We start from the raw sequence: 57,397 nt of genomic DNA, 5'->3' as shown, positions 1-57,397 counted from the left end.
TGCCGGTGAGCATCTTCGCGGCCACCGACCGCGGCGCGGTCTTCGACGCCGCCGCCAGCACCACCCTGCTGGTCCTCGTCACCCTCATCGCCCTGGTACTGCTGGGCCGCGTGAAAGGACGTGCGGCGCTGCGCTGAACGGCGCGGCCGCACCCACACCGCTGACCGGGTCGTGAGGGGACGGTCAGCGGTGTCTTGCGTCGAGGCCCGGGCGTGGCGACGCCCGGGCCGGTAAACTCGCCTGGAACTCATGTATCGGGCGGGGGCTGTTCGATGGTGGTTGTCACCGGTCTGTCCGGCGAGTCCTACGACGTCGACGGCGAACCCTTCTATGTCGCGGGCGCGCGCTCGGTGCTGTACCTCTGCCGGGATCCACGCGGGCAGCAGCGGCTCGACAAGCTCTACCGGACACCGGTCACCGCACCGGACGCGATCGAATGGGCCCGGCAGGCCATGCTTTTCGGGCGGCAGACCGTGCTCGCCGCCGCCACGGGCGGAGCGGCCGAGGCGGTGAACTGGCCGATCGACCTCGTCCAGCACGACGCGGCGCTGATCGGCGCGATCCTGCCGCTGATCCCGATGGACTATCTGCAACCCGACGGCAGGCCGCGCACCCTGGATCACCTGTGGGCCGCGCCGGGGCAGACCACGCCGTATCTCCGTGCGGGACTGGCGGTTCGGCTGTGCGAGGTCGTGCGGGTGCTCGAGGAACGGCAACTGATCCACGGGGATCTCTCGGGCAAGAACGTGCTGTGGCAGCCCGCCGCGCCGCTGGTCTACCTCATCGACACCGCCGGGCTGATGCCCGCTGACCGGGCGCACGATCGGTACAAGGATCGGTACGACCTGGCGGCGCTGCTGTACCGGATCCTGTTGCCCGACAGCGCGGGTCCGCCCGGCGCGCCATGGCAGCCGGGTGGCGTGCCGGCCGATCTCGATCCGCGGGTGCGGGCGCTGTTCGACCGGGCCTTCGGCAATGGCGGGTTCGGACCCGAGGCGCGGCCGTCCGCGCAGGAGTGGGCCGACACGCTGCGGGCGGTGTACCTGGCGCAGGCGGGTTTCGGCTCGCCGACGGCGCCATTGCCGCCGACCCACACCTCACCGACCGGTTGGTCCGCGCCGCAGCCGCTGGTGACGTATCAAGGTGCACCCCAGCCGAATTCGACCAATACCGCGCTCGCGGTGATCCTCGGCATCCTGCTGGTGGTCCTCGTCATCGCCATCGGCGTGGGCGTGGTCGTGCTCTCCGGCGACGACAAGACCACCGACGACGCCAAGGGCTCGAGCATCACCACCACCGCACCGACGACGACCACCACCACCGCACCGTCCACCTCCGGCACCTCCGAGGTCGACAAGGCCACCCTCAACCAGCAGGGCACCGACAAGACCCCGTTCACCGCCGACGCCCTGCTCCCGTCGAGCTTCACCGACAGCAAGGGTGTGGTGTTCACCCGCCGCTCCTCCGGCGTGAAGGACTGCATCGCGAGCAATATGTCGCAGAACGTGAAGACCGCGCTGCAGGCCAACAAGTGCGTCCAGATGGTGACCGGCACCTACATCGACAAGTCCGACAAGCTCATGACCTCGCTGGAGGTGTTCGCCTTCCCCTCCAGCACCGAGGCCGAGGCCATCTACACCAGCCTTAAGGGCCAGAAGCAGACCTGGGACGTGTGGTGCCCCACGCAGGGCATCGGCGCCAGCGTCTGCCAGTCCGACCTCGATACCCTGTGGGCGGCAACCTATTCCAGCTGGGGCCGCTGGCAGTACCGGTACCTGTACGAGGCGTACTCGCTGTCGATCGACCTGAAGGTCGACACCTCGCTGCAGCCCAGTCTGGACGCGCCCTCGCGCACCATCCTGCAACTGGTAGGACCCGACAACTACTGGAAACCGCGCTGAACCAACCGCTTTCGATCGATCGGGGTGCGGGTCAGAGACCCGCGGCGGCGGTCAGGAGGGCGCGGGAATGGGTGTCGTCGGTGGCGCGGATGAGGCCCGCGGCGAGCAGATAGGCCGCGGCCATGTCCTCGGCGGAGCTCCGCAGCGCGGTGAGCGTGCCGGTGAGGTCGCGGCCCTTGCGTTCGAAGCCGCGCCGCAATTGCCGGGCGGAGGTGAAGTCGCCGAAGCCACCGAGGGTGTGGACACGGTGGCTGCGGTCGATTTGCGGATCCAGCATGGCCGCGAACCGCAGGAAGGTTGCGGCGCAGTGGCGCGCGGTGGCGACGTCCAGCCGGAAGTCGCCGGTGCGGGCCCGTCGATACAGGTCGGTGGCGGTACCCTCGCCCGGATTCATGTCGAACTCCCCCTCAGAGTGCGGAACGCCGTATTTCACTCGCACGGTCGTGAATTCGAGTCTCTGTGAATGAAAGACTGCACGAATAAAACACCGGACGGTTGGTTCTAAAAGCTTCGCGCGAAATTCAGGGCGGGCGTGCCGCGCCAGTCGACCACGCGGCACGCCGGGCGGGGCGCCCCGTTGCGCCCGCCGTCTACGGGCGGGACGAATCAACGATTCAGCGGCAATACATCAATTATGTCAAGGCATTCGGAATCACTGTTCCGGTAAGCGGCGGCGGCCACCGGCCACGTCGAATACGAGATCAGTGTAGCCGTCAACCAGTTCGGCCAGGTGGTACCAGTGTTTATGGGTGTTATCACTGGAGGCGCCCTCGTGATCGATCACCTGGTTGGCTTCGACCCAGCTCCGGGCCATGCGGTCCACCACGGCACCCAGGCTCTCGGTGTGCATGGTGGCGCCGTTGCGGTGCTGCGGCAGTTCCTGCTCCACCCAATCGTTGATATCGTCAACGAGTTCGCCGCGGCGGCAATCGATCTCGCTGACCATCATGGGATCCCGTACCTGGGCACGACGTTCGTGCAGTTCGGCGAGTGCGTGCGCGGACCGCAGCAGTACTCGATCTTGAAATCGCCTCCCTTGGAACGCACACAGCAATTGCGGAGCGGTCGGCAGAACGCCGGCTATCGACATGGTCATCGAGACTCCCTATACGCACCCGACAGCATCACTAATCGCACCAACATGATTGGTCTCCGGATTCAGCTATACCGGTCATCGGATCGGTTGTTCACGAATAGGCTAGCTGGATCATGCTCTTACAAATGCAAGAACGCAATACTGCGTTCTAGCAAGTGCGCCAAGGGAAAGGGTCGTCATGGCAGGCAAGCGCACCGTGCTCACTGTCCGTTTGCGGAGGCTCGCCGCGATGCTCCACGAGATGCGGGAGAGCGCCGGGCTCAGCAAAGAAGTGGTCAGCGCCAAGACCGGCATCAACGTCACCACGCTGTACCGGATCGAGACCGCCCAGGCCAGGCCGCAGCGCCGCACCCTGACGGCCATGCTGGACCTCTACGGCATCGGCGAACCCGGGCGTTCAGATGCCTTGCAGTTGCTGGTCGACGCGTTACGCCCCGGCATGGCAAGGTCTTTCGAGGACGCGGTGTCGGAGGTCTACGGCGCGTACATCAACTTCGAGGCCGAGGCGCTCTCGGCGCGGTTCTTCCAGTCCACCTACGTCCCCGGCCTGCTGCAGACCGAGGCGTACGCCAGCGCGGTCTACCAGACCACCATGCCCAAGGTGTCGGATCAGGTTATCGAGCAACGGATTCGGGCTCGGCAGGAGCGCTCCAAGGTGCTCACCAAGGACAACCCGCTGGAGTTGTGGGTGGTGCTCGACGAGGCCGTCATCCGCCGCATGGTCGGCGGGCCCGAGGTGATGAACCAACAGTTCAGTCAGCTGCTCGACCACACCAACAAGCGGAACGTGATCCTGCAGATCCTGCCCTTCGACGCCGGCGCGCACCCGGGCATGCTGGGCTCCTTCACCCTGCTCGACTTCCCCGACCCCGCCGACCCGGAGCTGGTGTACGTGGAGGGGATCGCCAGCGACGAGCTGATCGAGGGCCACCCGGAGGTGCGCCGCTACGGGGTGATGTTCGACCAGCTCCGGGCGATGGCGCTGAGCCCGCGCGACTCGATCGCCATGATCTCGGAGACGATGGACGCCCTGAACGGCTGATCTTCCACCCACCCCAGGGTGGGACAACACGCACCCTCGGAGCGGATTCCGGCAGCACTGTGGTCGCTACCGGCGGCGGCTCACGGCGGCGAAAGTGGATACATACCGAACGCCACCGCAAGCGGCCCCTCCGAGAGGATGATGTTCATGTGCAAGACGGTCGAATCGCCCGCGGCTCCCACGGCCATCGCGGTGACCACCGCCGACTGCGACCTGAGCTACGCCGAACTGGATCGCTGGAGCAACCGGGTGGCGCGCATGCTGCTGGGTCTCGGGGTCCACCCCGGGGCCAAGATCGTGATCGCGGAGACGCCGCGAGTCGAGGCCGTGGTCTCCCGCCTGGCCATCGAGAAGACCGGCGCCATCCCCGTCCCGGTGTCCACCGAGTCCACCGTGGCCCGCGCCGACTTCGGCATCACCACCAAGGCCGGGCTGGATCTGGTCACCGACCGGAGCCGCTGGTTGGTGCTCGATGACCGCAGCACGCTGGTGCAGTACCTCACCGGCTCGGACGCCCCGCTCAGCGAGGCCGAACTGAACCTAGCGCGGAAGGCCTCCTGACCGCGCAAGCCGCCGCAGCCCGCAGAAGGTTTCCGCAGTATGGCTTTCAGCAGTCCCCTGCCCTCCACCCCTGACACCTCGGCGGCCTTCGCCCTCTCCGCCGCACAACGCGGCATCTGGTTCGCCCAGCAGCTGGCCGGCGATACCCCCGTCTCGATCGCCCAGTACGTGGAGCTGACCGGGCCGATCGACGCCGAACTGCTGGCCGACGCCGCACGCCGGGCCGGACGCGAGTTCGGCACCGGCTACCTGCGGCTGATCGAGATCGACGAACTGCCGTGGCAGCTGGTCGACACCACCCTCGACGACGCCGTCCGGACCGTGGACTGCAGCGGCGCGCCCGACCCGCGCGCCGCCGCCCAGGAGTGGATGCGCGCCGAGTACACCGCGCCCCTGGACCTGACCCGCGACCGCCTGTGCACCATGGTGATGCTGCGGCTGGGCGAGGACAGCTGGTACTGGTACTCGCGGTTCCACCACATCCTGCTCGACGGCGTCGGCGCGCTCACCATGCTGCAGCGCACCTCGGAGATCTACAACGCCACCGTCACCGGGCAGGAGGTCCCGGCCGGCAAGGCCGAACCGTTGCAACGCATCGTGGAAGCCGATGCGGCCTACCGGAATTCGGACAAGCTGCAGGCCGACCGCGACTACTGGCGCGAGCACCTGGCGGGGATGCCGGAGCCCGCGCTGCTCGGGCGGCGCACCGGCGCGGTCGACGCCCACCCCCGATTGCTGAGCGGCGCGCTGCCCGAAGACACGGCGGCCCTGCTGGATTCGCTGACCGCCGCGCAGTCCACCAGTCCGGCGCCGGTGGTGGTGGCCGCCTTCGCCGCCTACGTGGGAGCCATGACCGGGGCGGGTGAGATCGTGCTGAGCCTGCCGGTGTCCGGCCGCACCACCGCCACGCTGCGCAGATCCGGCGGCATGGTCGCCAATGTGGTGCCGTTGCGGCTGCCGCTGTCCCCCACCGCCACCGTCGGCGACCTGCTGCGCGCCACCCAGGGTGAGCTGACCGCGGCGCTGCGCCGCCAGCGGTACCGGCAGGAGGACATCTTCCGCGACCTGGGCTGGGCCATGGACGAGGTCGCCGGATTCGGGCCGACCGTCAACCTCATGCTGGCCGACACCCGCATCCGCTTCAGCACCGCTGATTCCGGCGAATCCGGCGGGGTGACCGGACAGCTGCACGTGCTGACCTCGGGCATGATCGACGACCTGTTCGTCAACGTGTACCCGGGCACCGGCGGCGAACCCACCCACATCGACTTCCAGGCCAATCCCAACCGCTACGACGAACCCGAACTCGCGGCGCTGCACGCCCGGTTCCTGGACTTCCTGCACCGTTTCCTGGCGGGCGGCGTCGAACAGTCGCTGACCGCGGTGACCGCGCTGTCGGAGGCCGAACGCGCCGCGCTGGCCCCCGCGCGCGGCCGCGACGGCAGCCGGCCCCACACCCTGCCGGAGATCCTGGCGGCGGGCGCGGCGAAGGCCCCCTCGGCCATCGCGCTGCGTGTGGACGGCACCGCCTTCACCTATCGCGAGCTCACCGAGTACGCCCACCGGCTGGCCCGGGTGCTGATCGCCGCGGGCGCGGGACCCGAACGCGCCGTGGCGATCTCGATTCCCCGCTCCGCCGAGTCGGTGCTGGCCATGTGGGCGGTCGCCGCGACCGGCGCGGCGTTCGTGCCCATCGATCCCGGCTATCCGATCGACCGGATCGAGCACATGCTCACCGACAGCGGCGTGGTCGCCGGTGTCACCGTGGCGGGCTCGCGGGCCGCGCTGCCGGACCGGGTGCGGTGGCTGGTCCTCGACGATCCGGAGACCGAGAAGACCATCACCGCAACCGATTCCGCGCCGATCACCGATGCCGACCGGTCCGCGCCGGTGCGCCTGGACCAGGTCGCGTACCTCATCTACACCTCCGGCTCGACCGGTCTGCCCAAGGGTGTCGCGGTCACCCATCGCGGTCTGACGAATCTGGCGACCGGGTCCGGGGCGGCGTTCGGGGTCGGCGCCGACGCCGTGGTGGCGCACGCGGTCTCCCCCAGCTTCGACATCTCGGTGGAGGAGCTGCTGGTCGCGTTCGCGGTCGGCGCGACGGTGGGCGTGGTGCCCCCGGCCGCCTACGCCGGCGACGACCTGGCGCGGGTGCTGCGCAGGCTCGAGGTCACGCACCTGAATGTGACTCCGGCGGTGGCGAATTCGCTGGAACCGCAGACCCTGCCACGGCTGCGGACCGTGGTGGTGGGCGGCGACTCCTGTCCGCCGGAGCTGCCGGTGCGGTGGGCCGGGAGGTGCGTCATCAACGGATACGGGCCGACCGAGGCGACCGTCACCGCCACCCTCAGCGCGCCGCTGACGCCGGGCGAGGCGATCACCATCGGCGGGCCGTCGCGCGGAGTGGGGGCGCTGGTCCTCGACCCGTGGCTGCGGCCGGTGCCGCCCGGGGTGGTCGGCGAACTGTATTTGAGCGGTGCGGGTCTGGCGCGCGGCTACCACCAGCGCATCGGGCTCAGCGCCGGGCGGTTCGTGGCCAGCCCCGTCGATCCGGGCGCGCGGATCTATCGCACCGGCGACCTGGTGCGCTGGCGGCGGCGGTCCGGCCGCTGGGAGCTGGAGTACCTGGGCCGCGGCGACACCCAGGTGAAAGTGCGCGGTTTCCGCATCGAACTCGGCGAGGTGGACGCGGCCGTGGCCCGGCACCCGGGCGTCGAGATGGCGGTCACGATCGGCGCGACCACGCCCGGCGGGGCGACCGCGCTGGTGTCCTACGTGCTCGCGGCCGACTCGGTGGTCGCGCCCGAGGACGTGAAAACCACCGTCGCCCAGCAGCTTCCGGCGCACATGGTGCCGTCGGTGGTGATGGTGCTGCACACCCTGCCGCTGACCCCCGCGGGCAAGGTGGACCGGCGGGCACTGCCCGCGCCCGACTTCGGATCCGGGCCGCGGGCCGGACGCGCACCCTCGACCGACGCCGAACGGGCGCTGGCCACGGTGTTCGAATCCGTACTGGGTGTGGAATCGGTGTCGGCCGACGACAATTTCTTCGCCCTCGGCGGCGACAGCATCGTGGCCATCCAGTTGGTGGCGCGCGCCAAGGCCGCCGGGCTGGGGCTGCGGGCCCGGGATGTGTTCGAGCACAAGACCGTCGCCGCGCTGGCCGCCGTCGCCACCGCCGTGACCGCGCCGGTCATCGAGGAGCTGCCCGGTGGGGCGGTGGGCCCGGTGACGCTCACCCCGATCGTGCACGACATGCTCGAGCACGGCGACACCTGGCCGAGATTCGCACAGGCGGTGCTGATTCCGCTGCCGCACGACATCGATCGATCCGCCCTCACCACAGCCGTCCAGGCCCTGATCGACCGCCACGACCTGCTGCGCAGCACCCTCACCCACGAGCCCGGCACCGGCGAGCACCCCTGGGTGTGGCGGGTCGGCGAGCCCGGCGTGGTGGAGGCCGGAGCCCTCATCGACGCCGTCACCGCCGAACCCGACAGCGACGGCGAGGACGAATTGCAGCGCGCCGCCGACCTGCTCGACCCCTCGGCCGGGGTGGTGGCCCGGTTCGTGTTCATCGACCGCGGCGAGGCCCTGCCCCTGCTGTGGGTGGTGCTGCACCACCTCGTCACCGACGGCGTCTCGTGGCGCATCCTGCTGCCGGACCTGGCCACCGCCTGGGCGGGCGGCGCCCTCGCACCCGTCGGCACCTCCTTCCGGCGCTGGGCGCACGGGCAGTCGGAACAGGCCCCGGCCCGCGCCACCGAACTCCCCTTCTGGCGTGAGGTCCTCACCGCGCCGGACCCGCGGCTGGGCACCCGCGCCCTGGATCCCGAGCTCGACACCGTGGCCACCATGGGTCAGCTGCGCACCGTCATCGACCCCGATACCGCCACGGCCGCACAGGAACTCATCCCGGCGCGGTTCCACTGCGGACTCGAGGACGCGTTGCTGACCGCACTCGCGCTGGCGTCGAGTCAGCTGCGGCAGACACGGCGGACCCTGCTCACCGTCGAGGGTCACGGCCGCGAGGAAGCGGTGCTGCCGGGCGCGGACATCTCCCGCACCATCGGCTGGTTCACCAGTGTGTTCCCCGTCGCGCTGGATCTCGGCGAACTCGATCTCGACGACGCCTTCCACGGCGGGCCCGCGGCGGGCACGGCGCTCAAGGCGGTCAAGGAACAACTGCGGGCCATCCCCGACAAGGGCGTCGGCTTCGGCATGCTGCGCTGGCTCGACGCCGCGACCGCGGCCGACCTCGAGGGCACGCCCACGCCGCAGATCAGCTTCAACTATCTCGGTCGCACCGGCGCGGGCGTGGAGCATCCCGGCGGCGCGGAAACGCCGTGGGTGCCGGTCCGATTCGCCGCCACCCAGGACGACGCCGCGCCGCTGGCCGCCGTCATCGACATCAATGCCTTCCACACCGCCGCCGGCCTCGAGGTGACCTGGGCCTACGCGTCGCGGGTGCTGTCCGCCGAACAGGTGGAGGAGTTGGCGCGGCTGTGGGGACTGGCGGTGACCGCGCTGGTCACCCACGCCCGGCACGCCGGGGCGGGCGGGCACACGCCCTCGGACTTCCCGCTGGTGGCCGTCGAGCAGGCGCAGATCGACGCCTGGGAACGCGAATATCCGGACCTCACCGAGGTCTGGCCGCTGTCGCCGTTGCAGTACGGCCTGCTCTTCCACGCCCGCTACGACACCGACACCGCCGACGGCTACACCGTGCAGACCCAGCTGAATCTGGCCGGGCGCGTCGACTCCGGGCGGCTGCGCACCGCGGCGGCGGCTCTGCTGGACCGGCACGAGGTGCTGCGCGTCGCCTACGTCGAGACGCCGGACGGGCCCCGGCAGCTGGTGCTCGGCCAGGCCGAGATCCCTTGGCAGGAAATCGATCTCACCGGCATCGCCGAGCCCGCCGAGCGGCAGCGGGAACTGGCCCGCCTGATCGCCGTGGACGCGGGCACCCGCTTCGACCTCGCCCGGCCGCCGCTGCTGCGCTTCCGCCTGATCCGCACCGACGCCGAGGCGTACACGCTGCTGATGACCAATCACCATCTGGCGCTGGACGGCTGGTCCACGCCGCTGGTGGTGCGCGAACTCCTCGCGGGCTATCTGGCCGCGGTCACCGGGCACGAGATCCCGCAGACCCCCGCCCACTCCTATCGCGAATTCCTGACCTGGATCGGCGAACAGGACGACGCCGCCTCGCTGGCCGCCTGGACCGAGGCGCTGGCCGGGGTCGACTCCCCCACCCGGGCCATCCCCACGCTGGCGGGCATCACCTCCGCCGAATCCGGCATGGTCTCCGCCGATTTCGGCACCGCGAAACTCGAACAGCTCACCGAGACCGTGCGCGCCGCCGGGGCCACGGTGAACACCGCGGTGCAGGCCGGGTGGGCGCTGCTGCTGGCCATGCTCACCGGGCGCACCGACGTGGTCTTCGGCGGCACCGTCTCGGGACGCCCGCCGCAGCTCAACGGCGTCGAAGAGATGGTGGGGCTGTTCATCAACACCCTGCCGGTGCGGGTGCGGCTGGATCCCGGTGAGCGCGTGGGCGATCTGCTGGCGCGGGTGCAGACCGAGCAGGCGCGGCTGCTGGACCATCAGCACGTCGGGCTGGCCGCCATCCACCGGGCGGTCGGGCTGCCGGAGTTGTTCGACACCCTCACCGTGTTCGAGTCCTACCCCATCGACCGCGAAACCCTTTCGCGGGCACTGGATATCGCGGGCATGCGAATCCTCGACGTGTCCGGCACCGACGCCACCCCCTACCCCCTGAACCTCATGGTGATCCCGCAGCGCGCCGCCGACGGTAGCGAAAGCCTGCGCATCACCGTCAAATTCATGGCCGACGAACTGCCCGAGACGGCCGCGCGGCGACTGCTCGACCGGTTCCTGCTGCTGCTCGACCAGATCGCCGAACACCCCGAACGCCGCACCGCGCGGCTGCAGCACTGCGACCCGCTGGAGCGGGCGCAGCTGGTGCCGGTCCGCGGCGGCACGCCCACGCCGCTGCGCACCCTGCCCGACATCCTCGCCGCGGGTGCGCGCGCCAACCCCGAGGGCGTCGCGATCAGCTCCGGCACCGTGACCATGACCTACCGCGACCTCGACGCCTGGTCCAACCGGTTCGCGCGAGTCCTGTTGCGGCGCGGGGTCGGTCGCGAGACCTTCGTGGTACTCGCTCTGACCCGATCGGTGGAATCGGTGGTCGCGGTGTGGGCGCTGGCCAAGACCGGCGCGGCGTTCCTGCCGCTGGACCCCAACTATCCGGTCGAACGCATCGAGCACATCCTCACCGACTCGCGCGCACCCATCGGCGTCACCGTGTGCTCGGTCGGCGAGACCCTGCCCGGCAGCATCGACTGGCTGCTGCTCGACGACCTCAACACCATCCGGCGCGTCATGACCGTCTCCGACGCGCACATCACCGACGACGAACGCGGCGGGCCCATCAACCTCGCCCAGACCGCGTACCTCATCTACACCTCCGGCTCCACCGGCAAACCGAAAGCCGTACTGCTCAGCCACCGCGGACTCGCCAATCTCGTGGCCTCCCAGCAGAGTCTGCTCGACCTCGACGGGAACTCCAGCACCCTGCAGGTGGCCTCGCCCAGCTTCGACGCCTCGGTGCACGAACTGCTCATGGCGCACGGCGCGGGCGGGCGGCTGGTCATCTCGCCGCCCGACGTCTACGGCGGCGACGCCCTCGAGGAACTGCTGCGCACCGAAGGGGTCACGCACGCGGTCATCACGCCGTCGGTGCTGGCCACCATGAACCCCGCCGGACTCGACGACCTGACCTGCCTGTCGGTCGCCGGTGAGGCCGCCGGACCCGAACTGGTCGCGGCCTGGTCGGCCGGGCGGCGCATGGTGAACCTGTACGGGCCCACCGAATTCAGCGTGTGGGCGACTGGGCCCGGCGAACTGCGGCCCGGCGAACAGATCACCATCGGCGCCCCCGTGCGCGGCGCGGCCACCCTGGTGCTCGACAGCTGGCTGCGGCCGGTGCCGCTCGGCGTGACCGGCGAACTGTATCTGGCCGGACCGGCGCTGGCCCGCGGCTACTTCAACCGGTTCGGGCTCACCGCGGCCCGCTTCGTCGCCAACCCCTTCACCGCGCCCGGCGCGCGCATGTACCGCACCGGCGACATGGTGCGCTGGGTGGAGGTCAAGACCGGCGACGGCACCCAGCTGGAACTGGAATACCTGGGGCGCAGCGACTTCCAGGTCAAGATCCGCGGCCTGCGCATCGAACTCGGCGAGATCGACGCCGTGCTGGCCGCCGACGAACAGGTCGACTACGCCGCCACCCTCGGCTGCCCGGGACCCGGCGGGCAGACCGTCCTGGTCTCCTATGTGGTCGCCGCCCCCGGACAGCGGCTCGACACCGAACTGCTGCGCACCCGCATCGCCGCGGCGCTGCCCGGCTACATGGTGCCCAGTTACCTCATCGAACTCGACGACGTGCCGCTCACGCCCGTCGGCAAACTGGACCGGAACGCGCTGCCCGCACCGGATTTCACGACCCTCGACCAGCGGTACCTCGCACCGCGCAGCGCCATCGAGACCGCCGTGGCCCAGGTGTTCGCCGATGTCCTCGAGGCCGACGAGGTCAGCATCGACCGGTCCTTCTTCGAACTGGGCGGCAACTCCCTCACCGCCACCCGCGTGGTGGCCCGGGTCAACGCCGCCCTCGGTGCGACCGTCGCGCTGCGCGACCTGTTCGACGCGCCGACCGTCGCGCAGCTGTCCGCGCGCATCGTGCCCGGCGCGGAACTGCCGGGCCTGCCGACCCTGGCCCCGCGCATCCGACCGGACCGGATCCCGTTGTCCCCGGCCCAGCAACGCATGTGGGTGCTCAACCGGCTCGACCCGAACTCCGCCGCCTACAACATCACCGCCGCGCTGCGCCTGCGCTCCGCCTCCCCGCGCTTCGGCGACCTCGACGTCGACGCGCTGCGCCGCGCGGTCGCCGACGTGGTGACCCGGCACGAATCGCTGCGCACCATCTATCCCGCCGACGCCGACGGCCCCCGCCAAGTGGTGCTCAGCGCCGACGCCGCGGCCCCCGAGATCAGCTTCGCCGACACCGACGACGGCCCCGACCTGCACGCCGCCATCGCCGAGAACACCGGGACCGGTTTCGATCTCACCCGCGAAGCCCCACTGCGCGTGCACGTCCTGCGCCTCACCCCACGGCCCGACGAACCCTCCGAACACGTGGTGGTGCTGGTGGTCCACCACATCAGCGCGGACGGGGCCTCCATGGCGCCGCTCGCCACCGACCTCGTCACCGCCTACCTGGCCCGCACCCACGGCGCGGAACCCGAACGGCCGCCGCTGCCGGTGCAGTACGCCGACTACTCGATCTGGCAACGCGAACTACTCGGCGACGAGAACGATCCCGAATCCCGTGCCGCACACCAGGTCCGGTTCTGGAGGGAGCGGCTCGCCGCGACACCGGACGTGCTGGAGCTGCCCACCGACCGGCCGCGGCCCGCGGTGCAGAGCCTGCACAGCCGCGACCTCGAATTCCGCATCGACGCCGGAACCCACGAGGCGCTCACCGCCTTGGCGGCGGCCACCGACACCAGCCTGTTCATGGTGTTGCACGCCTCGCTGGCGGTGCTGCTGTCACGACTGGCCGGAACCCCGGACGTGCTCATCGGCACCGCGGTGGCGGGACGCGGCGAGGCCGCCCTCGACGACCTGGTCGGCATGTTCGTCAACACCCTCGCGCTGCGCACCCCGGTCGACCCGGCACTGGGATTCCGGGACTTCCTGGCGCAGGTCCGGACCGCCGACCTCGACGCCTTCGCGCACGGCGACGTGCCCTTCGAACGACTCGTGCAGGTCCTGGACCCGCCGCGATCCACGGCCCAGCACCCGCTGTTCCAGGTCTCGCTGTCGCTGCAGAATTTCCAACCGCCGACCGTGGAATTCCCGGGCCTGCGGGTCGAGGTCGAACCCATCGAACGCGACGCCTCCCAGTTCGACCTGACCTTCGACCTGCGCGCCCCACTGCCCGGCTACGACGAATCCGGGCTCGACGGCACCCTCACCTTCGCCACCGACCTGTTCGACGAGACCACCGCCTCGCGGCTGGTCACCCGGTGGCGGCGCGTCCTCACCGCCGTCACCGCCGACCCGGACATCCGGCTCTCCGACATCGAACTGCTCGACCTCGCCGAACGCGCCGCCCTGGTCCCGGTGCGCGGGCCCCGGACCAGCGGAATCACCACCCTGGCCGAGGTTTTCCGGGCCGCCGCCACCGCGCACCGACTGTGCCCGGCCGTCATCGCCGACGGGCGCGCGGTGTCCTACCGCGAACTCGACACCGCCTCGCAGCGGCTGGCCATGCAGCTCGCCGCCGCCGGGGCCGGATCGGAAGCCGTGGTGGCGCTGGCCCTCTCGCGCGGCGCGGAACTCATCACCGCGATCTGGGCGTGCGCCAAGGCCGGGGCCGCGTTCCTGCCCATCGACCCGCGCCACCCCCTCGACCGCATCGACCACATGCTCGCCGACTCGGGCGCGGTGCTCGGCCTCACCACCAGCGCGCACCGGGAGTCGCTGCCCGACCGGATCGGCTGGCTGGTACTCGACGACCCGGCCGCCTCCAGCGTGCGAATCCCGCTCGGCGGCGGGCGGGTTCGCGCCATGCGCAGCTACCCGGACCAGCCCGCGTGGCTGATCTACACCTCCGGGTCGACCGGCACACCCAAGGGCGTGTCCGTATCGCATCGCGGCATCGCCGATCTGGTGCGCGCCCAGCGGGAACTGCTGGCGCTGGGCGAGCACTGCCGTGTCCTCCAGGTCGCCTCACCGAGTTTCGATGCCTCCGTCTTCGAGGCGCTCATGGCCTTCGGCTCCGGCGGCACCGCCATCGTGGCCCCGCCCGACGTTTTCGGCGGCGAACCGCTCACCGAACTCATCGCCACCCAAGGGGTCACACACCTGGTCATCACACCGTCGGCGCTGGCGACCCTCGACCCGGACGCGGTGTCCAGCGTGCGGGTGCTGGCCGTGGCGGGCGAGGCCATCGGACCCGACCTGGTGGCGCGCTGGGCCACCGGCCGCACCCTGATCAACCTGTACGGGCCCACCGAATTCACCATCTGGGCAACGGCTTCCGAGCCGCTGGTGGTGGGGCAGCCCGTCACCATCGGCGCGCCGATCCGGGGGGCGGCCGCCCTCGTCCTCGACGACCGGCTGCGACCGGTCCCCATGGGCGTCGCCGGCGAGCTGTACCTGGCCGGGCACGCGCTGGCCCGCGGCTACCACGATCGCCCCGGCCTCACCGCCGCCCGCTTCGTCGCCGACCCCTACGGGCGGCCCGGCGAACGCCTCTACCGCACCGGCGATCTCGTGCGCTGGACCGGCTACCTCGACGAACCGCGCCTGGAATACCTGGGACGCACCGACTTCCAGGTGAAGGTGCGCGGACAGCGCATCGAACTCGGCGAGATCGACGCCGCGCTGTCCGCCGCCGACAACGTCGAATTCGCCGTCACCCTGGGCGTTCCCGGCCCCGGTGGGGCCACCGCCCTGGCCGCCTACCTGCTGCCCGAACCCGGCCGCGAGATCGACCTCGCCGACCTGCGCGCCCACGCCGCCGACCGGCTGCCCGGCTACATGGTGCCCTCGGCCTTCGTGGTGCTCGACGCCATCCCGCTCAACGCCGTCGGCAAACTCGACCGGCGGGCGCTGCCCGCACCGGTGTTCGAGGCCGAGACCGAATACCGCGCGCCCAGCGGCGATCTGGAGACCGCGCTCGCCGAGATCATCGCCGAACTGCTGGGCCGCGACAAGGTCGGCGTGCACGACTCGTTCTTCGCCCTCGGCGGCGACAGCATCCTCGCCATCCAACTGGTGTCGCGCGCCAAACTGCGCGGCATCGAACTGACACCGCTGCAGATTTTCGAACACCGCACCGTCGCCGCACTGGCCGCACTCGCCGCGGCCGGCGGCGACACCGTCGTCCTCGAGGAACTGCCCGGCGGCGGCGTCGGCGATCTGCCGCTCACCCCGATCGTGCGGTGGATGCTCGAACGCGGCGGCGACCATCGGCGATTCGCGCAGACCGCGGTCCTCGAACTGCCACAGGGGATCAGCCGCGAACAACTCGTCGCCACCGTCACCGCCGTCGTCGACCATCACGACGCACTGCGCGCCCGGCTCGCACCGGAGGACGGCGAATGGCGGATGAGCATCGGGGAACCGGGCTCGGTCGACGTCGACGCCCTGCTGTACCGCATCGAATTCGATACCGCCGACGCGGTCGACCTGCGCGAATACGCCATCACCGAAACCGATTCCGCGCTCGGCCGCCTCGACCCCGCCAAAGGCACCGTGCTGCAACTGGTGTGGCTCGACCCCGCGCCCGGCAGCCCCGCCCACCGGCGCGGCCGCCTCATCCTGGTCGCCCACCACCTCGTCATCGACGGCGTCTCCTGGCGCATCCTCATCCCCGACCTCATCGCGGCCTGGGCGCAGATCAGCGGCGACGCCACCCCGATCCTGCCCGAGACCGGCACCTCGCTGCGCCGCTGGGCGCACGCTCTCGAGGAGGCCGCGCGGCGCGACACCCGCACGGCCGAACTGGATTACTGGCGCGAGGTGACCGCCACCCCCGACCCGCCGATCGGGCCGCGCGAACTGGACCCGGCCGTCGACCGGGTCCCCACGGTGCGCGCAGTCGAGATCGAACTCGACGCCGAGGTCACCGACACCCTGCTCACCACCCTGCCCGGACTCTTCGACGGCACCGTCGAGGACACCCTGCTGGCCGCGCTCGCCCTGGCCGTCATGCGCTGGCGCATGGACCCGTCCGAGGCGGTGCTGGTCCGGCTCGAAGGACACGGACGACAGCAGGAGATCGTGCCGGGCGCGGACCTGTCGCGCACCCTCGGCTGGTTCACCACCATCTACCCGGTGCGACTCGCCCTGTCCCACATCCCGATCCGGGACGCCTTCGCGGGCGGTCCCGCCATGGGCACGGCCATCCGGGCCGTCAAACACCAGCTGATGGCCGTGCCGGACAAGGGCATCGGCTACGGCCTGCTGCGCTACCTCAACCCCGAGACCGCCGCGGCCCTGCCGCACCGGGTACCCGGGCGCATCGGCTTCAACTACCTCGGTCGCTACGCCACCGCCGACATCCCGGCCGGGCTCGAGGACCTCGGCTGGCTGCCCACCGACGAATTCGGCGACCTGCACACCACCGAACACGCCGACGTGCCCGTCACCGCCGAGATCGAGATCAACGCGGTGGTGGCCGGCGACCGGCTGCAGGCCAGCTTCACCTTCCCGCAGACCCTGCTGCCCCGGCACGAGATCACCATGCTGGCCCACCTGTGGACCGACGCGCTCGCCGCCGCGGCGTACTTCGCCACCTCACCCGCCGCCGAATTCGCGGCCGAGGCCGAACGCAAGCACATGGCCGAACTGCGTGAGCAGCAGGCGGCCGCCGCGCTGGCCGCCTCGCGCGCCGAAGCCGGTCCCGGACTCGGCCTGGACGTGGTGCTGCCCATCCGGCCCGGCGGCGACGAGCCACCGCTGTTCTGCGTCCATCCCTCGTCCGGCATCGCCTGGACCTACCTCGGATTCGCCGAGGCCCTGGCCCCCGGGCGGCCTATCTACGGCCTGCAGGCACCGGACCTTTCCGGCGAACCGCACGCCCGCAGCATCGGCGACTTCGCCGAACGCTACGTGGCCGAAATTCGCAGACTCCAGCCGAACGGGCCTTATCATCTGCTCGGATGGTCATTCGGCGGCCTGATCGCGCACGCCGTCGCCGCCCAGCTCGAGGCAACCGGAGACGAGGTCGGCACCCTGGCCCTACTCGACGCGGACAGCACCGATATCGACGGTGACAGCATCGACAAGCTCACCGCCGGTTCCTTCGTCGCGACTTTCGGGTCCGTCTTCGGCATCACCGACATCCCCGCCGACACCACCGCCACACAGGCCGCCGCCATGATCCGCGACCGCATGGGCGGGGTCGACCTGGTCGACGCCACCACCCTGGAACGGATGGCCGCCTCCTACAACGCCTCCGCCGCCACCCGGACCGGCTACCAGCGGCCCGTCTTCCACGGCGACGCACTGTACTTCAGCGCCACCGTGCACACCTCCGACATCTTCGGCCCCGAAGGCTGGCGGCCCTGGATCACCGGCACCATCACCAACCACGACATCGACGTCAGCCACGACGAACTCACCGCACCGCACGCGCTCGCGGCCATCGCCCGGATCCTCGACACCCACTGGACCCGGAATCTCGACGCACCCCAGGGAGAGACACCGTGAACACCGACACCGACAGAGCCGAGACCACCGGCCTGACCGACACCTCCTCCGACGGGGTGGTCGTCGAGGGCGTCGTGAAATCCTTCGGCGCGGTCCAGGCCCTGCGCGGCGTCACCTTCAAGGCCGCGCCCGGCGAGGTGCTGGGCATCCTCGGGCCCAACGGCGCGGGCAAGACCACCATGGTCAACATCCTGTCCACCCTCATCTCCCCCGACGCCGGGCGGGCGCTGGTCGCCGGGCACGACGTGGTCTCCGATGCCGCGGCCGTGCGCCGATCCATCATGCTGACCGGTCAGTTCGCCGCCCTCGACGACGCCTTGTCCGGATACGAGAACCTGGTCATGTTCGGCCGCCTCATGGGCCTGCGCAAACGCGCGGCCCGCGCCCGCGCCGACGAACTCGTCGAGGAGTTCGACCTCACCCAGGCCGCCGGACGGCGGGTCGGCACCTACTCCGGCGGTATGCGCAGGCGCATCGATATCGCTTGCGGACTGGTCGTCCGGCCAGAAGTGGTGTTCCTCGACGAACCCACCACCGGCCTCGATCCGCGCAGCCGCCAAGGCGTCTGGGACCTCGTCGGCGGCTTCCGCAAAAACGGCATCACCACCCTGCTCACCACCCAGTACCTCGAGGAAGCCGACGCGCTCTGCGACCGCATCATCGTCATCGACCAGGGCCTGGTCATCGCCGACGGCACCGCCGACGAACTCAAGGCCCGCACCGGCGGCAGCTACTGCGAGATCGTCCCCCTGCGCCTGGAGGACATGCCCGCCCTGATCAGCACCCTCGGCGACCTGCTCCCCGCCGCCAATCGCGAAGCCCTGACCGGAGACTCGGACCGGCTCGCCATCCCCGCGCCCGAAGGCGCGAAAACCCTCGCCGAAGCCCTGCGCCGGCTCGACACGGCCGGACTCGAACTCGTCGACATCGCGCTGCGGCGGCCCTCCCTCGACGACGTGTTCCTCGAACTCACCGGGCATATGGCCAAAACCGAGGAACCCGAGGAGGACTCGCCTTCGGTCCGGTTCCGCACCGAAGGCGGCCGCCACGCCGCCGAGGATCGGACCCGGGCATGACCGCCACCGCCACCGCCCCGCACACCGCCACCGGCTGGCTCACCGAAGTCCGCGCCGCACCCACCACCTTCGCCCAATGGTGGGTGCTCACCGTGCGGCTCATCGTGCCCTCGGTCAAGACCGGCGAGATCATCACCGCCATCGCCGCACCGGTCACCTTCACCGCCAGCTTCTACATCCCGCTCAACCGCGTGATGTCCTTCGCCGGACTGGGATTCAGCAGCTACGCGCAGTTCATGGCCCCCATCGTCATCCTGCAGGCCTGCGCGTTCACCGCCGTCTCCGCCGCCTTTCGCGCCGCCACCGACGCCGTCTCCGGACTCGACCGGCGCTTCGACGCCATGCCCATGCACCCGCTGGTGCCCGCCGCGGCGCGCATGTCCGCCAACGTGTTCCGACTCGCCATCGGACTCGTCGCGGCCGTGATCAGCACCCACGTGATCGGCTTCCGCTTCGCCGCCGGCACCGGGCACACCCTCGGCTTCCTGGCGCTCGGCATGGTCATCGGCATCACGTTCTGCCTCGGCGCGGACGCCATCGGCACCTACACCCGCAGCCCCGAGGCCACCAGCCAGATGCTGGTGCTACCACCGCTCATTCTCGGCATGCTCTCCACCGGCCTGGCCCCCGCCCGCCAATTCCCGCACTGGGTCCAGGGTTTCGTGCGCAACCAGCCCGTCTCGCAGTACGCAGAAGGGCTGCGCGCGCTCGGCGGCGACCCCAGCGGCAGGGCGCACGCGGTCACCTGGTCGCTGATGACCCCCGTGCTGCTGTGGCTCGTGGGCACCATCGCGCTGGCCTGCTACTTCATTTACCGGCAGAACCTGAAGAGGTCGTGATGACCACTCTCGAACGCCCCGACACCGCCGACATCCTCCGCTTCCGCGAGGGTTCCGCACCGGCCCTGTTGCGCCACACCTGGATTCAGACCCAGCGGCTGCTGATGCGGTGGATGCGCGACCCGATCACCCTGCTCGAAACCCTCATCGTGCCGTGCCTGCTGCTGCTCATGCTCGACATCGTGGTGGGGTCGCAGATCGAGAAGTTCTCCGGCCGCAGCGCCCTCTACGGGTCCACGCCCATGGTGACGCTGGTCGGCGCGCTGTCGGGCACCGTGGCCAGCGGCGTCATGCTCGGGCGCGAACGCGAGGCCGGGATCCTGGCCCGCTTCTGGGTGCTGCCCGTGCACCGCGCCTCCGGACTGGCTTCGCGGATCATCGCCGAAGGCTGCCGGATCTTCGCCGGGACCGCGGTCATAGTCTGCTTCGGCATCGCGCTCGGCTTCCGCTTCCGGCAAGGGCCCTGGCAAACGCTCGCGTTCCTTGGCATCCCGGTGCTGTTCGGGCTGGCCTTCGCCACCATGGTCACCGCCATCGCGGTGTTCACCGCCAAGGCCACCCTGGTCGAGTCGGTGGCGCTGCTGTCGTCGCTGCTCATGTTCTTCAGCACCGGATTCGTGCCCTTGGGGGCCTACCCCACATGGATTCAACCGGTCGTGCAGCATCAGCCCATGTCGGTGACGGTCGACACGATGCGGGCGCTGGCCGAGGGCGGCCCGATCGCGGGGCCGCTGCTCAAGACGCTCATGTGGTCGATCGGGCTGATCGTCGTGTTCGCCGTCCCCGCCGCCATCGGCTACCGGCGGGCAAGCCGGCGCTGAAAGATCAAGACCCCTATCCGGAAAGTCGGCGCGCGGATGCCCCGGCCTCCCGCCGCGTCGCGCCCGGCGGATTAAGCTGTCCGCCGTGCTCGAACCCGAAACCGCCGTCGCGCCCCACCCCGATATCGCCCACCTGGCCCCGCTGCTGGGCACCTGGCGCGGCCGCGGCCGCGGCGAATACCCGACCATCGACTCGTTCGAGTACCTGGAGGAAGTGCACTTCGGCCATGTCGGCCGTCCCTTCCTGACCTACCGGCAGCGCACCCGCGCCGCCGACGGCAGCCGCCCCATGCACTCCGAGACCGGCTATCTGCGCGCGCTGCCCGACGACCGGATCGAACTGATCCTGGCCCACCCCACCGGCATCACCGAGATCTGCGAGGGCCGGCTGGTCCGCGAGGACGGCGAGCTGCGCCTGGAACTCGACTCCACTTCGATCGGGATGAGCAGCAGCGCGAAGTCGGTGACCGCGCTGGGCCGGACCATCACCGTCACAGGCGACACTCTCGACTACTCCTTGCGCATGGCTGCCGTCGAGCAACCTCTCACGCATCATCTGGCAGCCACCCTGCAGCGCACGAACTGACAGTAAACTTTACGGTCGGATAGTGGCCGCGACCTGCCGTTCTTCGCCGCAAGCGGAGTGCGGCAGCACACATACGCCTTGCCTCGGCAAAAGTCACCGATTACCGTTTCATGCATCGGCAAACAGTCAGCCAACTCCTAATCGAGGACCGGATCACCGAATCCACACCGTTCGGGTCTCCTTACTCATCCCAAAACAAGGGAGCGGGATATGAAGCGCTCGGCCCTTTTGCTAGTCACCACCGCGGGCATGATTCTCGCGGGCGCCGGTGTCACCGAGATGCTCGGTGACGGATCCGTCGAGGGACCACCCGTCAGGCCCCTCGCCGACCAGCGATTCGTGACCGACAATGTCGGTGAGATCCAGTCCGCCGCATGCGTGAAGGTCGACGGCCGCTACACCGGACGCTGACTTCACCCCCGAGCGCTCGGAGACCCCTTCCTCGATAAGCCTCAATACCCGTCAGGCAGGGCCGCGACCATATCGCGGGTCACCGCCACGGCGTGGTCGGAACTGCCGCCTCGCACCACCAGGGTGGCCCAGGCCAGATCACCGCGGTATCCGATGAACCACGAATGCGAACCGCCGTCCACCTCGGCCTCACCGGTCTTCCCGTACACCTCGCCCTGATCGACGATGCGCTCGGCCGTACCGCCGAGCACCACCTTGCGCATCATCAACCGCAGACCGTCGATAACCTCAGGCTTCAACTGCGGCCGGTCCCCCGACACCTGGGTCTGATGACCCGCGATCAGATACGGCGTCGGCGCCGAACCGTGCGCCACCGTCGCCGCCACCAACGCCATCCCGAACGGGCTGGCCAGCACCTTGCCCTGCCCGATGCCGTCCTCGGCGCGCTGCACCAGATCGTGGTCGGCGGGCACCGAACCCGAGGCCGTCGGCAGGCCCGCGATCGTGTAGTCCAGGCCGAGGCCGAGCGCGGCGGCGGCCGTGCGCAGATCGTCGCCCTCGAGTTCGGAGGCGAGCTTGGCGAAGGACGTGTTGCAGGACCGCTCGTAGGCGGTCGCCATGGCCACGCTGCCGACACTGAACAGGTCGTAGTTCGGAATCGTGCGCTCCCCCACCACGATCTGACTCGGGCACGGGACCACGGTGTCGGGAGTGGCATGGCCCGCGGTCATGGCCGCGGCGGCGGTCACCGTCTTGAACGTCGAACCCGGCGGGTACAGACCGGTCGCGGCCACCGGACCGTCCTTGTCGGCCGCCTCGTTCTGGGCGACCGCCAGGATCGCGCCCGTCGAGGGCTGCACCACGACCATCATGGCCTGTTCCTTGCGGACGTCCACCGCGTGCTGCGCGGCGTTCTGGACGTAGCGGTCGACACTCAGCGAGAAGGACGGGGAGGTCTGCGGATCCACCTCCTCAAGCACGTCGGTGTCGACGCCGTTGGCGTTGACGGTCACCACGCTCCAGCCCGCCTTGCCGTCCACCTCGTCGATGACGGTCTTGCGGATCTGGGTCATGAGATCCGGGGCGAAGTGGCGGTCGGTGGGGACCAGGTCGAATTCCTTGTTGAAGGTGACCCCGGACAGGCCCATGAGGACCGAATCGACCTCGCCGAACTCCCATTCCGAGAGCTGGGCGACGGTGTAGGGGCCGTCGGCGCGGCGCGCGGTCCGCAGCAGCGTGGCGGCGTCGATCTTCTCGTCGAAGCGGCGCAAGGCATTCGCGAGCGCGATACTGACGCCGTTCGGATCGGACGAAGCGGACGGTTTGAACTGCACCCGGAACAGCGCGCCCGGCACCAGCACGTCCCCGCCGGAGCGTTCGTTCACCCGGGCCCGCGGCGCCGGGTTCGAACGCAGTTGCAGCGTCTGGGTATTGCCCAGCTGGGGGTGGATGTCGGCGGCCGACCAGCGCACCTGCCACTGGCCGCCGGCGCGGCCCATCTGCAACTGGCCCTGGTAGGTCCAGACGCGATCCTTCGGCAGATGCCATTCGTAGGTGTAGTCGACGATGGCGGTGTCGCCGGTGATCCGCGCCGCGCCGGTGGTCGCCACCAGCTTCTCCGCCTGCAACTGGTCCCACGCCGAACCGAGTGCGGCGCGGGCCTTTTCGGGCTGGCTGGTGCGGTCGGCGGCCGCGTCCACATCGTGGTCGGCGAAGTCGGAGACGAAGGCCTCGGCGGCCTGGGCGGGACCCTGGGGACCCGAGGAGCAGCCGGCCGCGGCGACCGCGACCGCGGCGGCGATCAGCGTGGAGAAGACCCGAGTTGACATCGGATCCGATGCTAGGAGCCAACTACTGGCAAACCGGTGCGACACACTGCACCGGAACGGATTTCACACCAATATCACGCGAAATTCGGTCAATCCAGCAGCACTGTCGCGAATGTGGCGACCTGCCGGAAACCGACCTTCGCGTAGGCGCGGCGCGCAACCTCGTTGTAGCAGTTGACATACAGGCTGGCCGTGCGCCCGGAGGACACCACCACATTGGCCACGGCGGCGGTGCCGGAGGTCCCGTACCCTTCGCCGCGTTTGTCCGGATGGACCCAGACGCCCTGAATCTGCCCGGTGCGCCGCGACAACGCGCCGACCTCCGCCTTGAAGACGACCTCACCGTCCTCGAAACGCGCCCAGGCCCGGCCGGATTCGATGAGCCCCGCCACCCGGCGGCGATAACTGCGTCCGCCGTCCCCGGTGCGCGGGTCGACGCCGATCTCCTCGGTGAACATGGCGATCGCCGCCACCAGGTACCGGTCGATCTCCTCGGGCCGCACCCGGCGCACCCGCAAATCCGGGGCGATGCCCGCGGGCCGATCCAGCGCGAGCAGCGGCTGATCCGCGCGCAGCTCCCGCGGCGGCCCCCAGTGCCCGGCCAGCAACTCCCACAGCGGCAGCGTCAGCTCGCGCCGCCCCACCACCGACGAGCACAGCCGCGGGTTCTTGATCGCCTTCTCCGCGAACGCGCGCAGATCCTCGCGGCCGCCGCGCAGCGGCACCAGATTCGCCCCCGAGAAGCACAGGGAGTCCCCCGGTCCGCCCCGGCTCCACAGTTCGCCGTAGACGCCGCGCTGATCCAGCCCGAACTCCTGCAGGCGCGCGGCCACCATGCAGGTCGCCACGGGATCGGTGTCGAGCACACGCAGAACCTGCGCCAGGTCGCGGTTCGCGAGCTGACGGGCCCCGGATGTCCGGCCCCGGCGAGTCGGCTCCAGCACACTCCGCACGCTCACAGCCTGCCAGAACTTCCCGCCGCGCGCCGCAAGATTGCCACCAGCCGCCCGGCGACCAGCGAAAATATCACGCGCCCAGAGGGATCGGAGGCAGCGACGGCCCGGTCCTGCGCGATTGTCGCGCGGGCCGGGCCGTGTCGATCGGGGTGGATCAGCCCGCGGTGACCACCGGGGCGCCGGAACCTGCCTCGTCGCCCATCTCCTCGGCGATGCGCAGGGCCTCTTCGATGAGGGTCTCGACGATGAGGTGCTCGGGCACGGTCTTGATGACCTCACCCTTGACGAAGATCTGGCCCTTGCCATTGCCGGAGGCGACACCCAGGTCGGCCTCGCGGGCCTCGCCGGGGCCGTTCACGACGCAGCCCATGACGGCCACGCGCAGCGGGACCTCCATGCCCTCGAGGCCCGCGGAGACCGCGTTGGCGAGGGTGTAGACGTCGACCTGGGCGCGACCGCAGGACGGGCAGGAGACGATCTCCAGCTTGCGGGGGCGCAGGTTCAGCGACTGCAGGATCTGCGAGCCGACCTTGATCTCCTCGGCCGGCGGGGCCGAGAGCGAGACCCGGATGGTGTCGCCGATGCCCTCGCTGAGCAGCGCGCCGAAGGCGACGGCGGACTTGATGGTGCCCTGGAACGCCGGACCGGCCTCGGTCACGCCCAGGTGCAGCGGGTAGTCGCACTGGGCGGCGAGCTGGCGGTAGGCCTCGACCATGATCACCGGGTCGTTGTGCTTGACCGAGATCTTGATGTCGCCGAAGCCGTGCTCCTCGAACAGGCCGGCCTCCCACAGCGCGGACTCGACCAGCGCCTCGGGGGTGGCCTTGCCGTACTTCTCGAGCAGTCGCTTGTCCAGCGAACCGGCGTTGACGCCGATGCGCAGCGGGATGCCCGCGGCACCGGCCGCCTTGGCGACCTCCTTGACGCGGCCGTCGAACTCCTTGATGTTGCCGGGGTTGACGCGCACCGCGGCGCAGCCGGCGTCGATGGCGGCGAAGATGTAGCGCGGCTGGAAGTGGATGTCGGCGATCACGGGAATCTGCGACTTCTTGGCGATGGTCGCCAGGGCGTCCGCGTCCTCCTGACGCGGGCAGGCGACGCGCACGATGTCGCAGCCGGACGCGGTCAGTTCCGCGATCTGCTGCAGGGTGGCGTTGACGTCGTGGGTCTTGGTGGTGGTCATCGACTGAACCGAGACGGGGAACTCGCTCCCCACTCCGACATTGCCCACCATCAGCTGGCGCGTCTTGCGCCGTGGTGCGAGGACGGCCGCCGGTGCGGCCGGCATCCCCAATGCGATGGCACTGCTCACGATCGGCTGCCTACTTTCCACTGATTCCTCACCCTTACCGGCTCCGAGCTTACCGAGGCTCGAATACCGGTCGCCCTGTGACGGCGGCGACAACGGTACCCGCGCCGGAAGCGGGACTCGGAAGCGGCCGGGACCTACAGTTCATATTCGTAGCAATCGACGCGAAGGTTTACGCTCCGAGAAGTGAAGGTAGCGAATCCCGGCGACTGGCCGTCCACACCGGAACAGGCAGTGGCACTTCAAGATCGGCTACGCAACGCGGTGATTCCCGCGAACCCCCGGCCACCGCAGTTCCGGACGGTCGCCGGCGTCGATTCCGCCTACGACGACCACGGAAATGTGGCCGCCGCCATCGTGATTCTCGACGCAACCACCCTCGACACCGTAGAAGCCGCCACCGCCCGCGGCACCACCGCCTTCCCCTACGTCCCCGGCCTGCTCGCCTTCCGCGAACTCCCCACCACGGTGGCGGCCCTGGAAAACCTCACCGTCACACCGGATCTGATCATCTGCGACTCCCAGGGCCTGGCCCACCCCCGCCGCTTCGGCTTCGCCTGCCACCTGGGCCTGCTGACCGGCATACCCACCCTCGGCGTCGCCAAGAACGCCTGGGGCGACTACGAGGAACCGGGCCCCGACCGGGGCTCTTCCTCCGTCATCACCATCGACGGCGACCCGGTAGGCCGAGCCCTCCGCACCCGCACCGGCGTGAAGCCGGTCTTCGTCTCAGTCGGCCATCTGATCGACCTGGACACCGCCTGCGCCCAGGTCCTGGCCCTCACCCCGGAGTTCCGCCAGCCTGAAACCACCCGCCGAGCCGACCGCCTCTGCCGGACGCTCCTGCGCGAAATGGCGCAATGAGACGCCGACCGGTCGGCCCGGTGCCTCACTGAGCGGCAATCCCGAGTAGTTGGGTGCGGGCGCTGCAATCCTGAGGCGTGTGGCCGTGGCCGGCCGTACCGGCGGTGGCGGTTGTGCAGGGGGACTGCCGTACGACGAGCTGGTCCTGCGGACTCCCGACGGCATCCCCTACGCAATCCCCGAGGTCGTACTCCTGTTCAAGGCGAAAGCCCGGAGAGCCGAGGACGAGGCAGACTTCCGGGCCGTGCTCCCCGCATTGGACCGATCACAGCGATCTCGACTGTCCATGTGGCTGCCGCAAGTGCACCTCGGCCATCCTTGGCTGGAAACACTCTCGAACCGGAGATACTGACAATCATGACGGGGACGTCGTCACATTCTGGCGCCCTTGGCCAAATTGCAGCCACGGCACAGGATCTGAAGGTTGTCGATGCTGGTCGCACCGCCTCGGCTCCAGGGAATGACATGGTCGAACTCGAGATATTCTTGCGCGCCGCACTCGACACATTTCCCACCGTCACGCTGCCAGACCCGCGACTTCACCTCCTGCGGGATCGCGCGGGAGTCGCGTTGTCCTGGCGCGAGCACCAGGCGTTTCGCGACGCGTAGCGCACCCTCGAGCACCGCGGCGACGTACTCGGCATCGCGCACCCGGTAGCTGCCACCGCCCCGGGCTGTCGTCGCATCGATCACGACCGTGTCGTATTCGTGCCGAATGGCAACGATCTTGGCCCACGCCAGTTCGGTTCCGGTGCCGGTCCCGATGAAACGCAGCTTGCTGCTGCTGCCGAGCAGGCGTCCCGTGGTTTGCTTCGGACCGTTGGCCAGGAATCGTATCTGCGTCGCGTCGACATCCACATGCAGCAATTCGTCCATCGCGAGGTGTAGGTCGGGACGGCTCAGCCGGGGAAGGTCCCCGGCCCGGACCTCGGTGAGTGACCGGCCACGAAGCATCCGTTGCCGCAGACCATGAATGAGCGACTCCGCGTCGGACAGATCGGCGGTGACCCGCAACTCGGAGACCGTCCGTTCGAAGTCGTCGAGTTCCCGCTGATCGATCTGGTTGTCAGCGAAGGCGAAGGCGACCATTCGCTCCAGATGCGCGATCGCCAGCGATCGCAGAGCTTCGCGCCCGGTGGCTTCGCTGACCATATGGAACCGAAGCATCACCCAGAGTCCGTCCCACCGCGCACCGCTCGGTCCGTCATCGGTCAGCACCTGCCACGCCTGACCTCGCCAGGTATCCATCAGATGCTGGACCTCGCGCTGACACCATTGACACGGCGACGCGACAACCGTTGGAAGAGCCGTTGATTGGCCGAAGTTCCGGCTCAGTGGTGTGCCACCGGCTCGGCGCACCGCCCTCGCCCGCCCGCACCGCTCGCACGTGGCCGGATCATGCTGCGGGTGCCGCGGTCGACGGTCAGCCGTCCAGATCGTCCCGTTCCACCACTGCAATTGCCCTGTGCCGTCGGGCGGCGCATACCAACCGGCCGCGATGACCTGCGCGGGCATCTCGACAGCCGTTGGTGGAGTAGGCCCCGCCGGAGCGACCGGCGGCGAGGGCAGCGCTTCGTCGTCGTCCACCGAGATGTTCGGAAACGATGAGCTGGCAAACGCCAGCCCAGCCCGAACCGCCACGTTCAGCCGATGCTGCATGTGGAATCGCAGCCGCTCGAAGGAGGTGGGGTCGGCGTACCCGGCGGGGCAGGTTCGGCGGTGACTGTCAGGGTCTTCGCATTCCATCCTTGCTTGAACTGCAGGGTGTGCGTGCCGGGGGTCATCGGCGTCCAGCTCAGACCTTTCAGGCTGGTGCCGCTCATGCCGATGATGTCCGAGGCGACACACTGGCCGTTGTCGTAGACGTACACGTAGTTCCCGGCCGAGCCCGTCAGGGTGGGCATCGTCGTTGCCCCCGAATTGTCGTTCAGGTCGCTCGTTACCCGATAGGTCTTCCCGACCTGCACCGGGAGCGGACCGTCGATCGGGGCGGCCCTTATCCCACGGCGGATTTCAGCAATCCGGCCATGCGTGCGGGCGCATCGCAACATCGGCGTCCGCGTGTGAGTGTCGGCGCCGGCGGTCGTTATGAGGGCTCCGACTAGTCCCAATCGAACCAATCGAAGAACTCGAACGGCAGTAGATGCTTGAACCATCCCGGAGGGATGCCCCAGCCCGGAGGGAACAGGAAGCGCTTACTCTCCCAGCTGTGGTCCCAGTGCTGATCGACAGGGGTGGGGGCGTAGTTGTCGACCACATCGGCCTGGGTCGGGACGGTCACGGCGGTGACCGGAGCCACCGCAATCGCACCGGCGAGGACGGCCCGGGCCACCGTTTGCCTGGTCATTGCGAACATTGCTGAACCTTTCTGATGGTCGAACGGTCGCATCATCGTGATGCTCCAAAATCTCGCGCTGCCGGCGCGCGAGCCTGTCACCGCGTGGTTCGCGTGGGGTTGCTGTCATGGCGCACCTCCGAATCTCTGGCCCGACGCCGGATCTCACCAGGCGGGCTGGATTCGCAACTCGCGGCGGCGGTGTATCCCGAGGTCGACCGCGCGCGAGGAATGCCACGAAGGCCCAGGGTCAATGCCGAGGGGTCTTCCCCACGCAGAGGGGGCCGACGTGCGCCATGGTAGGCATTCAAGGTCAACGGCGGGCTACGTTCGAGCCGATTCTCGGGGTCTACAGCCGAGATCGAACCCAGCGGGCGCAGCCTGGCGCACCCGTGCACTGCGCCGGCACACAACTTCTCCCCACGCGGAGGGTGTTCGGAAAACGGGGGACCATCGTTGTCGCGGATGCCGACGGCCGATAGGGGGCCCGGAGCCTGGTAAGCGTGGCCGCCGCCGACAGTACCCTTCGGCACCCTGTCAGAAGCGTGCCGCCTACCGCAGGAATCTGGGAGAGCATTCGGTCACCTTGAATGCCAGTGGTTTTCGCAAGCGGCTGCCCAGCCTGCCGCATTGATCCCGGCCGATGGATTCGACATGCGGCAGGTCAGTCGATGAGGCGACGGAGCAGGGCCAGTGCCTCCGACAGTTGCTGCCGCTCCGCTGCGGTCATGCGTTCGTCGAGGAGGTCGCGAGGTGGCCGGAGCCGGCCTCGCGGCGTTCGGTCAGCAGATCGCGGCCGGCGGGGGTGAGTTCGAGGAGTTTGCGGCGGAGGTCGGTGGGGTCGGTGGTGCGGCGGATCAGGGCGCGCTCGATGAGGGTGGATGCGGCCGTTGCGACGGACTGGTGGCGGATCTTGTCGGCGCGGGCGAGGTCGGCGACGGTAGCGGGGCCGTCTCGGTCGAGGCGTTTGAGGATCGACACCTGGGACAGGGAGATGGCGACTCCATAAAGTACAGGAAGACTGCGCAGTTGGACTGTACTAATTCGGAGAGGGTCCGATGGTGGATGGCCGCGCATGCGGGCGTGTCGGGCACGAACTCGACGATGGAATTCGGTGGGGCCGAGGAGATCTGGCGGTTCGCGGAACCACTGCTCACCTCCCCCGAAGACCGCAAGCTCTGAAACCCACCAGCACACAGGGAGAACCGAATGGCACTGCTCGGCAAGCTGTTGAAGAATCGGCGCGCGGGCGACGCGGGGCTGGCCTGGAATCGGCCGGGACTGTCCGCGTCCACGGAAATCACTGTCACCAGTGCGGATTTCGCACACGAGTCGACTCTGCCGGAGGTCCATGCCGGGAAGCGGATCGGCGGCAAGGACGAGTCTCCGGCGCTGGCGTGGTCGGCCCCGCCCGAGGGCACCGCGCAACTGCTTCTGGTCATCGAAGACCCGGACGCCCCCGGCTCAGCGCCCTTCGTGCATTGCGTCGCATTGCTCGCACCGACGGTCACCGAATTGCCGCGCGGCGCACTGGGTAAGGCCACGGCACCGGCCGAAGTCCGACTGCTGCGTTCCGACTGGGGCCGCGGCTACATGGGCCCCTCCCCCATCAAGGGACACGGCCCACACCGCTACGCGTTCCAGATCTTCGCGCTGACCGAACCCCTCACCGATGTCGAGGGCAAGCCCGTTGATTCGGTCAAACCCAAGCAGGTCCTGGCCGTGGCCCGAGCCCACGCCCGCGGCCGTATCGACGGCTTCTACGAGCGCCCCTGAGGGATCCGGTTGCGGCCGGTCGCATCTCGCGTCTCACTCGAGTGCGCTCCGGGCCACTGCGCCGCTCGCCAACGAAATCACGCACCGCCCGCGGCGGCGTCGATGATCTGCTGGCGAGTTTCCTCCGTCGGCTACGACGTTGCCGCGGTGCGTGTTTCCGAGTGGAGGTCAGACGTGGTTCGCGCCTGACCGCAGCCAACTCGTCAGGGGAACAGCTTCACCGGGTTCACGATGTCGGCGACCAGGGTGAGGATCATGTACGCGCCGCCGAGAACCACCACGACGTAGGTGGCGGGCAACAGCTTCAGGTAGTCGACGGGGGCGCCGTCGGGGAGGCCCTTGCGGTTGCGGAACACGTTGCGGAGCTTCTCGAAGATGACCACCGCCATATGGCCGCCGTCGAGGGGCAGCAGCGGGAGCAGGTTGAAGGCGCCGAGGAAGAAGTTCAGCGAGGCCAGGGTCAGGATGAACATGGACCAGAGGCCGTGTTCGGCGGTTTCGCCGCCGATCTTGGAGGCCCCGTAGACGGAGACCGGGGTTTCCGGGTCGCGGGTGCCACCGGTGACGGCATGCCAGAGGTCGACGACCTTGGACGGCATCTGGGCGAGGGACTCGACGGTGCGGACCGCGATCTGGCCGGTGAAGGCGCCGGCGGCGGGGACGGCGGCGAGGACGTTGTACTGGACCGGGCCGTAGAAGTCCTGGCCGACGCCGACCTTGGCGACCGTCTTGGGGGTGCCGTTCTTCTCCGGGTAGACGACCGCCATCTTGGGGGTGACCGGGGCGGTCATGGTCTTGCCGTCGCGTTCGAAGGTGTAGGTGAAGGGGCCGGTCTGCTTCTCGGTCTCGGCGCGGAATTCCTTCCACGTCTTGATCGGGACGTCGTTGACCTTGGTGACCTTGTCGCCCTGCTGGAGACCCGCCGATTGGGCGGGACCGGTGCCGGTGCAGTCGATCAGCTTCTGGTCGGCGGTCATGTCGGAGACGCAGCCGAGCTTGCCGAGCTGGGTTTCCGGCGGCTGATCGAAGCGGGGCAGACCCCAGCCGACAGCGAGGATCACGATGAGGATGTAGCCGATGAGGAAGTTCATCAGGATGCCGCCGGACATGACCAGCAGGCGCTTCCAGGTGGCCTGCCGGTACATCGCCCGGTCCAGGTCCTCGGGCTCGAGCTCGTCGAGGGCGGTCATGCCCGCGATATCGCAGAAGCCGCCCAGCGGCAGCGCCTTGAGACCGTATTCGGTCTCGCCGCGCCGCCACGAGAAGATCTTGGGCCCGAAACCGATGAAGTAGCGTCGCACCTTCATGCCGGTGGCCTGCGCGGTCCACATGTGACCGCATTCGTGCAGGGCGACCGAGGCCGTGATCCCGAGGGCGAACAGTGCGAAGCCGATCGCGTAGACCATCCGGTTACGAGCCCTCTCCTGCAGTCAGCCGCGCACGATCGTGCGAGCGGTGTCACGCGCCCACGTATCGGCCGCGAGCACCTCGTCCAAGCTACCGGGTTCGGCGGCCCAGCGGTCGGCGGACTCCACGACGCGCGCAACGGTTCGCACGATGTCGGGGAATCGGATGAGACCGTCCAGGAACGCCTGCACCGCGATCTCGTTGGCGGCGTTGTAGACCGCGGTCACGCAGCCACCGGCCTTCCCGGCGGTGCGGGCCAGCTCGACGGCCGGAAACACGGCGTTGTCGACGGGCTCGAAAGTCCAGGTCGAGGCGGTGGAGAAGTCGCAGGCGGCGGCCGCGCCCGGCACCCGGTCCGGCCAGCCCAGGGCCAGCGCGATGGGCAGTTTCATATCGGGCGGGCTGGCCTGGGCCAGGGTCGAGCCGTCCTTGAAGGTGACCATGGAGTGCACGATCGACTGCGGGTGCACGGTGACCTCGATGTCGTCGTAGCCGATGCCGAACAGCAGGTGCGTCTCGATCAGCTCGAGGCCCTTGTTCACCAGCGACGCCGAATTCAGCGTGTTCATCGGGCCCATGGACCAGGTCGGATGGGTCTTGGCCTCGGACGGGTTCACCGACTCCAGCATCTCGGTGGTCCAGCCCCGGAACGGCCCGCCCGAGGCGGTGAGCACCAGTTTCGACACCTCGTCGGCGCGCCCGCCGCGCAGGCACTGGGCCAGCGCCGAATGCTCGGAGTCCACCGGCACGATCTGCCCCGGCGTGGCCGCCCGCGTCACCAGCGAGCCGCCCGCCACCAGGGATTCCTTGTTGGCCAGGGCGAGCCGCCGCCCCGATTCCAGGGTGGCCAGGGTGGGCCCGAGTCCGAGCGAGCCGACCAGCGCGTTGAGCACCACGTCGGCGTCGGTGCGGCGCACCAGCTCGGTGGCGGCGTCCGGACCGGCCAGCGCCACACCGAGTTCGGCGGCCGCGGCCTCGTCGGCGACCGCCACATTGGTGGCGCCGGTGGCCGCGATCTGGCTCGCCAACAGTTCGGTGTTACCCCCGCGCGCCGCGAGCCCCACCACTTCGAAGCGGTCGGGGTTGGCGGCGATCACCTCCAGTGCCTGCGTACCAATCGAACCGGTGCTGCCCAGCAGCAGAACTCTCACAACGTCGGACACGCGCCTATTGTCCCCCGCCCCCTGGTCGCTACGACGCTGGGTCGTATGTCACGATATTGGCCAGCAATCGATTCGAGCCGTAAAGGAGCCACAGTGGCCGCCACGGAACTGGAACCCGCGCACCCCTCTGAGGTCGTCACCAAGGTCGACACCGCCGAGGTTCCGTCCGCAGCGTGGGGCTGGAGCGGCGAGTCCCGCCGGACCTTCCGCATCGCCGGCTGGGTCGTCGTCGTGATCCTGCTGACCATGCTGTTCGAGAACCAGCAGGGCAGCTCGTCGGGTACCGGCAATATCGGCTACATCGCGCTCGTGCTGTTCGCGGCGGGCCTGGCGGTCATCCTGATCCGCGACTCGATCCTGTCGCGTCGCCCGCGCTAGTCGCGAAGCCCCACAACGACATTCGGTCCGGATCGCCCCTGAGCGATCCGGACCGAATTGGTTTGTCCGCCGGGTTCTCACCGCGGCGTCGAGGCGAGGCGCCTCAGTTGGCCGGGGCGGAGTCCGGCGCGTTCATGCGGTTGTAGAGGCCGATGCCGACGGCGATGGCCGCGGGCACACCGGTCAGCACCAGACCCGAGGCGGCGCCCAGCGGGATGCCGATGGCCGCACCGGCGACACAGCCCGCGATGCCGGTCGGCACCGACATGATCACCACACCGGCGACCGCACCGCCCACCGCGCCGAGCGCGCAACCGGCGACACCGCCGACGACGGTGCCGAGCAGGGTGCCCATGGAGGTGGACAGACCGAACTGGTTGACCGCGGCCGACATGGCGGCGTCCTGGTCGGCCTGGCTGGCGACGTCGTGCAGCGCGGGAGCGGGCAGCGCCGGGGCGGGGAAGGCGGCGGCCGGGTCCAGGTTCGGGGTGAGGGTCGCGGTGTTGCCGTCGATCTGGGCGGCGACCGGGTGGGCCACATCGCCGGTCACGTAGCTCAGCGGGAACTGGGTGACGACCGCGCCGTCGGCGGCGCGCACCTGGAACTGACCGTTCTCGGTGGTCAGCGAGCCCGCGTCAGTCTTCAGAACGACGGAAGCGCCCTCGATCTTGGTATCCCAGTGGATGCCCTCGGGGGCGGCGGCCGGGGCGGCATCGGCGGTACCGGCGGAGATGCCGACGGCCGCGATGGCGAGAGCCGAGGTGGCAGCAAACTTCTTGAAACGCATTACTTTTCGTCGCTTTCTTGACTGGGCGCTTCCCTCACGGGAGCGAGGTCCTCATCGAGCACCCGAGACAAGATAAGCCAGCAAATGTTGCCTATTTGTTGCCAAATCGTGGCAAAAACGGTCCTGAACGTATGGTTTGCGTAAAGAGAGTGTTTGCCGATCATCTGTTCGGTGACTTGAGCAACTTTCCAGAACGCGAAGCGGCCCGCGTCACACCCCTCGCGAGGGGCATGGCCGCGGGCCGCGGTGCGCGAACTACCGGCTACTGCTCGGCCGGGTTGTTGATGCGGTTGAAGAAGATGATGCCGACGATGATCGCGGCGGGCACGCCGACCAGCACCAGACCGGCCGCGGCGCCCAGCGTGATACCTGTCGCGGCGCCGGCGAGCGCGCCGGGGATGGACAGCACGCCGCCGCCCGCCAGGCCGCCGATCAGGAAGCCGAGGGTGCCGCCGATGACGGTGCCGACCAGGGTGCCGATGGCGGTGGCCAGGCCGAACTCGGTGGCCGCGGCCGAGACCGCGTCATCGAAGCTGGCCTGGTGGTCGCTGGTGACCTGATGCAGCGGCAGGTTGGTCGGACGCGCGGCGGCCGGATCGGTGCTCGGGGTCAGGGTGGCGCGCAGGCCCTCGACACCGGCCTGGATCGGGTAGTCGAGATCATCGACGGTGTACGACAGCGGGACCGCGGCGACCACGATGCCGTTGTCGTCGCGCACCTGGAGCTGGCCGTTGTCGGTGGTCATCGAACCTCGGTCGGTGTCGACGACGATGGCGTTGCCCTCGATGCGGGCGTTCCAATGGATGGCGGGGGCAACCTGGTTGATGCCCTGGTTCACGCCGTCGATCAGCGAGGGCAGGACCGGCACGGGGGCCGGAGCCGGAGCGGGGTCGGCGTAGGCGACACCGGCGGTGACGCCGAGAGCCGAGATGACCAGCGCGGAGGTGGCTGCGATTTTGCTGAACTGCATGACTTCTGGCTTTCTTACGGGCGGGATTCCACCGGGTTGGCCCGGAAGATCGGAGGGGACGCAGGTCGAGCATCCTGATCGGGCGTCCAATAAGAAAGTACTGAGAAATAGCTGCAAATGCTCCTTTGATAGCGAATATCACTCAGCGCCAGAACCGGTGACGCAGGCCACAATTGGGCCGTTCGATCAGCGGCGGAAGCGCTCCCGCAGCTGCGGATCGTGCTCCCACCACAGTCCCGTGGAGACCGGTTCGTCGGCATCGAGTTCGGCGTCCAGCGCGCCCGCCTCCCGCTTCTCGTCGTCGGCGAATCGCCGCATCACGACCAGGGAGTAGATCAGGCCGAGCAGATCCCCGAGCAGCCAGAGAATGCCCGCGCCGATCGTCTGGTCCAGGCGGACATCCGGTCCCCAGGTGCGGCCGAGGGAACCGTAGTACCCGGCGGCGACGAGCGGGCCCAGCCACAGCACGATGCCCAGGATGCCGTCGGCGAGCGATTCCCCGACCGTGATGAGCAGCGACAGCCCCTGCGTGAAATGCCGTGGCACCGGATCGATCTGCAAGCGGGAGTAGAAATACAGAAACCCGATGGCCACCACCAGGATTCGCGTGACCGCGTCGACCGCGCCGTGCCGCAACACCGCCTCGTACCAGGGCGAGAGGAACAGCGCCCACGGCAGCAGCAGGATCAGCATCGACGCGGTGGCCGGATGGGTGAGCAGCCGGGCCACGTCACCAGAGAGCATGGCGTCCAGGCGTTTCCGCCCCGCCTCGCCGAGCGCCGCGCGCAACACGGTGAACGGCGCTCCGGCCGCGAGCGCGAACGGCACCACGTACAGCAGCAACAGCACCTGCAGCGCGCGCACCCAGAACAGGGTGTCGGAATACACCCCGGGCATCCCGAGGCCGGTGTACAGCCACACGCCCAGCCCCGCGACGCCGAAGTACACGGCCCGGCTCACCGGAAGCTGTTCCCCGCGGCGGCGGCCGAGCACGAAGCAGGTCGCGTAGGCGAAGCCCAGCAGCGCGACGACCAGCGCCGACGAGGCGTCCCATCGCCAGGCGCTCACCAGTCCGCTCAGGCGCAGCGGTGTGTCGATCCGAACCACGGCCCCAGTATGCGCGGCGCGGTCGCGGCGTTCCCTGGGAGATCGCTGGGAATCAGTCGGTCTCGGGGGTCATCGGGCTCGCATGGGAGACCTCGTAGTCGGCCTCGAACGAGCGCTCGCGGCGGCGTTCGCGCAACTTCCACACGATCAGCGCGACCACCACCACCGCGGCCGCGCCCAAGGCCAGATCCCGGCCGACCGTCTTGGCCACCGCCTCGTAGGACTGTCCCGCGACGAAGCCGAGCACCACGAAGATTGCGCCCCACACGATTCCGCCGACCGCGTTGAAGACCAGGAAGCGGCGATACGGCATCCGGGAGGTGCCCGCCAGCGCGGGCATCATGGCCCGGAAGAAGGCGGTGAACCGGCCCAGGAACACCGCCCAGCCGCCGCGGCGGGCCAGATAGTCCTGGGCGCTGTCCAGGCGGCCGCGGTGGCGGTCCAGGATCGAGGCCTGCAACAGCTTCGGGCCCACCTGTTTGCCGACCTCGTAGCCGACGCTGTCGCCGATGATCGCGGCGGCGATCACGAGCACGATCATCAGCCACAGCTGCACGTGGCCCTGACTGGCGGCGACGCCGCCGAGCACCGCGGCCGTCTCGCCGGGAATGACGAAGCCGACGAAGATCGCGTCCTCGGCGAACACCAGCAGCGCGACGACGAGGTACACCCAGACCGGCGCGATATCCAGGATCCGGTGCATCAGCGAATTCATGTCCGCCACGGTACCGACGGGGCCGGTCACCCACGGGGCCGGTCGCACGATCCGGGCGTGCGCAACGATTTTCGGGTGGCTCAGCGTCGGTTCCGGTCCGGCTCAGCGGGTCATCAGCAGCAGGGGGCGTCCGGTCGAGACCACCCAGTGCTCCCACGCATTCAGGCCGACCAGGACCGCGGTCACCGCGGCCAGCGTCATGATCTCCGGCAGCAGCGTCGAGGCGAGGGTCAGCGCCGCCAGCACCAGTGCGGCGATGAACCGGCCGAGGGTGGCCGCGCCGAACATGCGCCAGCGGGTGAACAGGAAGGTCGACACGTAGAGGGTCGCGCCGATCGGCAGCAGGAAGGCGTTGACGCCGTGGGCGGTCCCGGTCGGATGCTCGACCATGCTGCGCGCGCCGACCGCCACCCCGACCAAGCCGATCACCAGCAGAATGTGGCCGTAGCTGAGCACATCCCGCACCACGGTGCCGCGAACCTGGTTGGTGCGCAACGAATGCTCGACCGCGGAGAACCCGTAGGCGAAGTACAGCCACCACAGGCCGCAGCCGAGCACGAAGATCAGCCCCACCGCGATCCACGACATCACGCCCAGATGCGCTTCCGCCGCTTCCGAACCCACCGCCGCGACCGTCTCGCCGAGCGCGATGATGACGAAGGTGGCGAACCGCTCCGGCAGATGCGTCGCGCCGAACTGCACCGACTCCATCCGCCGCGCCAGCAGCGCCGGCCCGCCGAAAGCCAGCAGCACCGCGACGATCCAGAGCGCGTTGCGCGCCCCGCCCTGCGGAGCCAGCGCCGCGATCACCAGCAGCACCGCCGCGACCAGGGTGATCGTGAACGGATTGACCCAGCTGCCGAACACGCCCGCCTCCGAGAACGCCCGCTTGCGCCGCATCTCGGCCCACAGCAGCAGCCGCAGGACCAGATGCGCGACCGCCAGGATCAGCGGCAGCGCGCGCCCGAGGAACGCGTGCGGCGCGGCGATGGCGATCACGAACATGCACAGCCCGCACGCGAACAGGAAGAGCCGCTGCCGATTCGAGTCCTCGACCCCGTGCACCGACAGCGTCGTCCCCACCCACGACCACCACATGATCGCCAGCAGCAACACCGTCTGCCCGACGGCTCCCCAGCTCTCCCCGGCCACCGCCACATGCGCGGCCTGCGTCACCGCGAACACCAACACCAGGTCGAAGAACAACTCCGCCCAACTGGCCCGCTCATGCGCCTCACGTAGAGGTTCAGTCACACCCGCAATCCCTGCCTAGCACCATTTCCAGCGCGTTCACTCTAGTCACACCACATGACCGTTTTGTCCGACATTCCCCTGCGTTGATCACACCCGCCAATCACACCGGCCACACTCGGCAGGCCAAATCGAGCGGCCAGCCGATCACACCGATCCGTCACCCGGATCACCGCCCGCCGGTGGGACCGAGGCGATTCCCGCGTACCTGGGCCCGCCCGCGCGGACCGCGCCCGGCGAACCGCCGCCGCGCGTCGTCGAGCCAGTCCGGCCGTTCCCGCCGTAGCCGCCACACCTCCCCCACGGTCCAGCCACCACCCAGCTCCGGCAGATCGGTGACCGCGATATCCAGCCGCGCCGCCGCGGCGGCCCGCTTCAACGGCCGTGTCGCCGAGTCCATTCGGCTTCGTTGTGCGTTCATGCCATCCAGGCTGCGCCGCGGTGCGGCGACTCCGCGGCAGTACCAGAACTTCGCACCCCCGACTCGATCCATCCGCTCGGACCCCGATCACGGTCACCGAATCGCTTCGAGTCACCTTGCACCGCAACTGGATCCGGTTAGAGTCGGTCGACCGACTCGCCGATACGGGAGGTCTGGCGTGAGCGCACACGGAAAGAGCGACCGCGTCCGGTGCGGCCGAGGAATTCCCGGGGCCGGTTGAAGGCGATGGCGCCAATGTCCCGCGTCGAGATCAGCGAGACCGGAATGTCCCCGCGCACCGCGAGATTGAGCTCTGCAGCATGCCGCTCTCGTCGAGCATCGGCCGGGTGAAGCCGTTGAGGTTGTCCAAGAAGGTGGGCCGCAGGATGGTCGCAGGCAGTTCGAGTTCGTGAATGTACCCCTCGATGGCCGTCCTCGCCGCGTAGTACTCGACGCCGGTATCCTGGCCCGCACCGCGCAGCGAGCTGTACACGAAGTGCTCGATACCGAGCTCCTCGGCCAGCCGGCCTCGGCGCTGTTCGGCCGCAATGCCTTCCGTGGTGATGTGGACGCCTTTCATCATGGTCAGCATCATGAACACGCCGCACGCGCCTTCCGTGGCGGCCCGGATCGTGCCGGTGTCGTCGAGGTCGCCGAGCTCGCCGGGGTGGCATATTTGTTACACATTCCTTGAATGATCGTCGCGTGCTGTGGCGTGATAAGAATCAGCGCTCGGGACCCCATGTGCTGGGCAGCGCGATTGCGGTGATCCGCCCCGGTCGTGATCTCGCGCCAATAGCAAATATTGACGTTCCACTTCTCTGGCGAATCGGCCCAAATCACTGCCGCCGCACTGATACTGCTGTGCGTCGAATACGACCGCGCCATTCGACCGTGGCGACACGCCGCTACTCGGAAAAGGTTCCAAGCTCCGTGGCCGATATCAGCGATACACATTTCCGGATGAGGTTGGATTCGCAGCGGTTCCGTATGCTCATTGCGCCACATCTACTTTCCGCTACGGAGGTGCTGTGCGATACCGATCTCTGCTGACCACTTTCTTCGCCTCGCTACTCCTGCTGGTCGGGCCCCCGATCACGGTGCAGGCGCTACCAGGCTCCGGTTCCGCATCCGGCTCGGCGGAGCCGTGCCATCCCGGTACACCACCCTGGGCGCCGCCCACGGAGACTTGGTTCGATCCAAGTCGTAAATACCTGGGGCCTGAGCCATTGCCGCAGACCCCGCCGGTATCTCCGTTACTGGTGGGATATCAACGCCTCGGAAACCTTTCCGAAGACCAGTTCGTAGCGAAGTACCGCAAGCCGGACGATTCTGGTTGGATTTATCCACCGGATGATGGCTTCGTGATCGTAGCCGACAACACGGCGGCGCATACGGAGGTTTTGCTACCCGGCACGCGCGTCGATCGGTTCGGTAATCCGAGCGGGAAGTTCCTGTCACCGGTGGGCACGCCCTTCAGTCAGCGAGCGATACCGCCGGCGAACCTCACTACGTACCCGATGACTCCGCAGGCCAATTATCACGTGTATTGCGTGCTCGCGACGTTCAGGGTCCAGGCCGGACCGGCCCAGCCATGGTTCGAGCAACCCGGTTATGGCAAGCAATACGTCTTGGACACCAGTTTTCAGCCGTTCCCAGAAGGAGCGGACGGCGCACATGCGAGCGTCCAATGGATGATCGACAACCACCTGCTGGTCGAAGAAATCCCCAACTGACATGGATCGCAAGCAACTCGTTGCCGCACTGCTCGACGCCGGAAAGCCTCCGCATTGGTTTCAGATTGTCGGCATCCATTCCTATGACCCGTTGCCGACCGACTTCTGGTTTATGCGGCCGGGACCAAGCGGCGACTGGGAGGTCGGGGTATTCGAACGCGGAGAATACGACGTGCGAGCGCGATTCGACTCGGAATCCGATGCGGCCGCATGGGTTTACGAGGCGATTATGGGGCACCCCCCGCCCTGAGCCCGCCGCTGATATTCCGGCATATGGTCACCGATGCGGCTGTGCGCAATAGCAATTCGCGGTCGGTGCGCAAGGCCCGACGCGAGGAGATATCGACCTTCCTGAAGTCGCGGCGGGCGCGCATCCGCCCGGAGGATGTCGGCCTGCCCACGGGCGCGGGCCGGCACACCCCGGGCTTGCGTCGCGAGGAGGTGGCGCAGCTGGCCGGCGGCGGTGGCGGTCCGGGCAGGCGATCAAGGTCTTGGCTCGTGAGATGAGAGAAGCGGCCGAGCTCGGTTCGCAGGCGGCGATTCAGGCGAAAGTGATTCATTCCCAAGGCATTCGGGATGAGTTGCAGATCCTGCCTCGTGCCTCCATCAAGCATCTGGTGGAATTTGATCCCAGATGCCAGATGCCAGATCGTCCACCTCCGCGGGCTGGTGCCGAAGCCCTGGAGTTGGCGGGCGCTCTGACGCTTGCGTCTGGAGCAGGGTCGAGGGCACGAGTCTCGTTGTGACCGTGGGGCCACATTGCTCGATAACGATCGCGCAAACTGACCTACTGGGTGGTAGGCCATCTTCTAGGGTCGGCGGGATCCCATCCCCGCCGCACCACCAGGACCCTCTCGTGAAACTGAAACATTGCCTGTCCGCAATTGCGATGATCGCTGCCGCCGGCCTGACCGGCATCACCCCGGCCAGTGCCGACAGCGGAAAGTATGTGGCGCTCGGCGATTCGTATGCGGCGGGGGTGGGTATCTCGAACATTCTCGATAAGACCTGTTCGCGGTCGGATCGCAATTACGCGCATCTGTTCGCGGCGCAGCGCGGGTATGCGCTCACGGATGTCACCTGCGGTGGCGCGACCATCGACTCGGTGACCAGTACCCAGCTGTCGGCTGTCACCTCGGACACGACCCTGGTCACGCTGGGGGTCGGCGGCAATGATGTCGGGTTCGGGCAGTTGGTGAAGGATTGTGTGCTCGCGGGCACGATCGGAACGGGTAGCGGGACAGGGAGTCTCGCCACGGGTAGCGCCAGCGGCAGTGCCGGGGCGGTCGCCGAGCTGGTGGCGGGCTGCAAGAACAAGTACGCGGCGGCGATGCCGGGGCGGCTGTCGATGACCGCGGCCAAGCTCGCCCAGTTGCTCGCCGCCATTCGGACGCAGGCGCCGCAGGCTCGCATCGTGCTGGTCGGGTATCCGAAGATCCTGCCCGACAACGCATCTCTGTGCGCGGGCCGCCAACCGGTGCTCGCCGCCGATGTCGACTGGATTCGGGACGGCGTGATCGGCGGTCTCAACACCATGCTGAGCTCGCAGCCCGGCACCGCCTACTTCAGCACCTACGAGCTGTACGACGGCCACGATGTCTGCGAAGCCGTTCCGGACCGCTGGGTCAACGGCACCTCCGTCGACAATGGCGAAGGCGCGCAATTCCATCCGAACCAGTACGGCCACGCCGCCACCGCGCAGCAGATGATCGCCACCCTCTGACCGCGTCAGGCGGCCATGTGCTGAAGGTTCTCGCAGACCAATGTGACGCTGTTGTACAGCATTTCACCGGGGCCGTCCCGCAGAGCGGAGACCTCGATCTTGGACGGCCACGCGTGCTCGAGCAGGTAGCTCGGAACCGGGGTGCCCTCGCCGTCGTACATCGTCAGGGTGCAGTCGCGGCGCGCCACGGCCATCTGGCCATTGCGCGCCGACTGGTGCCAGGCCCACAGGTCGGCGGTGCCGGTGCGGCCTCGACACAGCGTGACCTGGGGCGGCTTGACCCTTCCGGGCAGTTGGATCGGACCGCCGCCACCGCCTTCGAGGTAGGCCACCGGTTCGATTTCCGACACGATGCCGCCCAGTTCCGCGAAGGACGCGATCTGGAGGCCGTCGATGACGATGACGAAGGAAGAAATGGTCGTGAGCTGCGGCATTGGCATCATGCGCTCCTCGGCCGATCGGACGCCCGGCAAGCATCCGCCTTCGATCCAGTGTAGGAACCACAGGACGCCCGGCGACAGCGAATCGATCGCATGGCTACCTTCGGGCAACAAGACCGCCGGTGGCGACGCTATTCGAGAATTCCGGTCGGGCGGGCGATACCGGCGACATCGCAGAGCGCGAAGTAGGCGTCCTGGATGGTCTTCGAATCGACGACACCCGCCACATTGCCGTCGGCGTCGAGGTCGATGAACGCGCCCTCGACGATGAACAGGACATCGGAGTCCTCGGCGACGGTGAGGGTGTGGACGGACCCGGCGGGCTCGTGGATGAACGTCCCGGCGGTGTAGTGGATGCCCTGCTCGGCGTAGAACCAGTCCCCGGAGAAGGTGTACGCGTTCACCGCACCGGTGTGCTTGTGCGTGGGCAGGCTGAACCCGGCCTTGAACCGATTGCGCAGCACGAACCCCGACGGCGACACCCGCAGCAGCTGCAGGCCGACGTCACCCGCCCACACCCAGGGGATATCGGCTTCGTTCACATGTCCTACGAGCGGTTGCTGCAACATGAAGCAAACGCTAGGTCAAGAACCTTTGCGCCCGAAGCGAATCCGAAATATCCGATTCATCCCGTTACGCTCTCGGCATCGAGCCCGAGAATTCGGTCCGGCAAGGACAGTTTCAGGATGGTGCGCAGAGTAAGCAGATACTGCACCACGATGCTTCGGCAGGTGTAGGGCAGCCCGTACTGTTCGGCGAGTTCCCGGACTTGCCGGGCGACATCCGGCAGGCGGTTGCTCGGCACGTCCGGGAACAAGTGGTGTTCGATCTGATATCCCAATGACCCGGTCAAGATTCTCCCGACCGGACCGGACGGGAAGTTCGCGCTTCCGAGAAACTGCCGGAGATACCACTCGCCGCGGGTCTCGGTGGACAGATCGCGTCGGGTGAAATTCTCGGCGCCGTCGGGGAAATGGCCGCAGCAGGTGACGATCTGCTCTCACGTGTTCTTCGCGACGTTGGCGGCCAGATTGGCCCGGTCCGCCGATCGCCACCCGCCGCACGCCCGTTCACCACGAGCGTCATCACACCGACGTGTGGTCAGCCTTCCGCGGCGAGCTGGCCACAGGCGGCGGCGATCTCCTGGCCGCGGGTGTCACGGACGGTGCAGGTGACGCCCTGCGCCTGGACACGCCGGACGAACTCGTCCTGGACCGGCTTCGGGGACGCGTCCCATTTGCTGCCCGGGGTCGGGTTGAGCGGGATCAGGTTGACATGGACCAGGGGGCCGAGGGCCTTGTGCAGCTTCTTGCCGAGCATGTCGGCGCGCCAGCCCTGGTCGTTGATGTCGCGGATCAAGGCGTACTCGATCGACACCCGGCGACCCGACTTGTCCGCGTAATAGCGTGCGGCGTCGAGGACTTCGGCGACCGGCCAGCGATTGTTGACCGGCACCAAGGTGTCTCGCAGCTCGTCGTCGGGAGTGTGCAGGGAGACAGCGAGTCGCACCGACATGTCCTCGTCGGCGAGCTTGCGGATGGCGGGGGCCAGACCGACGGTGGAGACCGTCACCGAGCGCTGCGAGATGCCGAAGCCCTCCGGCGACGGAGACGTGATGCGGCGGACCGCGTTCACCACGCGCTTGTAGTTGGCCAGGGGTTCGCCCATGCCCATGAACACGATGTTGGACAGGCGGCCGGGTCCACCGGCGACCTCGCCGTCGCGCAGGGCGGCCGCGGCGGCCCGGACCTGATCGACGATCTCGGCGGTGGACAGGTTGCGGTTCAGACCACCCTGACCGGTGGCGCAGAACGGGCACGCCATGCCGCAACCCGCCTGCGACGAGATGCACAGGGTGTTGCGGTCGGGGTAGCGCATGAGCACCGACTCGAGCAGGGTGCCGTCATTGGCGCGCCACAGCGACTTGCGGGTGGTGCCGTCATCGCATTCGATGTGCCGGATCTCGGTCAGCAGCTGCGGGAACAGCGCCTCCGCGACCTGGGACCGCATCGCCTCGGGCAGATCGGTCATCTGATCCGGATCGGCGACCAGGCGGCCGTAGTACTGGCGCGCGATCTGGTCGGCGCGGAACTTGGGGAGGCCGAGCTCCTCAACCACCGCCTTGCGCTCCCCCGAATCGAGGTCGGCGAGATGCCGCGGCGGCATACCGCGGCGAGGGGCGTCGAAAACGAGGGGCAACGGGGTAGTCATAACCCTTCCAGTGTTCCATCCGAAACACGCGTTCGGAGCCGCGGGGTGCGATGCGCTCGTCACATACGGGGCTGGTCGGCGGCCACGCGACCCGTCAGAGCAGGGCGGTCAGCACCAGCCACGCCACGAAAGCCGACGGCAGCATGGAGTCGAGCCGATCCATGATCCCGCCGTGCCCGGGCAGCAGGGTGCCCATGTCCTTGATGCCCAGCTCCCGCTTCACCTGCGATTCGATCAGGTCGCCGCTGGTCGCCACCAGCACCAGCCCGACGCCCAGCAGCACACCGATCATCGAATTCGCCTGGAGCAGCAGCGTCACCGTCAGCAGACCGCCGATCACGCAGAACACCAGCGAACCGCCGAAGCCCTCCCAGGACTTCTTCGGGCTGATATGCGGCACCATCGGGTGCTTGCCGAACAGCACGCCCGCCACGTAGCCGCCCACGTCGGAGCAGACGACAAGGATCATGAAGGACAGCACCCGCAGGTTGCCCTGGTCCTCGGACAGCATCAGCACCGCGAACGAGGCCAGCAGCGGAATCCAGGTGAGCGTGAACACCGAGATCGCGGTGTCGCGCAAGTAGTTTCGCGGGGTGGCCGTCAGGCCGTGGTCGAACAGCCGCCACACCATGAGGGTGAGCGCCGTCGCGCCGAACGCACCCAGCACACCCTGCGGCCCGACCGGCCAGGCCAGCCACACCACCGCCTGCCCGCCGATCAGCAGCGGGATCCGGGGCACCAGCACGTCGGCCTCACGCAGCCGCTTGGTCACCTCCCAGGTGGCCACCGCGACCGCGACCGCGATCACACCGACGAGCACCTTTGGAGCCCACAGCAGGATCGCGATCAGGGACAACCCCAGCCCGAATCCGACCCCCAGCGCCGCGGGCAGGTTGCGGCCCGCCTTCGACGCGGGCGCGCTCGGCTTCCCATCCGAGGCGGCCCCGCCCGCATTGTCCGGCGTGGCCGAATTCGCGGCCGGCGGCTCGGCCGGCGATGCGGTGGCTTCCTCCGGCAGCTCGCCGGTGGAGGCAGTCTCTTCGGCCACGATTGTCCCGTCGCTCACTTGTCGTCCGTTCCCTACCCCCGGCCGAAGCTCGGCCGTCCTAGACCTCGAGCAGTTCGCCTTCTTTGTGCTTCACCAGCTCGTCGATCTGCGCGACGTACTTCTGCGTGGTCTTGTCGAGTTCCTTCTCGGCGCGACCGACCTCGTCCTCGCCCGCCTCGCCGTCTTTCTGGATGCGGCCCAGCTCTTCCATGGCCTTACGGCGCACGTTGCGGATCGAGATCTTCGCGTCCTCGCCCTTGGACTTGGCCAGCTTGACCATTTCCCGGCGCCGCTCCTCGGTGAGCTGCGGGATCGAGACCCGGATGATGTCACCGTTGTTGGTGGGGTTCACCCCGAGATCCGAATTGCGGATCGCGGTCTCGATCGGCTGCATCTGCGCCTGCTCGTACGGCTTGATCACGACCATGCGCGGCTCGGGCACGGTGATCGAGGAGATCTGGGTGATCGGCGTCATCGAGCCGTAGTACTCGACCACGATCCGCGCGAACATACCAGGATTCGCGCGACCGGTCCGGATCGAGGCCAGGTCGTCCTTCACCACCGAGACGGCCTTCTCGAACTTTTCCTCGGCGTCGAAGAGCGCTTCTTCAATCACGGCGTTTCCTCCACTGCGTCATGGTTCTCGTCGTCGGTCACGACCGGACCAGGGTGCCGATCTTCTCACCGGCGACGGCGCGGGCGATATTTCCCTTGGTCAACAAATTGAACACCAGCATCGGCATCTGGTTGTCCATACACAGGCTGAAAGCGGTGGCATCGGCGACCTTGAGGCCCCGCTCCAGCGCTTCCTTGTGGGTGATCTGGGTGAACATGGTGGCGTCGGGGTCCTCCCGCGGGTCCGCGGTGAAGACGCCGTCCACGGCCTTGGCCATCAGCACCACTTCGGCGCCGATCTCCAAGGCGCGCTGCGCGGCGGTGGTGTCGGTGGAGAAGTAGGGCATGCCCATACCGGCGCCGAAGATCACGACGCGGCCCTTCTCCAGGTGCCGCTTGGCGCGCAGCGGCAGATACGGCTCGGCGACCTGACCCATGGTGATGGCGGTCTGCACCCGGGTGTCGATGCCCTGCTTCTGCAGGAAGTCCTGCAGCGCAAGGGAATTCATGACGGTGCCGAGCATGCCCATGTAATCCGAGCGGGCCCGCTCCATGCCGCGCTCCTCGAGCTCGGCGCCACGGAAGAAGTTGCCGCCGCCGATCACCACGGCCACCTGGACGCCGTCCTCGACGACCTCCGCGATCTGCTCGGCGACCGCCTGCACGACATCCGGGTCAAGCCCGACACGGCCACCGCCGAACATCTCGCCACCCAGCTTGAGGAGCACTCGGCGATAGCCCTTGCGATCGGGGGCGGTATCCGGGTCCGTCATCGGTCTCCTTGTCCAGACGTTCGAGCGTGCGCAGGCACATGAAAGGACCATCCCGGCCGACGAATTGCACGGGACGGCAACAAAGCACCATCCATCCTGCCTCACGACCGGTCACGAGCGTGAGCCGACCCTCGTATCGGCCTACCGGTTCGTAACATTCCGGGCGCGCGGGAGTCTTGGGGGCAACCATGAGGGCAACCACGGAGCTACTCCCCCGAAGGGGCCCCAGGAAGCACTGCCCCGGAAATCCGGGGGCCCGAATCGCATTTGAAGCAAAGGCATTTCGAATATTTTCAGCCCGTGAACATGAAGAACCGCACAATCCGAACCGGACTGGCCGCCCTCGCTCTCGCCGCCGCCCTCGGCTCGATCGCGGCTCCAGCCTCCGCCGAGATCGCCCTCACCCCGGCCGACGCACCGACCGCCGTCGCGGGCACGACGACCGGCTCCGGCACCGGATCCTGGAACCCCTACACCGGTTCCGCCAACAGCCCGGTCGTCCCCTACATCTCCCCCGGAAGCTCGAGCCTGATGGGCACCGTGATGGACGCGATCACCATCCTGCTCGGCGGACAGCCCTGTCACGGCTGCGCCAACGACCCGGTCTGAGCGTGCCCCTGGAAGCTGGGGCAGTCATTTCCAAATGCAAGCGTTCGCATTTCACATATGTTCCACTCGTGAAAATCAAGAACCCCACGATCCGAATCGGATTCGCCGGACTCGCGGTCGCCGCCGCGCTCACCGTCGCGGCGGGTCCTGCCGCGGCCGAGACGCCGGCACCGTCGATGGCCGCCCCGATCGCCACCGATACCGGCAGCAGCGCTCTGAATGTGGTCGGCTGGCTGTTGGAACAGCTCTTCCCGAAGCCGTCGACCGACCCCTGCCACGGGATGTGCAGCTGATCGAGCACGAAAAAGGCCCCTCACTCACCGGAAACCGATGGGCGAGGGGCCTTTTCGATGCTTCAGGCGATTACGCCTGGCCGACCTCGAAGCGAGCGAAGCGGGTGATGGTGACACCGGCGTCGTCCAGCAGGGCCTTGACGGTCTTCTTGGAGTCGGTGACCGAAGCCTGCTCCAGGAGGACGACGTCCTTGTAGAAGCCGTTGACGCGGCCTTCGACGATCTTCGGCAGCGCGGCCTCCGGCTTGCCCTCTTCCTTGGCGGTCGCCTCGGCGATCTCGCGCTCCTTGGCGACGAGCTCGGCCGGGACGTCCTCGCGGGTGAGGTACTTGGCCTTGAGGGCCGCGACCTGCATGCCGGCGGCGCGGGCGGCGTCGGCGTCGGTGCCGGTGTACTCGATCAGCACGCCGACGGACGGCGGCAGGTCGGTGGCACGCTTGTGCAGGTAGACGGTGGTCTGACCGTCGAACGCGGCGACGCGGCGCAGCTCGAGCTTCTCGCCGATCTTGGCGGCCAGCGCCTGCAGCACCTGGTCGGCGGTCTGACCGTCGACCTCGACGGCCTTCAGGGCGTCCAGGTCGGCCGGGCGGGCCTTCGCGGCGGCGGCCACGATGGCGTTCGCGACGTCCTGGAACTCCTGGTTCTTGGCCACGAAGTCGGTCTCGGAGTTGATCTCGATCAGGACGCCGTCCTGCGAGACGACCAAGCCCTCGGCGGTGGCGCGCTCAGCGCGCTTGCCGACATCCTTGGCGCCCTTGATGCGCAGGAACTCGACGGCCTTGTCGAAGTCGCCCGCGTTCTCCTCGAGCGCCTTCTTGCAGTCCATCATGCCGGAGCCGGTGAGCTCGCGGAGCCGCTTCACATCGGCGGCGGTATAGTTCGCCATCTCGGGCGAGCCTCCCTGTGTGAGTGAAAGTCTGTGGTGGTCACACCTTGCCGACCGTCATCGAACGACAGCGGTCGGCAAGGTGAACAGATGCCTGGCGGCGGTGGATCAGAAGTCGGCCGGGGTCTTGGTGGCCGGGTCTTCCTTCAGCTCCGCCTCGGCAGCGGTCTCCACGGGGGCCTCGGCGGCAGCCTCGGCCGGGGCAGCCTGCGACAGCAGCTCCTGCTCCCACTCGGCGAGGGGCTCGCCCGCGCCGGCCTCCGGCTTCGAGTCGCCACCGGCACGCGAGGCACGAGCCTGCACACCCTCTGCGACGGCGGAAGCGACGACCTTGGTCAGCAGCGCGGCCGAACGGATCGCGTCGTCGTTACCCGGGATCGGGTAGTCGACCAGGTCGGGGTCGCAGTTGGTGTCCAGGATCGCGATGACCGGGATGTTCAGCTTGCGAGCCTCGCCGACGGCGATGTGCTCCTTGTTGGTGTCGACAACCCAGATGGCCGAGGGAACCTTGGCCATGTCCCGGATGCCGCCCAGGGTGCGCTCCAGCTTGTTCTTCTCACGCGTCAGCATGAGGATTTCCTTCTTGGTGCGACCCTCGAAACCGCCGGTCTGCTCCATCGACTCCAGCTCCTTCAGGCGCTGCAGCCGCTTGTGCACGGTCTGGAAGTTGGTGAGCATGCCGCCCAGCCAGCGCTGGTTCACGTAGGGCATGCCGACACGGGTCGCCTCAGAGGCGATCGACTCCTGGGCCTGCTTCTTGGTGCCGACGAAGAGGACGGTGCCGCCGTGGGCAACGGTCTCCTTGACGAACTCGTAGGCCTTGTCGATGTAGGTCAGCGTCTGCTGCAGATCGATGATGTAGATGCCGTTGCGGTCGGTGAAGATGAAACGCTTCATCTTCGGGTTCCACCGGCGGGTCTGATGACCGAAGTGCGCGCCGCTGTCGAGCAGCTGCTTCATTGTTACGACAGCCATGGCTCCGTAACTTCCTCTCGTTGCTGGTTGACACAGGAATCGGCGATCCCTGCCCTGGCGCCCGCGGCCACCGGAACCCTCCGAGAACGAATCAGGGGGACCAGCCGGCGACACTCACTGTGGGCGCGCGAAGTCGGTCGGCGTTAACGCAAACCGCTGAATCAGTTTACGCAGCGGTTCCGTCAGATCGAAATCGGGCCCGGAGCAGGGGCTGATCCGGACCCATCGACGCAGGTCAGAACGCTGCGCTTGTTCTATTCACAATACTGAATTTCATCCACACTCGCGGGGCGGGAGGGACTGGACGACAGTCGCGGGGCGCACGCTGATTCGCATGTCCGCGAACTACTTCGATCCGGAATTTCGCCGCGCTATTTCGTCCGCGGCGATGGTGGTGGTGACGGTCGTCCTGGCCGCGCCCGGATCGGCCGCTCCCGGCGGGGAGTTCGGGTGGCCGCTCGCGCCGCGGCCCGCCGTGGTGCGAGCCTTCGACAAACCCGAGCACGACTGGCTGCCCGGACATCGTGGCGTCGACCTGGCGGGAAGCCGGGGGCAGGCGGTGCTGGCGGCGGGCGACGGGATCGTGGTGTTCGCCGGAATGGTGGCCGGGAAACCGGTGGTCTCCATCGATCACCCGGGCGGGTTGCGCACCACGTACGAGCCGGTCACCGCGTCAATTGCGGTGGGCCGCAGGCTGACTCGCGGCACCGTGATCGGCGTGCTCGAGGATGGGCATCCGCCCTGCTCGCCCTGCCTGCACTGGGGCGCCCGGCGCGACGGTGCATACGTCGATCCGCTCGGCCTGATCCATCGCGCGCCGATCCGGTTGAAACCGCTCACAGATCCGTCCACCGGGTCAGGAGGCGGGCCATGATGGATCGATGTCGCAGCAGCCGTTCACCTATCCCGACGTCGGCGCGACCGCGGGCGAGTTCCCGGCGGGGTACCACCACTTCCGGTTGCGACGCCGAATCGGTTCCGGCCGTGCGTTTTTCGACGAGGCCGCTGTGCAGGTTCTCACCTACCGCATGCAACGCGGCAGCGGCGTCTTCCAGAACGCGTCGACGCCCGAGGCCCAGCCCGGCACCGACATCACCGTCCGCATCGGCTTCGGCCCGATCGGCTTCACCGCGCCCTGCCGTGTCGTCTATGTCGTGGACGAACCGAACCGCCGCGGATTCGCCTACGGCACGCTGCCCGGCCACCCGTTGCACGGCGAGGAACTCTTCGCCGTCGAATACGACCCCGCCGACGACTCCGTGTACGGAGTCATCGCCTCGTTCTCCCACCCCGACCCCTGGTACGCCCGCCTCGGCGCACCCGTCGTCCGCCTCGTCCAACGCTGGTTCTCCGGTCGCTACATCGCCGCGCTCGAGCCCCACTGAGCGGCGCGGACCGCCCCCGCACTCGACCGGATCGTGATCGGTCAGCGGTTCGGGATCACTGAAGGCGACCCTTGAGGTGAGCGGCGAGGGTGGCGGCCTCCGCGCGGAGACCGGCGGCGCGATCCGCTCCACTCTCGAACTCGGCGTATTCCCTTGCGGCGGTGAGCCGTTCGTCGATCTCGGCGCGGACGATGGCGGCCACCTCGGCTTCGGTCAGTTCGCGGCGGGGGCGCTCGGCCGCGCCGACGCCGACGGCGCTGCTCTCGATCGCTCCGGCCCGCGCATCGGAACCGTCGACGGCTTCGGCATTGTCGATCGCGGCCAGCGCCGAGCGCAAGGCCGCGGTGGCGTGACGGTCCCGGACCTTCATGGCGGCCGGGAGTGCTGCGCGGAGGCGTTCGCGTAGGGCGGGGGTCTCGGCGGGCGGCGTCGTCATGCCATTCGACGCTACCCGCCGAAATGCCCCAAACCGGATCTCAGCGACCGGGTGTCGCCAGCGGGAATTCGGGTGGCACACCCGGTGATCGGGTGCTTTGCCGTGCGTACCCGACTCCTGCGCAGCACAGACCACCCACCGCACCATCACCGACGGCGATCGATCCGGCGACTCCGGGAGCCGCCGGTCACCGGGGCATCGCGAATCGGCCCGGCTGCGACGCGATCGGCTAAACGGCTGCGGGCGCGGCCTTTTCGCGTTCGGCCAGTTCGGATTTCCAGGTACGGAAGCCCTCTTCGGTGCGGCCGCGTCGCCAGTAGCCGGAGATGGAGGACGCCCATTCGGCGGGGACGGCGCGCTCCTTGCGGATGTAAGGGCGCAGGTCGTGCATGACCGCACGGGCTTCGCCGTGGATGAAGACCTGGACCTGGCCGTCTCGCCAGGGTGCGGAGCGGACGGTGGCGGCCAGCCGGTCGCCGGGTTCAGCGTCGCCGCGGTGGATCCAGGTGAGGTCCACGCCCTCCGGGTGCGGGAAGGCGAGTTCGTCCGACGGGCCGCCGACCTCGACGAACACCTGGCCTACGGCGTCGGCGGGGAGAGCCGCGCAGGCGGCGGCGATGGCGGGGAGGGCGGATTCGTCGCCGGCGAGGAGGTGCCAGTCGGCATCGGGGCGCGGGGCGTAGCCGCCACCGGGGCCGAACAGGTCGATGGTGTCGCCGGGCTGGGCGGTGGCCGCCCAGGGGCCGGCGACGCCCTCCTCGCCGTGATGGACGAAGTCGATGGCGATCTCCTGGGCGGCGCGGTCGACTTCGCGCACGGTGTAGGTGCGCATGACGTCGCCGTCCGGGCCCGGGAAGATCAGCTTGACGTAGGCGTCGGCGCTGTCGTTGGGCTGGAAGGACATGAAGCCCGGGCCGCCCAGTCGGACCCGGATCAGGTGATCGGTCAGGTGAACCGCGTTCTGGACCACCAGCGTGATGCGTGTGCGCGCCAAAGGGCACCTCCATGGTCAGTGCATAATTAGGGTTACCTAACTAACGCTAGCACGGGTGTCGATAGGTCGTCGATAGCTTTCCGATAGGCCGTGGATCACCCACCGCTTCCCGGGTGCCGACGAACGGGCCGGTCAGGCGCGCGGGTGCGCCTGGTCGTGGACCTTCTTGAGCCGGTCGATCGAAACGTGGGTGTAGAGCTGGGTGGTGGCCATGCTGGCGTGGCCGAGGATCTCCTGCACCACGCGCAAGTCGGCGCCGCCCTCCAGCAGGTGGGTGGCGGCGGTGTGGCGGAACCCGTGCGGGCCCATGTCGGGCGCGCCGGGAATCGCGGAAACCACCTCGTGCACCACGGTTCTCGCCTGCCGGGGGTCGATGCGGCGGCCGCGGCGCCCCACAAGCAGCGCCCGGCCCGAATCCGGCGTCGCGAGGGCCGATCGGCCGAACCGGAGCCAGGCCTCGAGGGCCTGTTCGGCGGGCCCACCGAAGGGCACCGACCGTTCCTTGTTGCCCTTGCCCAGCACCCGCACCAGCCGCCGTTCCCGATCCACGTCCTCGATGTCGAGGCCGCACAGCTCGCTCACGCGAATCCCGGTGGCGTACAGCATCTCCACGATCAGACGGTCCCGCAGCGCCATCGGATCCTGCTGCGCCGCACCCGATTCCGCCGCCTCCATGGCCGCCCGGGCCTGCTCCTTCCCCAGCACCGACGGCAGCACCCGATGCGCCCGCGCCGATCCGAGGCGCGGCCCCGGATCCACCGCCAGCCGACCCGTATGCGTCAGCCACGCGGTGAATGTCCGTGCCGAGGACGCCCGCCGCGCCATCGTGGTCCGGGCCGCTCCCTCCGCCGCCTGTGCCGCGAGCCACGATCGCAGCAGGGCCAGATCCACCTCCCCCACACCCGAATCCACCGCCCGCGCCAGCAAATGTTCCAGCAATCCGCGAGCATCCCCCACATAGGCCCGCACCGTATGCGCCGACCGATTCCGACCCAATCGCAAATGCCGGCCGTACTCGGCCAGCAATGCCTCCAAATCCTCGGGCAACCCACTCATCCCCCCACGCTGACCGCATTCCGCCGCCTTTTCAAGCACCCCCGCCGCGCGATCGCGCCACACCAATTCCGGCGGACCTGATCACCGATGCTGCTCATGGGCCGCGACAATGGCCCCGGTCCCCGACGCCCCCGACGACCGCATCCGATACCACCCGTGGCCATCACAGCCGACCAGCCCAGCGATCTCCAATGCGGACAACGTAGCTCGCACCGTGGGCAAGGCCAGCCCGGTGTCGGTGACCACCGCCCGCGGCAGCCGCGACCCGGTAGCGGGCAACGCGGCCAGCACCAACGCCTCATCCCCTGACAGGTTGTCCTCCGGATTCGGCGGAACAGCACCCGGCAGCGACAGCCGCAACGGCCCGGCCTCGTCGAGAATGTCCTCGGCCCGAGTCACGATGAACGCCTCCCCCTCCCGAATCATCCGGTGACACCCGACCGACGCCACCGACGTGATCGGCCCCGGCACCGCCATAGCCGGCCGCCCCAACCTCCGGCACCACTTCACGGTATTCCGGGATCCACTACGAATCCCGGCCTCCACCACGACAACACCGTCGGCGAGGGCGGCGATCAACCGATTGCGAGCGAGGAACTGGTGCTTGCGCGCGGATGTTCCGGGCGGGTACTCGGTGACGACCAGACCACGATCGGCGATCTCGGCGAGCAGATGATCGTGCTGCACCGGATACGGGCGATCAGGACCGCACGCGAGTACAGCGATCGTCATGCCGCCGACTCCCAGCGCAGCTCTATGAGCCATTCCGTCGATCCCGAACGCAGCCCCGGACACGACGGTCCATCCCCGCGCGGCCAGCTCCCCAGCGATCTCCCCGGTCGCGTGATTGCCATACCCGGTACTGCACCGAGCCCCGACCACCGCGACCGCCCGCTCGGTCGTCTCCAGCAGGGACCTGCTCCCACGCACCCACAACACCAGCGGCACAGCCGCATCCGCGTCCTGTGCCGGATCCAACTGCCGCAACCCGAGCATTCGCCACGCGGGCCACTCCGCATCCTCCGGCGTCACCACCCGCCCACCCAACCGCTCGATATGCGCCAGATCCGCTTCCGCCCGCTCGATCCCGCGCCGCAGCTCGGTAGGCCCCCGCAACACCTCCGGCAACGCCCGCTCCCGCACCGCCCGCGCCGCCTCCACCACCCCTACCGACTCGATCAACGCCGACAATGCCGCACAAGGCCCCTCCACCACCCGCGACAAGTACACCCACGCCAACCGCCGCTCCTCCGCATCACCGCTCGCGACCGACCCGCCTTCGTGCATTGCTGTCCCGTACAACACGCCGGTCCAACCGGAGCCGCGGCCATGTTCAGCGTTGCCGGGCTCCCAGGTCCCGCCCCCATCGACTCCAGCGGAACCATGGTCGTTCTCGCTCATGCGGTACCTCGCTGCCGGAAGCTCAAGGCTTGCAGGACGTCCTGGGCATTCGGAATGTCGCCACCACGAAGATCGCAGACGGTCCAGGCGACTCTGATGGCTCTGTCCGCACCGCGGGCGGACATGCGGCCATGTTGGAGAGCGTTCTCGACCGGGGCGAGGGCCTCGCGGGGGAGGCGGAAGCGTTGGCGGAGAACGTGGCCGGGGACTTCGGCGTTGGTGGACATACCGAGTTCGATCCACCTGTTCGCGGCTGCCGCGCGGGCCGCGGTCACACGGGCGCGGACGACCTCGCTGGTCTCGACCTCGTCGCCGGTGAACGCGCCCGCGGCCTGGGCGTGCATCTGCACGGCGATGTCGATGCGATCCATCAGTGGGCCCGAGAGTTTGCCGAGGTAGCGGCGGCGAGCCAGGGGCGCACAGATGCAGTCGATATCCCGGGCGGGGGCACACGGACACGGATTGGCCGCCAACACGAGCTGAAATCTCGCCGGGAAGCGGGAGACTCCGTCCCTGCGCGCGATGCGAACCTCGCCCTCCTCCAAGGGAGTTCGCAAGGCTTCGAGGACCTTGGCACCCAGCTCCGCACATTCGTCGAGGAACAGGACACCGCGATGGGCGCAGCTCACCGCGCCCGGCCGCGCGGAACCGGAACCGCCGCCGATCATCGCCGTGACCGACGAGGAGTGGTGGGGTGCCACGAATGGCGGCGCGGTGATCAGCGGTGCGTCGCCGGAGAGCGTGCCCGCGACCGAATGGATCGCGGTCACCTCCAGGGAATCCCGCTCACGCAGCGGTGGCAGCAGGCCTGGAAGGCGTTGCGCCAGCATGGTTTTCCCGATGCCGGGCGGACCTGTCAGCAGCAGATGGTGCGCACCGGCCGCGGCCACCTCCAGCGCCCAGCGCGCCTCGTCCTGGCCCACCACCTCGCTGAGATCTCCGATCGGTGGATCGGCTACCGGCAGGACCGGATCCGGGACGGTCAGTTCTCCCCCGCCGCGCAGCCAGTCGAGCAGTTCGAGGAGGGTGGCCGCGCCGAGGACTCGGATGCCGTCGACCAGGCCCGCTTCGGGCAGGGCGGCGGCGGGGACGATGACGGTGCGGCGGCCCGCGTTTCGTGCGGCGAGGACCGCGGGGAGGATGCCTCGGACGCGGCGGACGCGGCCGTCGAGGGCCAGTTCGCCGAGTAGAACGGATTCGGCGAGGCGGTTGGAGGGGATGGCTCCCGCCGCGTCGAGGACCGCGCCGGCGAGGGCGAGGTCGTAGACGCTGCCCACCTTCGGGAGGGTGGCGGGCGACAAGGCCAGGATGACGCGGCCGTCGGGCCATTTCTCGCCGGTGTTGGAGACGGCTGCTCGGACTCGGTCTCGGGATTCCTGGAGGGTGGTGTCGGGGCGGCCGACGAGGTGGACCGACGGGAGGCCCTGGCCTATGTCGGCTTCGATTTCTACGAGTTGGCCCTCGACGCCGCTGACGGCGACGGAGTAGGCCCTGCCGAGGGGCATGTCAGAACGCCGCCTTCAGGTGCAGGATCTCCGGTGGGCGGCCGGGGCGCAGGATGACGGAGACGACGTCGAAGCGGATGCGCTGGAAGGGGCTGGGATGGGCCTGCAGCCAGTGGCGGGCCACGGTGCGGATGCGCTGCTGTTTGAGGAGGGTGACGGCCTCCTCGGGGCGACCGCAGGTCAGATTGCGGCGGGTTTTGACCTCGACGAAGGCGGTGATGTCGCCCTCGCGGGCGACGAGGTCGAGTTCGCCGTAGCGGCATCGCCAATTGCGGGCGACGATCGACATCCCGGCCGTGCGGAGATAGTCCGCGGCCAGGTCTTCCCCCTGCGCTCCCAGCGCCAGATGCTGTGCCATTCAGCCAGCATGGCCGCGCCCGTACCGGACGCGGC

At 68.8% G+C, this 57,397-nt stretch carries 53 protein-coding genes and 1 pseudogene (1 of these 54 cut by a window edge); 21 read left to right on the top strand and 33 right to left on the bottom strand.

Features of this window, described 5'->3' with window-relative positions; translation table 11 throughout:
- Window positions 1-137 carry the final stretch of an ABC transporter permease gene (locus ACFV4K_RS06325; RefSeq protein WP_379272533.1) on the top strand. Its footprint begins 661 nt before the window's first position, so the window shows 137 of its 798 coding nt (coding positions 662-798); its start codon lies off the left edge, out of view; its stop codon occupies window positions 135-137.
- Window positions 138-272: 135 nt separating this feature from the next.
- A complete protein-coding gene (locus tag ACFV4K_RS06320) occupies window positions 273-1,901 on the top strand; it encodes a hypothetical protein (RefSeq protein WP_379272532.1) in 1,629 nt (542 codons plus the stop codon).
- A 31-nt stretch (window positions 1,902-1,932) separates the two neighbouring features.
- Here ACFV4K_RS06320 and ACFV4K_RS06315 read toward each other — a convergent pair whose 3' ends face one another.
- Both ACFV4K_RS06315 and ACFV4K_RS06310 read right to left on the bottom strand, forming a co-directional pair.
- Window positions 1,933-2,295 (bottom strand): hypothetical protein, encoded by a 363-nt coding sequence (locus tag ACFV4K_RS06315; RefSeq protein WP_379272530.1) that lies wholly within the window; start codon window positions 2,293-2,295, stop codon window positions 1,933-1,935.
- 258 nt (window positions 2,296-2,553) lie between these two features.
- Entirely contained in the window at window positions 2,554-2,913 is a 360-nt protein-coding gene (locus tag ACFV4K_RS06310; RefSeq protein ID WP_379102218.1) for a DUF4254 domain-containing protein, read from the bottom strand.
- 262 nt (window positions 2,914-3,175) lie between these two features.
- Between ACFV4K_RS06310 and ACFV4K_RS06305 the strand changes: the two genes are divergently transcribed.
- The 8 genes from ACFV4K_RS06305 to ACFV4K_RS06270 all read left to right on the top strand — a co-directional run bounded on the left by ACFV4K_RS06305 (window position 3,176) and on the right by ACFV4K_RS06270 (window position 21,650).
- On the top strand, window positions 3,176-4,039 hold the full coding sequence (locus ACFV4K_RS06305) for a helix-turn-helix domain-containing protein (protein WP_379272529.1): 864 nt from the start codon (window positions 3,176-3,178) through the stop codon (window positions 4,037-4,039).
- 147 nt (window positions 4,040-4,186) lie between these two features.
- Window positions 4,187-4,600, top strand: a complete 414-nt coding sequence (locus ACFV4K_RS06300) for an AMP-binding protein (RefSeq protein ID WP_379272527.1) — start codon at window positions 4,187-4,189, stop codon at window positions 4,598-4,600.
- Window positions 4,601-4,639: 39 nt separating this feature from the next.
- Complete coding sequence (locus ACFV4K_RS06295; RefSeq protein ID WP_379272525.1) at window positions 4,640-17,917, top strand: amino acid adenylation domain-containing protein; 13,278 nt, start codon at window positions 4,640-4,642, stop codon at window positions 17,915-17,917.
- On the top strand, window positions 17,914-18,993 hold the full coding sequence (locus ACFV4K_RS06290; protein WP_379272523.1) for an ATP-binding cassette domain-containing protein: 1,080 nt from the start codon (window positions 17,914-17,916) through the stop codon (window positions 18,991-18,993). The genes ACFV4K_RS06295 and ACFV4K_RS06290 overlap by 4 nt, the downstream gene beginning before the upstream one ends.
- Window positions 18,990-19,832 (top strand): antibiotic transporter, encoded by an 843-nt coding sequence (locus ACFV4K_RS06285; RefSeq protein WP_379272521.1) that lies wholly within the window; start codon window positions 18,990-18,992, stop codon window positions 19,830-19,832. The genes ACFV4K_RS06290 and ACFV4K_RS06285 overlap by 4 nt, the downstream gene beginning before the upstream one ends.
- A complete protein-coding gene (locus ACFV4K_RS06280; RefSeq protein ID WP_379272519.1) occupies window positions 19,832-20,653 on the top strand; it encodes an ABC transporter permease in 822 nt (273 codons plus the stop codon). The genes ACFV4K_RS06285 and ACFV4K_RS06280 overlap by 1 nt, the downstream gene beginning before the upstream one ends.
- A 76-nt stretch (window positions 20,654-20,729) precedes the next feature.
- Window positions 20,730-21,239, top strand: coding sequence for a peroxynitrite isomerase (locus ACFV4K_RS06275; RefSeq protein ID WP_379272544.1), 510 nt, complete (start codon window positions 20,730-20,732; stop codon window positions 21,237-21,239).
- Between the two features lie 210 nt (window positions 21,240-21,449).
- A complete protein-coding gene (locus ACFV4K_RS06270) occupies window positions 21,450-21,650 on the top strand; it encodes a hypothetical protein (RefSeq protein ID WP_379272517.1) in 201 nt (66 codons plus the stop codon).
- Window positions 21,651-21,691: 41 nt separating this feature from the next.
- Here ACFV4K_RS06270 and ACFV4K_RS06265 read toward each other — a convergent pair whose 3' ends face one another.
- The 3 genes from ACFV4K_RS06265 to ispG all read right to left on the bottom strand — a co-directional run bounded on the left by ACFV4K_RS06265 (window position 21,692) and on the right by ispG (window position 25,723).
- Window positions 21,692-23,479: a penicillin-binding transpeptidase domain-containing protein gene (locus ACFV4K_RS06265; RefSeq protein ID WP_379272515.1), complete on the bottom strand. Its 1,788-nt coding sequence runs from the start codon at window positions 23,477-23,479 to the stop codon at window positions 21,692-21,694.
- An 89-nt stretch (window positions 23,480-23,568) separates the two neighbouring features.
- A complete protein-coding gene (locus ACFV4K_RS06260; protein ID WP_379272514.1) occupies window positions 23,569-24,432 on the bottom strand; it encodes a GNAT family N-acetyltransferase in 864 nt (287 codons plus the stop codon).
- Window positions 24,433-24,589: 157 nt separating this feature from the next.
- A complete protein-coding gene (gene ispG, locus ACFV4K_RS06255; protein WP_379272542.1) occupies window positions 24,590-25,723 on the bottom strand; it encodes a flavodoxin-dependent (E)-4-hydroxy-3-methylbut-2-enyl-diphosphate synthase in 1,134 nt (377 codons plus the stop codon).
- A gap of 207 nt (window positions 25,724-25,930) precedes the next feature.
- Between ispG and ACFV4K_RS06250 the strand changes: the two genes are divergently transcribed.
- Window positions 25,931-26,608, top strand: a complete 678-nt coding sequence (locus tag ACFV4K_RS06250) for an endonuclease V (protein ID WP_379272512.1) — start codon at window positions 25,931-25,933, stop codon at window positions 26,606-26,608.
- Between the two features lie 372 nt (window positions 26,609-26,980).
- Here ACFV4K_RS06250 and ACFV4K_RS06245 read toward each other — a convergent pair whose 3' ends face one another.
- From ACFV4K_RS06245 to ACFV4K_RS06230, 4 genes are all read right to left on the bottom strand, one after another.
- Window positions 26,981-28,267, bottom strand: coding sequence for an HNH endonuclease (locus ACFV4K_RS06245; protein WP_379272510.1), 1,287 nt, complete (start codon window positions 28,265-28,267; stop codon window positions 26,981-26,983).
- On the bottom strand, window positions 28,252-28,575 hold the full coding sequence (locus ACFV4K_RS06240; RefSeq protein ID WP_379272508.1) for a hypothetical protein: 324 nt from the start codon (window positions 28,573-28,575) through the stop codon (window positions 28,252-28,254). The genes ACFV4K_RS06245 and ACFV4K_RS06240 overlap by 16 nt, the downstream gene beginning before the upstream one ends.
- 134 nt (window positions 28,576-28,709) lie before the next feature.
- Window positions 28,710-28,964 carry a hypothetical protein gene (locus ACFV4K_RS06235; RefSeq protein WP_379272507.1) on the bottom strand — a complete coding sequence of 85 codons (255 nt, stop codon included), beginning with the start codon at window positions 28,962-28,964 and terminating at the stop codon, window positions 28,710-28,712.
- Between the two features lie 705 nt (window positions 28,965-29,669).
- Window positions 29,670-30,020, bottom strand: coding sequence for a MarR family transcriptional regulator (locus ACFV4K_RS06230; protein ID WP_379272505.1), 351 nt, complete (start codon window positions 30,018-30,020; stop codon window positions 29,670-29,672).
- A gap of 132 nt (window positions 30,021-30,152) precedes the next feature.
- On the opposite strand from ACFV4K_RS06230, the gene ACFV4K_RS06225 reads away from it, so the two are divergent.
- The gene (locus tag ACFV4K_RS06225; RefSeq protein ID WP_379272503.1) at window positions 30,153-30,719 is read left to right on the top strand and encodes a YbhB/YbcL family Raf kinase inhibitor-like protein; all 567 of its coding nucleotides are present in this window, start codon (window positions 30,153-30,155) and stop codon (window positions 30,717-30,719) included.
- Window positions 30,720-30,922: 203 nt separating this feature from the next.
- Here the strand turns inward: ACFV4K_RS06225 and ACFV4K_RS06220 are convergent, their stop codons facing one another.
- Both ACFV4K_RS06220 and dxr read right to left on the bottom strand, forming a co-directional pair.
- Window positions 30,923-32,125: a M50 family metallopeptidase gene (locus ACFV4K_RS06220; protein ID WP_379272502.1), complete on the bottom strand. Its 1,203-nt coding sequence runs from the start codon at window positions 32,123-32,125 to the stop codon at window positions 30,923-30,925.
- A 24-nt stretch (window positions 32,126-32,149) separates the two neighbouring features.
- Window positions 32,150-33,289: a 1-deoxy-D-xylulose-5-phosphate reductoisomerase gene (dxr, locus tag ACFV4K_RS06215; protein WP_379272500.1), complete on the bottom strand. Its 1,140-nt coding sequence runs from the start codon at window positions 33,287-33,289 to the stop codon at window positions 32,150-32,152.
- A gap of 93 nt (window positions 33,290-33,382) precedes the next feature.
- Between dxr and ACFV4K_RS06210 the strand changes: the two genes are divergently transcribed.
- Entirely contained in the window at window positions 33,383-33,667 is a 285-nt protein-coding gene (locus tag ACFV4K_RS06210; RefSeq protein ID WP_379272498.1) for a DUF2631 domain-containing protein, read from the top strand.
- Window positions 33,668-33,770: 103 nt separating this feature from the next.
- On the opposite strand, the gene ACFV4K_RS06205 is transcribed toward ACFV4K_RS06210, so the two are convergent.
- The 7 genes from ACFV4K_RS06205 to ACFV4K_RS06175 all read right to left on the bottom strand — a co-directional run bounded on the left by ACFV4K_RS06205 (window position 33,771) and on the right by ACFV4K_RS06175 (window position 39,513).
- Window positions 33,771-34,454 (bottom strand): hypothetical protein, encoded by a 684-nt coding sequence (locus ACFV4K_RS06205; protein ID WP_379272497.1) that lies wholly within the window; start codon window positions 34,452-34,454, stop codon window positions 33,771-33,773.
- Window positions 34,455-34,716: 262 nt separating this feature from the next.
- On the bottom strand, window positions 34,717-35,424 hold the full coding sequence (locus ACFV4K_RS06200; RefSeq protein ID WP_379272495.1) for a hypothetical protein: 708 nt from the start codon (window positions 35,422-35,424) through the stop codon (window positions 34,717-34,719).
- 186 nt (window positions 35,425-35,610) lie between these two features.
- On the bottom strand, window positions 35,611-36,531 hold the full coding sequence (locus ACFV4K_RS06195; protein ID WP_379272494.1) for a cytochrome c oxidase assembly protein: 921 nt from the start codon (window positions 36,529-36,531) through the stop codon (window positions 35,611-35,613).
- A 52-nt stretch (window positions 36,532-36,583) separates the two neighbouring features.
- Entirely contained in the window at window positions 36,584-37,246 is a 663-nt protein-coding gene (locus ACFV4K_RS06190) for a DedA family protein (protein WP_379272492.1), read from the bottom strand.
- A gap of 102 nt (window positions 37,247-37,348) precedes the next feature.
- Complete coding sequence (locus tag ACFV4K_RS06185) at window positions 37,349-38,500, bottom strand: low temperature requirement protein A (protein WP_379272491.1); 1,152 nt, start codon at window positions 38,498-38,500, stop codon at window positions 37,349-37,351.
- A gap of 166 nt (window positions 38,501-38,666) precedes the next feature.
- Window positions 38,667-38,918, bottom strand: a complete 252-nt coding sequence (locus tag ACFV4K_RS06180) for a hypothetical protein (protein ID WP_379272489.1) — start codon at window positions 38,916-38,918, stop codon at window positions 38,667-38,669.
- Between the two features lie 271 nt (window positions 38,919-39,189).
- Window positions 39,190-39,513: an NmrA family NAD(P)-binding protein gene (locus ACFV4K_RS06175; RefSeq protein ID WP_379272488.1), complete on the bottom strand. Its 324-nt coding sequence runs from the start codon at window positions 39,511-39,513 to the stop codon at window positions 39,190-39,192.
- A gap of 436 nt (window positions 39,514-39,949) precedes the next feature.
- Between ACFV4K_RS06175 and ACFV4K_RS06170 the strand changes: the two genes are divergently transcribed.
- The 4 genes and pseudogenes from ACFV4K_RS06170 (at window position 39,950) to ACFV4K_RS06155 (ending at window position 42,377) form a co-directional block, all read left to right on the top strand.
- Window positions 39,950-40,654 (top strand): TNT domain-containing protein, encoded by a 705-nt coding sequence (locus ACFV4K_RS06170; protein WP_379272487.1) that lies wholly within the window; start codon window positions 39,950-39,952, stop codon window positions 40,652-40,654.
- Between the two features lies 1 nt (window position 40,655).
- Window positions 40,656-40,904 carry a hypothetical protein gene (locus ACFV4K_RS06165; protein WP_379272486.1) on the top strand — a complete coding sequence of 83 codons (249 nt, stop codon included), beginning with the start codon at window positions 40,656-40,658 and terminating at the stop codon, window positions 40,902-40,904.
- 23 nt (window positions 40,905-40,927) lie between these two features.
- Window positions 40,928-41,113: pseudogene (locus tag ACFV4K_RS06160) on the top strand (hypothetical protein); the annotation flags it as partial.
- Between the two features lie 430 nt (window positions 41,114-41,543).
- The gene (locus ACFV4K_RS06155) at window positions 41,544-42,377 is read left to right on the top strand and encodes an SGNH/GDSL hydrolase family protein (RefSeq protein ID WP_379272485.1); all 834 of its coding nucleotides are present in this window, start codon (window positions 41,544-41,546) and stop codon (window positions 42,375-42,377) included.
- A gap of 5 nt (window positions 42,378-42,382) precedes the next feature.
- Here ACFV4K_RS06155 and ACFV4K_RS06150 read toward each other — a convergent pair whose 3' ends face one another.
- The 7 genes from ACFV4K_RS06150 to pyrH form a co-directional block, all read right to left on the bottom strand.
- A complete protein-coding gene (locus tag ACFV4K_RS06150; protein WP_357099562.1) occupies window positions 42,383-42,811 on the bottom strand; it encodes a phage tail protein in 429 nt (142 codons plus the stop codon).
- Between the two features lie 137 nt (window positions 42,812-42,948).
- A complete protein-coding gene (locus ACFV4K_RS06145) occupies window positions 42,949-43,386 on the bottom strand; it encodes a 2,4'-dihydroxyacetophenone dioxygenase family protein (RefSeq protein ID WP_357092696.1) in 438 nt (145 codons plus the stop codon).
- 56 nt (window positions 43,387-43,442) lie between these two features.
- On the bottom strand, window positions 43,443-43,811 hold the full coding sequence (locus tag ACFV4K_RS06140) for a fatty acid desaturase family protein (protein ID WP_379272541.1): 369 nt from the start codon (window positions 43,809-43,811) through the stop codon (window positions 43,443-43,445).
- Between the two features lie 107 nt (window positions 43,812-43,918).
- Complete coding sequence (gene rlmN / locus ACFV4K_RS06135; RefSeq protein ID WP_379272483.1) at window positions 43,919-45,028, bottom strand: 23S rRNA (adenine(2503)-C(2))-methyltransferase RlmN; 1,110 nt, start codon at window positions 45,026-45,028, stop codon at window positions 43,919-43,921.
- Between the two features lie 94 nt (window positions 45,029-45,122).
- Window positions 45,123-46,094, bottom strand: coding sequence for a phosphatidate cytidylyltransferase (locus tag ACFV4K_RS06130; protein WP_379272482.1), 972 nt, complete (start codon window positions 46,092-46,094; stop codon window positions 45,123-45,125).
- A gap of 40 nt (window positions 46,095-46,134) precedes the next feature.
- On the bottom strand, window positions 46,135-46,692 hold the full coding sequence (gene frr, locus ACFV4K_RS06125; RefSeq protein WP_213556998.1) for a ribosome recycling factor: 558 nt from the start codon (window positions 46,690-46,692) through the stop codon (window positions 46,135-46,137).
- Window positions 46,693-46,729: 37 nt separating this feature from the next.
- The gene (gene pyrH, locus ACFV4K_RS06120) at window positions 46,730-47,464 is read right to left on the bottom strand and encodes a UMP kinase (protein ID WP_357092686.1); all 735 of its coding nucleotides are present in this window, start codon (window positions 47,462-47,464) and stop codon (window positions 46,730-46,732) included.
- 306 nt (window positions 47,465-47,770) lie between these two features.
- On the opposite strand from pyrH, the gene ACFV4K_RS06115 reads away from it, so the two are divergent.
- Both ACFV4K_RS06115 and ACFV4K_RS06110 read left to right on the top strand, forming a co-directional pair.
- Window positions 47,771-48,073 carry a hypothetical protein gene (locus tag ACFV4K_RS06115; protein ID WP_379272480.1) on the top strand — a complete coding sequence of 101 codons (303 nt, stop codon included), beginning with the start codon at window positions 47,771-47,773 and terminating at the stop codon, window positions 48,071-48,073.
- Between the two features lie 68 nt (window positions 48,074-48,141).
- Entirely contained in the window at window positions 48,142-48,366 is a 225-nt protein-coding gene (locus ACFV4K_RS06110) for a hypothetical protein (protein ID WP_379272479.1), read from the top strand.
- 70 nt (window positions 48,367-48,436) lie between these two features.
- On the opposite strand, the gene tsf is transcribed toward ACFV4K_RS06110, so the two are convergent.
- Complete coding sequence (tsf, locus tag ACFV4K_RS06105; protein ID WP_379272477.1) at window positions 48,437-49,252, bottom strand: translation elongation factor Ts; 816 nt, start codon at window positions 49,250-49,252, stop codon at window positions 48,437-48,439.
- A gap of 108 nt (window positions 49,253-49,360) precedes the next feature.
- The gene (rpsB, locus tag ACFV4K_RS06100; protein ID WP_357281558.1) at window positions 49,361-50,227 is read right to left on the bottom strand and encodes a 30S ribosomal protein S2; all 867 of its coding nucleotides are present in this window, start codon (window positions 50,225-50,227) and stop codon (window positions 49,361-49,363) included.
- Window positions 50,228-50,615: 388 nt separating this feature from the next.
- Between rpsB and ACFV4K_RS06095 the strand changes: the two genes are divergently transcribed.
- Both ACFV4K_RS06095 and ACFV4K_RS06090 read left to right on the top strand, forming a co-directional pair.
- Window positions 50,616-51,101: a M23 family metallopeptidase gene (locus ACFV4K_RS06095; protein WP_379272539.1), complete on the top strand. Its 486-nt coding sequence runs from the start codon at window positions 50,616-50,618 to the stop codon at window positions 51,099-51,101.
- A 7-nt stretch (window positions 51,102-51,108) separates the two neighbouring features.
- Entirely contained in the window at window positions 51,109-51,612 is a 504-nt protein-coding gene (locus tag ACFV4K_RS06090; RefSeq protein WP_379272475.1) for a DUF1990 family protein, read from the top strand.
- A gap of 55 nt (window positions 51,613-51,667) precedes the next feature.
- Here the strand turns inward: ACFV4K_RS06090 and ACFV4K_RS06085 are convergent, their stop codons facing one another.
- The 6 genes from ACFV4K_RS06085 to ACFV4K_RS06060 form a co-directional block, all read right to left on the bottom strand.
- A complete protein-coding gene (locus ACFV4K_RS06085; RefSeq protein WP_379272474.1) occupies window positions 51,668-52,048 on the bottom strand; it encodes a hypothetical protein in 381 nt (126 codons plus the stop codon).
- A 229-nt stretch (window positions 52,049-52,277) separates the two neighbouring features.
- Window positions 52,278-53,042, bottom strand: coding sequence for a siderophore-interacting protein (locus ACFV4K_RS06080; RefSeq protein ID WP_379272472.1), 765 nt, complete (start codon window positions 53,040-53,042; stop codon window positions 52,278-52,280).
- A gap of 132 nt (window positions 53,043-53,174) precedes the next feature.
- Window positions 53,175-54,098, bottom strand: coding sequence for a tyrosine recombinase XerC (locus ACFV4K_RS06075; RefSeq protein WP_379272471.1), 924 nt, complete (start codon window positions 54,096-54,098; stop codon window positions 53,175-53,177).
- 81 nt (window positions 54,099-54,179) lie between these two features.
- Window positions 54,180-55,385: a DNA-processing protein DprA gene (dprA, locus tag ACFV4K_RS06070; RefSeq protein WP_379272469.1), complete on the bottom strand. Its 1,206-nt coding sequence runs from the start codon at window positions 55,383-55,385 to the stop codon at window positions 54,180-54,182.
- A 110-nt stretch (window positions 55,386-55,495) separates the two neighbouring features.
- Window positions 55,496-57,004, bottom strand: a complete 1,509-nt coding sequence (locus ACFV4K_RS06065; RefSeq protein ID WP_379272467.1) for a YifB family Mg chelatase-like AAA ATPase — start codon at window positions 57,002-57,004, stop codon at window positions 55,496-55,498.
- Between the two features lies 1 nt (window position 57,005).
- Window positions 57,006-57,362, bottom strand: a complete 357-nt coding sequence (locus tag ACFV4K_RS06060) for a YraN family protein (RefSeq protein WP_379272465.1) — start codon at window positions 57,360-57,362, stop codon at window positions 57,006-57,008.
- Between the last annotated feature and the right edge of the window lie 35 nt (window positions 57,363-57,397).

Source organism: Nocardia sp. NPDC059764 (genome assembly GCF_042732555.1).
GTDB lineage: Bacteria > Actinomycetota > Actinomycetes > Mycobacteriales > Mycobacteriaceae > Nocardia.
The sequence above is the reverse complement of the archived record's forward strand: the minus strand, read 5'-3'. Positions and strand labels throughout refer to the sequence as shown.

Coding starts and splice junctions, on each gene's coding strand:
- ACFV4K_RS06320 (WP_379272532.1), top strand. CDS start 273: ATGGTGGTTGTCACCGGTCTGTCCGGCGAGTCCTACGACGTCGACGGC.
- ACFV4K_RS06315 (WP_379272530.1), bottom strand. CDS start 2,295: ATGAATCCGGGCGAGGGTACCGCCACCGACCTGTATCGACGGGCCCGC.
- ACFV4K_RS06305 (WP_379272529.1), top strand. CDS start 3,176: ATGGCAGGCAAGCGCACCGTGCTCACTGTCCGTTTGCGGAGGCTCGCC.
- ACFV4K_RS06300 (WP_379272527.1), top strand. CDS start 4,187: ATGTGCAAGACGGTCGAATCGCCCGCGGCTCCCACGGCCATCGCGGTG.
- ACFV4K_RS06295 (WP_379272525.1), top strand. CDS start 4,640: ATGGCTTTCAGCAGTCCCCTGCCCTCCACCCCTGACACCTCGGCGGCC.
- ACFV4K_RS06285 (WP_379272521.1), top strand. CDS start 18,990: ATGACCGCCACCGCCACCGCCCCGCACACCGCCACCGGCTGGCTCACC.
- ACFV4K_RS06280 (WP_379272519.1), top strand. CDS start 19,832: ATGACCACTCTCGAACGCCCCGACACCGCCGACATCCTCCGCTTCCGC.
- ACFV4K_RS06270 (WP_379272517.1), top strand. CDS start 21,450: ATGAAGCGCTCGGCCCTTTTGCTAGTCACCACCGCGGGCATGATTCTC.
- ACFV4K_RS06265 (WP_379272515.1), bottom strand. CDS start 23,479: ATGTCAACTCGGGTCTTCTCCACGCTGATCGCCGCCGCGGTCGCGGTC.
- ispG (WP_379272542.1), bottom strand. CDS start 25,723: ATGCCGGCCGCACCGGCGGCCGTCCTCGCACCACGGCGCAAGACGCGC.
- ACFV4K_RS06245 (WP_379272510.1), bottom strand. CDS start 28,267: ATGCAGCATCGGCTGAACGTGGCGGTTCGGGCTGGGCTGGCGTTTGCC.
- ACFV4K_RS06235 (WP_379272507.1), bottom strand. CDS start 28,964: ATGTTCGCAATGACCAGGCAAACGGTGGCCCGGGCCGTCCTCGCCGGT.
- ACFV4K_RS06230 (WP_379272505.1), bottom strand. CDS start 30,020: ATGCGCGGCCATCCACCATCGGACCCTCTCCGAATTAGTACAGTCCAA.
- ACFV4K_RS06225 (WP_379272503.1), top strand. CDS start 30,153: ATGGCACTGCTCGGCAAGCTGTTGAAGAATCGGCGCGCGGGCGACGCG.
- ACFV4K_RS06220 (WP_379272502.1), bottom strand. CDS start 32,125: ATGGTCTACGCGATCGGCTTCGCACTGTTCGCCCTCGGGATCACGGCC.
- ACFV4K_RS06205 (WP_379272497.1), bottom strand. CDS start 34,454: ATGCGTTTCAAGAAGTTTGCTGCCACCTCGGCTCTCGCCATCGCGGCC.
- ACFV4K_RS06200 (WP_379272495.1), bottom strand. CDS start 35,424: ATGCAGTTCAGCAAAATCGCAGCCACCTCCGCGCTGGTCATCTCGGCT.
- ACFV4K_RS06190 (WP_379272492.1), bottom strand. CDS start 37,246: ATGAATTCGCTGATGCACCGGATCCTGGATATCGCGCCGGTCTGGGTG.
- ACFV4K_RS06180 (WP_379272489.1), bottom strand. CDS start 38,918: ATGAACGCACAACGAAGCCGAATGGACTCGGCGACACGGCCGTTGAAG.
- ACFV4K_RS06175 (WP_379272488.1), bottom strand. CDS start 39,513: ATGATGCTGACCATGATGAAAGGCGTCCACATCACCACGGAAGGCATT.
- ACFV4K_RS06165 (WP_379272486.1), top strand. CDS start 40,656: ATGGATCGCAAGCAACTCGTTGCCGCACTGCTCGACGCCGGAAAGCCT.
- ACFV4K_RS06155 (WP_379272485.1), top strand. CDS start 41,544: ATGATCGCTGCCGCCGGCCTGACCGGCATCACCCCGGCCAGTGCCGAC.
- ACFV4K_RS06150 (WP_357099562.1), bottom strand. CDS start 42,811: ATGCCGCAGCTCACGACCATTTCTTCCTTCGTCATCGTCATCGACGGC.
- ACFV4K_RS06145 (WP_357092696.1), bottom strand. CDS start 43,386: ATGTTGCAGCAACCGCTCGTAGGACATGTGAACGAAGCCGATATCCCC.
- rlmN (WP_379272483.1), bottom strand. CDS start 45,028: ATGACTACCCCGTTGCCCCTCGTTTTCGACGCCCCTCGCCGCGGTATG.
- pyrH (WP_357092686.1), bottom strand. CDS start 47,464: ATGACGGACCCGGATACCGCCCCCGATCGCAAGGGCTATCGCCGAGTG.
- ACFV4K_RS06115 (WP_379272480.1), top strand. CDS start 47,771: ATGAAGAACCGCACAATCCGAACCGGACTGGCCGCCCTCGCTCTCGCC.
- tsf (WP_379272477.1), bottom strand. CDS start 49,252: ATGGCGAACTATACCGCCGCCGATGTGAAGCGGCTCCGCGAGCTCACC.
- rpsB (WP_357281558.1), bottom strand. CDS start 50,227: ATGGCTGTCGTAACAATGAAGCAGCTGCTCGACAGCGGCGCGCACTTC.
- ACFV4K_RS06095 (WP_379272539.1), top strand. CDS start 50,616: ATGGTGGTGGTGACGGTCGTCCTGGCCGCGCCCGGATCGGCCGCTCCC.
- ACFV4K_RS06090 (WP_379272475.1), top strand. CDS start 51,109: ATGTCGCAGCAGCCGTTCACCTATCCCGACGTCGGCGCGACCGCGGGC.
- ACFV4K_RS06085 (WP_379272474.1), bottom strand. CDS start 52,048: ATGACGACGCCGCCCGCCGAGACCCCCGCCCTACGCGAACGCCTCCGC.
- ACFV4K_RS06075 (WP_379272471.1), bottom strand. CDS start 54,098: ATGAGTGGGTTGCCCGAGGATTTGGAGGCATTGCTGGCCGAGTACGGC.
- dprA (WP_379272469.1), bottom strand. CDS start 55,385: ATGCACGAAGGCGGGTCGGTCGCGAGCGGTGATGCGGAGGAGCGGCGG.
- ACFV4K_RS06065 (WP_379272467.1), bottom strand. CDS start 57,004: ATGCCCCTCGGCAGGGCCTACTCCGTCGCCGTCAGCGGCGTCGAGGGC.
- ACFV4K_RS06060 (WP_379272465.1), bottom strand. CDS start 57,362: ATGGCACAGCATCTGGCGCTGGGAGCGCAGGGGGAAGACCTGGCCGCG.